We start from the raw sequence: 57,671 nt of genomic DNA on the forward strand, positions 1-57,671 counted from the left end.
ACCACAGGTACCGATCACTTCAAGATCCGACACCTTATCGCCATGCTCAAAAGCAATGCTGTAAACTTGGCCATCTCTTCTTACCACCACTTCTACACGTTTTGACAAGGCGTTAACTACGGAGATACCTACACCATGCAAACCACCTGAAAACTGATAGCTTTTATTGGAAAATTTGCCACCAGCATGGAGCTTACAAAGTATCAATTCCACACCGGAGATTTTCTCTTCTGGGTGGATATCAACAGGCATTCCTCGTCCATCATCAACGACTTCCAATGATTGATCAGCGTGAAGGATGACTTGCACTTTAGAGGCGTGACCAGCCAAGGCTTCATCGACACTGTTGTCGATAACTTCTTGGCCTAAGTGGTTAGGACGTACGGTATCCGTATACATCCCTGGTCTGCGACGTACCGGCTCTAAGCCATTAAGAACCTCAATGGCTCCAGCATTATATTGTTCAGTCATAATACGGAATTATACTTCTTCAATTAGGGTTACTTTACCGTGAGAATATGATGTTTAAAACTCGGTCAGTTTCGCATTTAGCAGAAATGAGATTTTCTGAATATCGTTATTTCACGGGAAACAAGGAGAACATAGTCTGGAACAAGGCCGCTGTTGTCAAGCGCGTTGCTCACGGGATGGATATTTTTATGACCCATCCCCAATGCTTTTCATTTTAAAGCTGTAAAAAATTAACAATTTGTTGAGGGAATCGCTCAAATCCTTGAAAACTGTGGTCTCCACCTTTTTCAACGGTTTGCTTCGCATCGGCAAATTTATCCACCGCTTGACGATAATCGAGCACTTCGTCCCCTTCTTGCTGCAACAACCAAAAATCTTCAGCAGATTTTAGCTCTACCACATCTAAGCTTTTTAACGTGTCTATATGCTGCGCTTTCAAAACATAACGCTCATGGGTATAAGGGTTAACTTGTTCCCCAAGATAATCTTCTAACAACTCATACGGTTTGACCGCAGGATTTATCAATACGGCCTTAAAACCATAAAGGCTATTTAACCAAGTAGAGAGGTAACCGCCCAATGAGCTTCCGACAAGACCAATACGATATTCATCCTGATACTTTTCGACCAAGCTTATCAGCAACTCGCTGGCTTGCTCTGGAAAACAAGGAAGTTGTGGGATAACGACCTTAATATCACGTCGGTGAGTCTCACAATAGCTTTTCATCTCATTCGCTTTCAACGATAACGGAGAGCTATTAAACCCATGAATATAAAGTAACAGGGATGGCTTCATTAATAACCACCTGAAGTAAAGTCAGGAGAGAAGCGACCGTTTTGTAGTCGAAAAACCTCGGTTTCTAATCGACCATCATCAAACAAATTTAGCATTCTCCAACCGGGAGAAAGCGCATCTAGAGCAAAATCGTCAGAATCAGGTTTAAATTGAACACAAGTTGAGGGGGTCGTAATCACTCTAACGCCATTATGGCGTTCATCATAGTCTTGGTGAACATGCCCGCTTAAAAGTGCTTTAACGTTGCTGTGCTTCGCCAGTATGGCCCAAAGATCCTGCGCTTCTGTCAATGTATGCTGATCCAACCAAGCACTACCGACAGGAATAGGATGATGATGCAAAAGTACTAACGAATATAAAGAAGGGTTTTCAGACAGCTTATTATCCAAAAATTCCAGCTGTGTTTCACTTAGTCTACCGTGAGGAACACCCACAACTTGGCTGTCTAGCAATATCACTTGCCAATGCTCACCAGCAAAGAAATGATTCTCAGAACGAATTTGTTCAGAAGGGATAACACTATGCATACTTGGTTTAAAATCATGATTACCCGGTAACCAAAAGCAAGGTTTCTCCAGCGGCTCTATACCTTGTTCAAAGCGTTGATAAGACTCTACGCTATGATCTTGTGAAATATCACCAGTGGCGAGTATCGCATCAAAACTCTGCTTATTAAGCACAATTTCATCAACAACTGCGCGAAAGCTATCAAAAGTATTCACGCTCAATAAGCAGCCGTTTTTATCAGAAAACAGGTGAGTATCTGTAATCTGTAAAAGCTGTACTTTGTGATTATTTTTGCTTGCTGATAGTTTCAAAATAGTAAACCTAATGTTCCTTCAATCATTATAAATGCTGTTCTAGTTACTGCTACTGGCACAGATAGCTGTTTTTGCGTTTACTTTATAACGCCTATATTTCTAAAAAATCGGTGCCCGACTGATGCCATTTTTTAAACAAAATGATAACCAGTCACTTAAAAAACGATTTAGCTGAAGTTTCTCATCCTTCTGCATCATTTTTTTATTTGGGTAATCATATCGGGCTTGTACCCTAGAGATCTGCTCACTAGCACACACTTCCGCAACTCTAGCATCATGATATAGCCTTACCGTCATCTTCGGCAGTGGAAAAACTGGATTTTCGTCACACTGGCTAACATCAATCAAGGTGGTGTATTTGGTCACTTCCACAACATCAAGTTGATAAGAAAGCGCAATCACTTGATAAGAGCGACTATCTCCAACACTCGGTTGGTTAGGCAAAAGTGCGTTTAACTTTGCATAATTTGTTTCATATATCCGCATCAACTCAGCGAGATCAACATGATACGGTTTGCTTGACGCTAAATTTGCCATTGCGATAATAATTCTTCTCTATTCAATTCAAGCCATTGCAATGCAATTATTGAGGCACCATTCTCAATTTTTCCATTTTTCACCATAGAATATGCTTGTTCACGGCTCATAACATGGACTTGAATATCTTCATTTTCATACTCTAAACCATGAACACCGCTCGCGGTTGATGCGTCAACTTGACCGACGAAAACATCTAATCGCTCAGAGCAACCTCCCGAAGAAGGGTAATAATTGGTAATTGGCGAAAGTTGACGTACCTCTACTCCTGCCTCTTCCATTGCTTCTCTTCTCACTAAGTCTTCAACACTCTCTTCTGCATCCATGATCCCGGCAACAATCTCAAACTGCCATGGATTTTCATGCTCAAGAGCGCCAACACGAACCTGCTCTATCAATACCACTTCATCGCGAATCGGGTCATAAGGCAACATAGCCGCGGCATGACCTCGTTCAAACAGTTCTCTTTCTATAGGCTCACTCCAACCACCAGCAAAGAGCTTGTGTCTAAATGTCAGCTTAACCATTTGAAAGAAACCTCGGAATAACCTCTCTTTTGAGATAATTTCTACATCGTTCGGTGTATATTGAGATTTCATGATGAGTGTTAGATCCTATAGTTCATAATTGAGTTATTTAATCATAGAGTATCTTTCCCACCAATGATAAGCCTCAACTTTTTTAATAAATACTAAAAATTTCTTTGGGTAAACAAGATATTTATTGCACAACCGGACAATAAAGTGTAAAAAAGCGCAAAGATTAACGCCAAAACATGACAGTTTAGGTTAAACTCTTGAAGATTCGACTATAAATAAGGCAGGAAAAAACCGATGAAAAAGCTGCTACCTTTGATTATCAGCGTCACACTCAGTAGTGTTGCTAGCTACTCTATGGCAGATGATCTTGCTGGTATCTATAACCTAGCAAAAGAAAATGACCCAACATTATTACGTTCCGCTGCTCAAAAAGATGCAGCATTTGAAGCGATAACGTCTAGCCGTAGTTCACTTCTTCCACAAATCAATCTTGGTGCTAGTTACGATATTAACACTAGTGATATGGACTCACAGGAGTACAATCAATTAGCTGCTAGTGTTGGATTTAGCCAAGAGATATTTAAACGCTCAAGTTGGATAAGCCTAGATACCGCAGAGAAAACCGCTCGTAAAGCTGATGCTCAATATGCGGAAGATCAACAGGGTTTGATTTTGCGCGTTTCTACTGCGTACTTTGAAGTATTAAGAGCGCAAGATAGCCTAGAATTTGTTCGTGCAGAAAAAGCGGCGGTTGGACGTCAACTTGAACAGACTAAACAACGTTTTGAAGTTGGCCTATCTGCCATTACAGATGTGCACGATGCTCAAGCACAGTTCGATACTGTATTAGCCAATGAAGTGGTCAGTGAAAATGACCTTATCAACAGCTATGAAGCGTTACGCGAAATTACTGGGCAAGAACATACGGATCTAAACATTCTCGATACGAAGAGTTTCTCCGCTGAAAAAAGCCAAGAATCACCTCAACAGCTGTTAGAGATGGCTCAAACACAAAACTTAACGCTGCTGCGTGCTCGTATCGCTCAAGATATCGCTCGAGACAACATCTCTCTAGCGAGCTCAGGTCATTTACCAGAACTAACCCTAGATGGTTCACTTCAACGTCTAGACAGAACTGAGAGTACAAGCGATTTTGATGCGAATAACTTTAATATCGGCCTTAACTTAGCGATTCCACTTTATACTGGTGGTAACATTACTTCTAAAGTTAAACAGGCTGAATATAACTATGTTGCGGAAAGTGAAAACCTAGAAGCGAGCTACCGTCAAGTAGTCACTTCGGTTCGCAGCACCAATAACAACATTAATGCCACGATTGGTACTATTCGAGCTTATGAGCAGTCGGTTGTTTCTGCGAAATCCGCTTTAGAGGCAACAGAAGCAGGGTTTGATGTAGGTACTCGTACTATCGTTGATGTACTGGATTCAACAAGACGTCTATATGATGCTAACCGTAATCTAGCTAACGCTCGTTACAACTACATTATTAGTGTACTGAACCTTCGTAAGGCCGTCGGTTCACTGAGTGAACAAGATATCATTGATATCAACGCCAGCTTGATGAAAGCAAATTAAAAGCACTTTAAATAGAAAAGGGGTCAGATAACCTATCTGGCCCCTTTTTTTAACTAAAATCTGTGCCGTGTAACCATCTACTCTTTGCCACCTTTGATGGCTTTAATGATTTCAGTAGTAGAAACACCCTCTTCAAAGTTAAGCACCTTAACTTCACCGCCAGCGGCAATAACTTCGTCACCACCCGCAATTTCGTGAGGTTTATAATCGCCACCTTTCACTAGCAAGCTAGGCAATACTTCAGAAATAAGACGTTGTGGCGTATCTTCTTCAAAAGGCACCACCCAATCAACCGCACCTAAACCGGCTAGAACGGCCATTCGTCTTTCTGTTGGATTAACTGGACGACCCGGTCCTTTTAATCGCTTAACGGAATCGTCACTATTTACAGCAACAATCAAACGGTCACCAAGTTCAGCCGCATGATTAAGATAAGAGACATGTCCGGCATGTAAAATGTCAAAGCAGCCATTTGTCATAACCACTTTCTCACCTTTTGAACGGGCTTTCTTCACCGCTTCAATTAAAGCGCTTTCAGTAATCACACCATAGTCAGTATCCTGACTACCGTGAATGGCTTCCGCAAGCTCAATAGTCGATAGCGTAGAAGTACCGAGTTTTCCAACAACAACACCTGCAGCCGCATTGGCTAATGCACACGCTTCATCAAGAGGCTTACCTGCCGCTACCGAAGCAGCAAGAACGGAAATCACCGTATCACCGGCACCGGTCACATCAAAAACTTCTTTGGCTAATGTAGGCAGATGAAAAGGCTCTTCGCCTTTACGCAATAGCGTCATCCCATGTTCGCTACGAGTCACCAGTAAGGCTTCAAAATCGTAACGTTCGATCAGGTCCAGTCCTTTTTCAACCAGTTGCTGTTCATCTTCTACTTTACCGACAACTAACTCGAACTCGGCCATGTTAGGGGTCAACAATGTCGCGCCACGATAGCGTTCAAAGTCTGCCCCTTTCGGATCAATAAACACAGGTAAACCAGCTGCGCGTGCCTTTTGGATTAAAGCTTGAACGTGCTCTAATGCGCCTTTGGCATAGTCTGATAGCACAACCGATTGTACATTTGGTAGTGCCGTCTCCATTTGCGCTAACATAAGTTCCGGATCAACACCTGTAAACTTATCTTCAAAATCTAATCGAATCATCTGCTGTCCACGGCTCATCACTCGTAATTTAGTGATGGTTGGGAACTCAGCCAATGGTACAAACTGACAATTTACTTTTAGTGAACTTAAGGTGTTGGTGAGAACCTGTGCTGGCTCATCTTCACCAACCAAACCAATTACCGTTGCCTTACCACTGAGTGCAGCAATGTTCATTGCCACGTTAGCTGCACCACCCGGTCGCTCTTCATTATCTTCAACTTTAACTACAGGGACGGGAGCTTCAGGTGAGATACGTCCCGTTGGACCGTACCAATACCTATCTAGCATGACATCACCAATAATAAGCACACCCGATTGACTGTAATCCGGCAATATCGGTTTCATAAGGTTCTCCAAAAATAATTTGTGCCAATGTTAACTTATATACCCAAGTAACCTCAAGGCGCAGAACTTAACGCTGCGCTGTCACAGGGCAAGCTTTATGCTTTTGATTTCATTAAACGTTGAGATAATGCAACGACAATCTAACTCATCCAACGTTGCCACTGTTGCGTCACACACTCTCTTTCTTCAACAAAGCGTGATTTATCAACATCCGCTTCTTGATTAAGTAGATTTCTATGATGAATTTCATCTCTCAATGTTGTGTATGCATGGTTCAGTCGCTGCATATCTTGCTCGGATACGATCTCTTGCTGAGCAAGAGATTCAAAAATACGTACATTGTCAGACCACCGAGTAAGAGAAATGTTCTCCGAGCTGTAACGAAGAACCAGATATTGAGCTAAAAACTCAATATCTGTGATTCCTCCGGTGTCTTGTTTGAGCATAAAACGACCCGCCTTTTTGCCACCAAGGTGATCACGCATTTTTTCTCGCATATCAACCACCTGTTTTTTAAGCTCGCTCTCTTCTCTTGGTAGCGCCAATACTTTATTACGAATATTACTAAACGCTTTCACCAAAGAGTGGTCACCATAAATTAGACGAGTTCTGACCAATGCCTGATGTTCCCACGTCCAAGCGTCATTTAACTGATACTCTTCAAACGCTTCCACCGGGCTGACTAACAAACCAGACGCACCAGATGGACGAAGTCTTGTATCCACTTCATAAAGGATGCCCGATGCCGTTCGAATAGAGAATATATGAATAATTCGTTGCGCTAAGCGAAGATAAAACTGTCGACTATCAATCTGTTTCTTCCCTGTGGTATAGCTCGACACAGGACAGTCATGCATAAACACAATGTCTAGATCGGAATTGTAACCAAGTTCCCAGCCGCCAACTTTTCCGTAGCCAATAACCGCTAGCCCTTTGCTGTGACTATCCTTTAAATAATCCGGCTCACCATATTTCTCACTCAGTTGTAGCCACGCTTGGTTGATGACCGCTTCTACAATGGCTTCCGCTAAATAGGTTAAATGGTCACTCACCTTCATCACTGGCAGAGCCCCGGCAATATCAGCCGCGGCAATACGTAAAATACATATCTGCTTAAACTGCCTTAACCCCTCGATCTGCTGCTCCATATCATCTTCAGGGATACGAGCAAGGAAATCTCGTAACTCCACTTTATAAGAATCAAGAGCAATAGGGTTATAGAGTTGCTGCGGATCAAGCAGCTCATCAAGCAGTATTGGATAGCGGCTCAATTGCTCAGAAATCATTGGGCTCGCAGTGCATAAACGCACTAACTGAGTTAACGCCGCCGTATGTTCATCCAGCAATTCGAGATAGGTTGTTCGTGTTGAAATCTTGTGCAGCAACTGCAACACCCTAGGCAAGCCAAATTGAGCATCCTTGTGCGCAAAAATCGCCTGAAACACTTTTGGCATCAGCTTATTAAGTACGTCTCGTCCTCTTGGACCTAAGGTTTTTTTCGCCAAATCGGCTTTAAATTGAATAATGGTGTTGGCGTCTTTCTCTGCATCTTGGCTGTTAATATCTTCGCGCAACACATCTTGAATAACGTCCTCTGAATGGGCCATATCCCACAGTTCAGAGAAGTGTTTATCAACAGGCGTACTCTCTTCTTCAACATCCCCTATTAGATTCTCAAAAACAGTATGAACATTTTCCATGTGCTTGGCTGTTTTCTCTCGCATGACCTGCCAATTTTCCTCTCCCATCGCACAGGCAAGCATGGCTTGTTCTTCTTCTCCATCAGGAAGCGTTTGAGTCTGTTTATCCGCCATGGCCTGCATAAGGTTCTCTAACTTACGCAAAAAACAGTATGCCGAGTGAAGTTGTGTCACATCTTCACTATCCAACAAATTTAGCTCATCAATAGCCTGTAACGTCTGCAATAAACCGCGTCCACGTAAAGACGGTTCTCTGCCGCCTCGGATAAGTTGGAATACTTGTGCGATAAACTCTATTTCTCTAATGCCCCCAGCTCCCAGCTTAATGTTGTTGCTAAGCTGCCGGCGACGAACTTCACTCGAGATCATCGACTTCATTCTTCGCAATGACTGGATCGCACTAAAATCAATATAACGACGAAAAACAAATGGCCGTAACATCTGTCGCAACTCTTGGTATTCTGGGTACATCTCGCGCCCCATTACCCGAGCCTTAATCATCGCGTAGCGTTCCCAGTCTCTGCCTTGTTCTTGATAGTAGTCTTCTAAAGCAGCAAAACTCATCACCAAGGGCCCACTTTCCCCAAAAGGTCGTAACCGCATATCTACCCGATAACAGAAACCATCAAACGTCTGTTGATCCAACGCTTTAATAATTCTCTGGCCTAAGCGGGTAAAAAATTGCGCGTTAGCTATGCTTCGTCTTGCCCCTTGAGTCTCACCATTTTCCGGGTAAGTAAATATAAGATCGATATCCGAAGAAAAGTTAAGTTCTCCCCCACCCAGTTTTCCCATACCGATGATCAGCATAGGTTGAGCGTCACCATTCTCGTTGCAAGGTGTTCCCCACTCGCCACAGCAGATCTGATATTGCCACTGATAAGTCTCAAAGATCATCGCTTCAGCCAGCATAGAGAGGTGACTAAGGCTCTGCTGCAAACTCCAACTAGCCGAAAAGTCTCGCCACGCTATGTTGACCATTTCTCGTCGTCGAAACTGGCGAAGCACTTTAAGCCCTGCGGCTTCATCGCAACATTCTTGCAACTGCGTACTCAATGCTTGTCGGTATTGTGGTGAACGGTCACTGTCTGCCAGCATAGAAGGAAGAAGTGAACAGAGTTCTTCATCTTGGCTCAGTGATTCACACACAAAACGACTCAGGGGTAATACCCGCTTTGACTCTTCAACTCTTAACGAGGGCCACTCATTTATCACTAACTGGCTCTGTTCAGGCAACTGGTCAAACGATTTTTGATATTGTTGGGAAAGGCTATCTGGTCGCTGCATTACACATCCTTGCTCTGCATTAGTTCTGTATTTAACTTCAACTGGGGATAAGAAAGTCAAAACTCCATATTTAATAATAAGTTAAGCTTTAACTAGGCGCAGTGCTGCTATTTTAGATGGATGACAAGGCAAAATTATAAGTGATAGTTATTCTATCACGTTGATTTTAACGAAGTCAGACGCTATAAGAGCAGTACTGAGCGGCTTAAATTATCCCGAGCTGAGGTTATTTAGTTAATCTCACCACTCTAACAATAAAAAACGCCCGCTTAAACTAAGCGGGCGTCGTATTTTGATATCAAAATAGTTTGTGTATTAATTACACCTTAAATGACTGAATTTTCCCGTCCAGTTCTTCCGCATTACTTTGCATGATCTCTGAAGTCTCTAACAACTCAGTCACCACCACAACCGAAGCTTCAACCAACTCTCTAACATTATTCAAGTTTTGGTTCATCTCTTCAGCCACACTACTTTGTTGATCAGCGGCTGTGGCGATTTGGAAGTTCATATCATTAATATTGTTCACTTGCTCAACAATGCCATTCAACTCTTCACCCGCATTGGTAACGAGCTCGGCACCATCCGCCGCTTCCACAACACTTTTTTCCATTAACTCTACTGCCGAGTTAGCACTGCTTTGCAGTTGAGAGATCATCTCTTGAATTTCAACCGTAGCGGTTTGTGTGCTCTGCGCTAGATTACGCACTTCGTCAGCCACCACAGCAAAGCCACGACCCGCTTCACCGGCTCTCGCCGCTTCAATGGCCGCATTCAGAGCCAACAAGTTGGTCTGTTCAGAAATGCCCTGAATAGTACCCACAACGCTACCAATAGCCTCAACTCGTTCTTCAACTTGGTTTACTGCATTAGCAGACTGGCTAATATCGGTGGAAAGCTCACGCATTTTTTGCACACTGTCTTGCACAAAATTCTGGCCTGTTTTCGCTTGTTGTGAGGCATTCTCTGTCACTGACGACGCATTTTTAGCGTGCTCAGCAACCGTTAGAACTGTGCTGGTCATCTCTCCCATCGCCGTCGCCAATGAATCAATTTCATTAAACTCTTCTTGAGAGGACTCTTTTGTTTCAGACATGCTGAGTGTCATGATTTCCGTCATTTCTGACAACTCTTGCGAAGAGTTCACCTGAGCCTTAATCACGTCTTGAAGTTGTACGCGAGTCTTCTCTAACTCACGGGCAAGATCACCATATTCGTCTTTACAATCTAGCTCAACGGGCACAGATAGATTCTTACTGGCCATCATTTTTATGCTTTCAATTATATAGTTAGTCTGACGTAACATGACATGTGCCGCCCCTAATAAGACACCAACAAAGATCACGATCATCGCTAACGTCTGCCATATAATTTCGGTAACATAAGCATCATAGTATGACTGTGCAATTTGTGAGCTTTGCGATACCACCACTAACCAATTTGCATCTGCTAGCTTTTCAGCATGGAATAATGATTCACCATCGTTCAGCTCAAAAGCGACGCTTTTGCTGTTACCAGATAACAGCTGAGATAAAGCTCGCCCGTCATCTGTATTGCCACTAAACCCGCTGACTGTTTTAATCTTTGGATGCCCAGACACTTTTCCACTATCAAGATCAATCAAAAAGGTAAACTGACCTTGTTGATGTTTCGCATCTAATATCGCGAACGCTTTATCTACATCTATTTCACTATTATCTATCGCTAGCACTTTATCTAATATGCGAGCCTCAGCCATAGCAAAGCTCGCCGTTTGGTCTTTTTGTACTGACAGTACCGACTGATAAAAGGTGTTGGCATCCCATAACTGCTTAGCAATAATTAGGACGGTACTCAATACCATTAAAATAACTAATTTTGGCACCAAACGAATGTCGGTAATTAGTCTTTCCCACGGTTTAATCTTTATGCTTGCCATTACAAATTCTCCACGTATTCTTTAAGTACTGGCGCGAACGTCAAATAGTGATTATTAAAATAAGGTCACTGTTTATTCACTTGTGTCGATACTTTATTCCATTTATTTCGAGCTGCGAATGAAAAACAATCATAACAAAAATGACTTAAAACCCATGAGTCTTATGTCACTGTTACTCTCTTTTTTATCGCTATTTGTGATCTCTGGGTTGTTATTTATGACACTGGAGCCAAACACATACCGTATTCTTCTCGGTTTAGATACGCTCATCTGCTGTTTATTTCTTTTTCAGCTCACTATTGACCTAATACGTTCTAACAACCGTCGCAAATACTTGCAATCACATTGGATAGATTTTGTCGCGAGCATCCCATTGATCGAACCACTTAGATATGGGCGGCTGATGCAAATATTTAGAGTGTTAAGAATTATCCGTTCAGGTAAAGAAGTTTGGCGACTGCTACAAAGAAACCGAAAAGAGGCCACCATAGCCTCCATCTTGTTTTTGTTAGTCATGTTACTCACCGTCGCGTCAACGCTGATTATTGCCGTTGAAGCAACCGACCCCTCTGCCAATATAACATCCACTGGAGATGCACTATGGTGGGCTTTTGTGACCGTAAGTACCGTAGGTTACGGTGACTACTATCCCGTCACAACCGTCGGTAAGGTTATAGCGACCGTCGTTATCATTTGTGGGGTGGGTATTTTTGGCATGATATCAGGTTTGATGACGTCTATTATTACCACTCCGGCACATCAACATCATCGTCCTAAAAGTGAAGATAACCATCAGTTGTTAGAGCAGATCTTGCATCAGCAACAACAGCTAGAGAAAAAGCTCGATAAATTAGAACAATCTGTTTCTCAAATTAAAAATAGCCAATAGGTCAGTATTGGCTATTCATTTATAAACCCTAAAGCTCATTGACCTCAGCTCGGGCAGGTTGCTACCTCTTATTAGTATGGCTTTGTTAACGTCTAACTACGCCAATAAGGTTCCGCTTCCACACCCATCATTCTTGTTTGCTCCATAGCGTGAAGAATGGAGGATTCTTGACGAGCGATCCAACGTTGCAACTGACCTTTGTCTTCCTCTTCTAACTCTTCTACCAAAGACTGTAATGGTTCTAAAGTGAGAAGATCATCAATCCCACTGGACAAATCTGCCCAAGGAAGACGAAATGAATTGCGCTGCTCAATATCATAAATCGCAGCAAAGCAGATACCAGTATACAAGTTACGCATTAATCGATAACGCTGGTCGATAAACTCCTGACGAGACAGCTCTCTTTCCGGAGGGAAAGCTTCCATCAACTCTGCCCAAGTTCTGTCTAACTGCTTTTGAGAGAAACGACTAATACCTCTTGCCATTTTCTCTCTAGCGCTGTCATCCAAAAATGGTTGCCATCCTCTTGCCAATAACCAACGGCTAAGATCCAACAGCAACCCTGTATAACGAGCGGAGGTAAGCAACGCTACGACATCCTCTTCATTAGGCAACTGCTCTTTTTGTTGTTGCAAGCGTTTCAGTAGCTGTTTACGCGCATCAAGTTTACGCAGTGCATGTCCCTTATCTTCACAAAGGTCATCAATATAGTCAGCGGTTTTAAGCCAAGCCAACTCTTCATCAAGCCATTTAAGCTCTTGACGTAATATCGCGCTCGCTCGTCTTGGTACAATACCGCCAAATACCGTGAGTATTTGACGAATAAATGAAATGGAGTAACTGATTTGGTGAAGCGCAGGTAGCGACGTTTGCTCAAAATAAATTTGTTCATGACGATGCCAGTGGGCCAACGCATGTTCTAGTGACTTAACAAAACAGACTTCTACCGAATCGGCTTTGTTGGCAGCAACTAAAGCCAATGGTTTCACTTCATCACTACTGCTGCCTTGCGCTAAACGGTAACCTCGTGCGGCTTTACTCAAATTGCCTAACCGCATTCCTCCGTCTTCGCTCAATGTTCTTGCTAAAGTAAATAACGCATCCGCCTGACCAGACTTGAGTTCCAATTCAACTTCACAAATAGGTTCTTCTTTATCACCGGCAACAACGACACCTTGATCAAATGCCACTTCAACTTGGCTACCATCAGCCATTCCCACTAGCCATTGCTCTCTAGTGAAGTTTGTTGAAAATATGGGACTTAGCTCACTTTGCAACTGTAAAACATCTTTACCTTTCGGCCAGATATCTTCTGGATGAAGAGACAATTCAGGCTCATTGCAATTGTGTTCAGCGTTGTATTCAGGGCGTTGATGTAATCCCGCAACGACTCGGCCGGAGGTTTTCACTGTCTGAACAAAAACCTCGTCAAAGCGTCGAATACGTAAACCTATATCATGTTTACGCAACCAGTTGTCTTGAGTGTCAAAGTAGGTATTGCCTAGCTCTCTACAACTGTTCTGAAGTACTTTTGTTTGTGCGATCTTCTGCGTTAATATCTCTGAAAAATCTGGGGCAACAAAGAACTTCAGTTCTATTTCGGTTTCCATAGTTTTACCTTAAAAAGACGATACAGACAGGATATTGCCTATTTTCCACCACGGCAAGCGCCAAATTTCACACAACTGATGATCTAAATCAGTTTTAATGAGTAATTTATTAGGTTACCATGCGCCACTTTATAGCCCTATGGACACCGTGATAATGAAACATGGTGTATGTTTAAATTAGGTTTATATTTTTTTGAGTTTGAATACTATGCCAGTAAATACGATCATGGGATTGTTTGCTAAGTCCCCTATAAAACCTCTACAACGACATGTTGCAGTTGTGGATCGCTGTTGTTTCCGCCTGATTGACTTTTTTGAAGCTTGTAATCAGGGAGATTGGGAAAAAGCAGAGACCATCCGCTCTACAATATCGGAGTTAGAAAAAGAGGCTGATGTACTGAAGCGAGAAATCCGCCTCAAACTTCCTAGTGGCTTGTTTATGCCCGTTAGTCGTACAGATATGCTAGATCTGTTAAGACAACAAGATATGTTAGCTAACTTAGCTAAAGATATCGCCGGACGTGCGTTAGGAAGAAAATTACAAGTCCCAACCCCTATCTATGAAAACTTTATCGAATACCTAAAACGTTGCCTAGATGCCGCTGCATTAGCGCACAAGGTTGTTCAGGAATTTGATGAGTTACTAGAAACCGGATTCAAAGGCCGAGAAGTTGAACTAGTGGCCGACATGATTCATCAGTTGGACGTAATTGAAGATGATACTGACTCTATGCAGATTCAGCTTCGTCAAGATCTTATGGCAATTGAGCATGAATACAGTCCGATAGACGTCATGTTTTTATACAAAATTTTAGAATGGGTTGGCGAAATAGCCGACCAGTCGCAGCGCGTCGGTGCTCGATTAGAAATAATGCTTTCTGATTCTTAAAATTTAAAGTCACTATGTTCGTTCAGAAAATATACGCTGAAATGAGGCGTAGAAGGTAGTTACCCTTCAAGAAACTGAACAACTCAACTACTTAGGTACTAAGATGGATATCCTCGCTAACTACGGCACTGTCCTAATTATTATTGCTGCACTGTTCGGATTTTTAATGGCCATTGGTATTGGCGCAAATGATGTTGCTAATGCCATGGGAACCTCTGTGGGTTCTAAAGCGATTACCGTTAAACAAGCGATAATTATCGCAATGATTTTCGAGTTCGCTGGTGCGTATCTTGCCGGCGGTGAAGTCACCGATACCATCCGAAAAGGTGTTATTGAAACGTCACTTTTTGCAGATAAGCCTGATGTTCTTGTCTTCGGAATGATGTCTGCACTATTAGCTGCGGGAACATGGTTATTACTGGCCTCTTTTATGGGTTGGCCTGTATCCACTACTCACTCAATCATTGGTGCAATCATTGGTTTTGCCCTTGTTTCTGTTGGTTCAGAAGCCATTGACTGGGGTTCAGTTCAAGGCATTGTTGGCAGTTGGATAGTTACCCCTCTCATATCCGGTATTATCGCCTACTACATATTTCTCAGTGCGCAACGGCTGATATTTAATACTGAATCACCACTACAAAACGCTAAGCGCTTTGTTCCTGTGTACATGTTTATCACCACAATGGTAATTGCACTGGTTACCATTAAAAAAGGTCTTAAGCATGTCGGGTTACATTTAACAGGTGTTGAAGCTTGGGGATGGGCGATTGCTGTTTCTGCTATGGTAATGGTGGGCGGTTATCTCTACATCGGTAAAAAGTTCGCTAAGCGTACTGAAGATCATAGTTTTGCTGGTGTTGAGAAAATTTTCAGCACGCTAATGGTGATTACCGCTTGTGCCATGGCCTTTGCTCATGGTTCAAATGACGTAGCTAACGCAATTGGGCCACTTTCTGCTATCGTTTCTACCATTCAAAATATGGGTGAAATTACAACGAAAAGCTCCATCGCATGGTGGATACTGCCACTAGGTGGGTTAGGCATCGTATTTGGTCTAGCGACTATGGGTCATAAAGTAATGGCAACCGTAGGCACAGGCATTACAGAACTCACACCAAGCCGTGGCTTTGCTGCGCAGTTAGCAACAGCTTCAACCGTTGTGTTGGCTTCGGGTACCGGGCTTCCAATTTCCACCACACAAACCCTTGTAGGGGCTGTATTAGGTGTTGGTTTTGCTCGTGGTATTGCGGCTCTTAATTTAGGTGTAGTACGCAACATTGTGGTTTCATGGGTGGTTACCCTACCCGCTGGTGCCATCTTATCTGTTGTTTTCTACTACATCATCAAAGCAGCATTTAGCTAAGCTTAGATCACTTATCTCCTTACCGATAATTGTCACTAGACAGCGGCAATTATCGGTAAATAATACCTAAGCTTTTTATTAAATATGGATTTTTGACTTTCTTATCCCGCGTTAAGGTTAATCAAGCTTCCTCTATGAAACTGCACTTAAGTTACCTTCACTCATAAATACCATCATATCGGTAGATTTCTATTAGATAATCAAATCCGTATTTAGCTAACTTATGTTAGAGTAGTGTCATATTTGACTCAATCGCACATAAAGGGGCGTTTTACCTCCCTCTTTTGTTGCACGACCAAAAGAAACTTCTTACTATTCCACCTATAAGCGAAAGGTTAACTCTATTAACCATAGTCTCACTAAAGGAACCATAAAGGGACACACTGTGAAAAAACTGTTTTCTATTGTTTTATTTGTCTGCTTAGCAACACCAAATGCATTTGCTGCTCAACGTTATATTGCTGACAATCTATTTACTTACATGCACGCTGGTCCAAACAACCAGTTTCGAATTATTGGTAGCGTCAACGCTGGCGATAAAGTCAACCTGGTTGATACCAACAAAGAATCAGGTTACAGCCAAGTGGTCGATAGCAAAGGGCGTAAAGGCTGGGTAGAAAGCCGCTTTGTAACTCGTCAAGCTAGCATGGCAGAGCGACTACCAAAACTAGAAGAAGAACTCGCTAGCGTAAAAGAGCAGCTTTCTAACGCACGTAAAAACTCAGATGAAGAACAAGCTGGATTAATGCAATCTCTAGATAGCCGTAACGCTCAAATTAAAGAGCTGGAAAACAGCTATAGCGATATCAGCCAGAAACTCACTTCATCTCAAACTGAGATCCGTGAATTAAGAGCCAGACTGGATACTCAAAAAGAAGATCTACTGCTTAAATACTTTATGTACGGCGGTGGCGTTGCGGGTGGCGGCTTGTTACTTGGACTTATTCTTCCAGGCATTATGCCAAGAAGAAAAAAATCAAATAACGGCTGGGCTTAATACCCACACAAATATTAATGACATGTTAAATAAAAAAGCCAATGGATCTAACATTGGCTTTTTTATTGATAACGCCTGCTTAAAAACCTTTAGCTTACCCTGAAATAACCCTACAAAAAGTAGTTGATTCCATTAAACTTTTTATTCTACTGCAAAAAACAATAACAATTCCCTATCATTAGCCTAGTCATTATGTGATCGTTATTTATGTTTTACATATTATTAACATTGACCTAGTGTTAAATTGATTCAAGTCAAAACAACTCATTCCACTAATTCATTACCCTAGTGACCTAATTGCTAATTGGAGTTCAAAATGGGGAATACTTTAGAAAGACTAAAGACTTTAGTTGTGCTTATCTTTACGGTCTTAAGTTTATGTTACTCCCCACTGTCTCAGGCTCTGTTTGTTAGCCCGGCGAAAGATCCTTTACCCATCATTGAGGAGACATTTCCTCAAGCGACATCCATATCAGACAAACAAGGCCCTCCACTGCTTAGAGTCATTAAAAAACAAGATGACATACTCGGCTATGCGTTTGAGACAAATGATATCGCTAAGATTCCCGCCTACTCAGGCGAGCCCGTTAACATGTTGGTGATCATCGACCCTGACGGCAATTACCTCGCATCAAAAGTACTTGAGCACCACGAACCCATTATTTTGGCTGGTATTCCAGAGAAAAAACTGTGGGATTTTAGCGATCAATATGTCGGCTTGTCTGTTAAAGACCGGATTAAAGTCGGTGGCAAGCCCAACCAAAATTACATCCCTATTGATGGTTTATCCGGAGCAACCGTGACCGTTATGGTCATGAACGTCGCCATTACTAAAGCGGCAACAAAAGCCGCTGAATCTCTAGGTATCATTCAAGCAAAATCAAAAATCATTCAACCTATTTCCACCATTAAGAAAGATATTTTCTCTGACAAAAACTGGTTTGATTTAACCGGTGATGGCTCCATAAGAAAACTGTTCTTAGATAACAAAACCGTTCAACAAGCCTTTAATGGCACCGACGCTGAAAAGGTCGATACCGTTGCAGATAGCAAAAAAGACGACATGTTTGCTGAACTCTATTATGCCATCGCAGATATCCCAACGATCGGGAAAAACCTTTTTGGCGACGCAGAGTATCAATGGCTAACAAAAGATCTAAAAGCCGGTGAGCACCTTATCGCGGTTTTCGGTAATGGATACTCCTACAAAGGGTCAGGCTACGTTCGTGGCGGTATATTTGACCGTATTCAAGTACACCAAAATGACAACGAAATATCATTTCGAGATTTAGACCACACTCGAATTACAGACTTGTACACCGATGGCACACCCAAGTTCAAAGAGATGTCGGTGTTTAAAGTACCCGCCCATCACGACTTTGATCCGGGAGCCAGTTGGCAAATAGAATTATTAGTCCGTCGACAAACCGGGCCAATTGATAGTGTATTTACCAGTTTTAAAGGGCGTTACGACACATTAGAGCAGTACGTTGATACACCTCCAGCCATTATTCCACCACCAGAACTAACACTGGCAGAGCAAGTGTGGAAAGAGCATCAAGTCACCGTCATTATATTAACCGCAATGCTTGCGTCCTTAATATTAATGCTATTTGTCCAAGATATTCTGGTTCGCCACCCCACATTTATGCATAGATTCCGTCATGGTTTCTTAGCCATTACGGTTATCTTTATCGGTTGGCAATGGGGTGGGCAGCTCTCTGTCGTTAACGTGTTCACCTTTCTTCACGCTTTAATGTCAGAATTCTCTTGGGATCTGTTCTTGCTCGATCCAGTGATCTTTATTTTATGGAGCGCAGCGGCAGTAACCATGCTGTTGTGGGGACGAGCGGTATACTGCGGTTGGCTATGCCCATTTGGTGCGCTTCAAGAGCTAATAAATCAGTTTGCCCGTTATATAAAAATCCCACAGTTCGAACTACCTTGGGCAGTCCACGAGCGCTTATGGGCCATTAAATATCTAATTTTACTGGCACTCTTTGCCTTATCTTTAGACTCATTAGCGCTAGCCGAACAGTTTGCGGAAATAGAACCGTTCAAAACTACCTTCTTACTCAAGTTTGACCGCGAATGGCCATTCATCGCATGGGCGGTCTTGCTATTGGTGATCAACATATTCAACCGCAAAACGTTTTGCCGTTATTTGTGCCCACTTGGAGCGGCTTTATCCGTCTCAAATAGCGTTCGTCTGTTCGACTGGCTAAAACGTCGCCCTGAATGTGGTTCCCCTTGCAAAATCTGCGCGAAAGAGTGTGAGATTCAAGCCATTCAGCCTGATGGCGTAATCAACATGCGTGAATGCCATTACTGCCTTGATTGCCAGATAACTTATTCAAATGACAAGAAATGTCCGCCACTGAAAAAGGCGGCATATAAAAAACGTAACACCGATATACCAATACAAGAGCTATAGAAAATACGCTTATCGCGTTAGATGAACCGCGTCTTACTGTAAGCAATTTCTAGAACGTCAGCACCCTACATCAAAAATGGAGACTCATTATGAGTGACGACAATAATGCACAGGACAACGATAACAGCCCAGTAAATAATGACCGACGCAAGTTCTTTGGAAAAAGTGCTGCGATTGGTCTAGGAGTAGCGGCGGCCCCAATGACGGCCGCAATGTTTGCTTCTATGGCGAAAGCGCAAGCTGAAGAGATCAGAAACAGCACCGTTGTTCACCCTGGCGAACTTGACGAATATTATGGATTTTGGAGTGGTGGCCACTCTGGAGAGGTTCGTATATTAGGCATTCCGTCTATGCGTGAACTGATGAGAATCCCGGTATTTAATACCGACAGCGCAACAGGCTGGGGATTAACAAACGAAAGTAAACGCATTAAAGGGGATAGTGCAAACATACTTCTTGGAGACTCTCATCACCCTCATATGAGTATGACAGACGGCCGCTACAACGGTAAATATGTCTTTATTAATGACAAAGCAAATTCACGAGTTGCTCGCATCCGCTGCGATGTAATGAAGTGCGATAAAATGCTCACAATCCCTAACGTTCAAGCCATACATGGTTTACGTGTACAGAAAGCACCTTATACCAAGTATGTAATCTGTAATAGTGAGTTTGAAATTCCAATGAACAACGATGGCAAGTCATCACTAGAAGATGTCAGCACTTATCGTTCACTGTTCAATGTCATTGATGCAGAAACCATGGAAATGGCCTTTCAAGTTATGGTTGACGGCAACCTCGATAACACAGATGCTGATTTTGACGGCAAATATTTTGCATCAACCTGCTACAACTCTGAAATGGGAATGAACCTTGGAGAGATGATCACGGCTGAACGCGATCATGTGGTCATCTTTAATCTTGCACGTTGTGAAGAAGCGATAAAAGCCGGTAATTTCAAAACCTATAATGGCAACAATGTTCCCGTTGTCGATGGCAGAAAGGGCTCCGAGCTGACCCGTTATATTCCTGTTCCCAAGTCACCTCACGGCATGAACACCTCTTCAGATGGCAAATACTTTGTTGCTAACGGTAAGCTATCTCCAACCGTTTCTGTTATTGCTATTGATAAGCTCGATGCTCTGTTCAATGACACCATTCAGCCTCGTGACACCATTGTTGCTGAGCCAGAACTGGGATTAGGGCCACTGCATACCGCCTTCGATAACCGCGGTAATGCTTATACGACACTATTCTTAGATAGCCAAATCGCCAAGTGGAATGTAGAAGACGCCATCAAAGCGCACAACGGAGAGAAGGTAAACTACGTTAGACAAAAACTAGACGTACACTATCAGCCGGGCCATAACCATACATCAATGGGTGAAACCCGAGACGCCGATGGTAAATGGTTAGTCTCACTCTGTAAGTTTGCCAAAGACCGTTTCTTACCCGTTGGTCCACTTCACCCTGAGAACGATCAGTTAATTGATATCTCAGGCGATGAAATGAAACTGGTTCACGATGGGCCAACCTACGCAGAACCACATGACTGTATTATTGTTCACCGTAGCAAAGTGAAGCCAAACAAAGTCTGGTCTCGCGATGACTCAATATTTGCAGAAACCGTCGCCATCGCTAAGAAAGATGGTGTTGACGTAATGACAGAAAGCAAGGTTATAAGAGACGGAAATAAAGTCCGTGTTTATATGACCTCTGTTGCGCCGACATTTGGTTTAAATGAGTTCAAAGTGAAGTTGGGAGATGAGGTCACCATCATTATTACTAACCTTGATATGGTTGAAGATGTTAGCCACGGGTTCTGTATGACTAACTACGGCGTTCAAATGGAGATCAGTCCACAAGCCACCGCTTCGATTACATTTACCGCCGATAAACCTGGAGTTTATTGGTATTACTGTAACTGGTTCTGCCATGCTCTACATATGGAGATGCGTGGACGAATGTTTGTTGAGGCTTAACCCTTAGCAGATACAAGATTAAGGCTTCTTTATCGTATAAATTTGCTAGTTATATTGATAGAGAAGCCTTGCTTACCGGCTCAAGTGGCTTAATTGACTCATTAGGATATATGGATTGAACAAAACACTTTGCTTCACTCTGCTTGCTCTCAGTTTACTGCACACCGAACTAAGTGCCGCTGTATTCACCGTCACGAGTAACGACAACTTACAATCTCGTCTCGACAGCACAAACAATGGCGATACGGTTTTACTTGAACCGGGCACCTATGTGGGCAACTTTGTGGTTAACAACAGCATTACGCTCGCAGGGAAAGAAGGCGCCTTGATCGATGCAGGCGGGCACGGCAACGCCATTACACTACAACAATCTAATACCACCATAGAAAATCTCACCATTGTCAATTGGGGCAAAAACTTAACTGAGCAAAACGCCGCCATTTATCTCGATAAAAAAACAGACAATATCGTCATTAGAAATAACCACTTAACAGGGGATGGCTTTGGCTTTTGGTTGCAAAAAACTCAGCATCTATTAGTAGAAAACAACACCATTAAGGGCAACCCTCAATTACGCTCAGCGGACAGAGGTAATGGTATTCAATTGTCTGCGGTTAAACATGCCAAAGTGATTGGCAATACCATCAGCAATACTCGTGATGGTTTATATATCATCTCCAGCCAAAACAGTGAACTTAGAAACAACCTGATGCGTGACATGCGGTATGGTGTTCACTATATGTACTCACATAGCAATACAGTGGTAGACAACCGAACTTATAACACTCGTGCCGGCTACGCTTTAATGAGTTCGAATCGACTAACCGTACATGGTAATCAAAGTAACGACAGTGAAGACTACGGTATGTTAATGAACTTCATTACCTACTCTGACATCAGTTACAACTCCATCAATCATGTTTGGACAAAGCCTGAAAACAAGGTGATGGGCCGTGAAGGTAAAGGGCTATTTATCTATAACTCCGCCTACAACACCATAAGCTACAACACTATTGATACCGCCGAGATCGGCATTCACCTCACTGCCGGGTCAGAAAATGGCAAAATATTTGCCAACAACTTTATCAACAACCCGGTTCAGGTGAAGTATGTATCAAATCGCAAACAAGAGTGGTCTCAACAAAATATTGGCAACTATTGGAGTAACTATTTAGGTTGGGATCTCGACAATGATCAAATTGGCGACACACCTTTTGAGCCTAATGACGGCATAGATAAAATGGTTTGGAAATACCCAGAGGCAAAAGTGCTTTTGGATAGCCCTTCAGTGTTGATGCTGCGCTGGATTCAAAAACAGTTTCCACTGCTTAAGCCCGCAGGCGTCAAAGATTCTAACCCTTTAATATCACCGACCAACTCCAAAGCCCAGTTTTTACAGTCCAGCAAATACGCTACGGACAATAAAGGAAAGAATTTATGAGCAATCCTGTCGTCGTATTGGAAAAGGTGACCAAGCAATACAAACAGCTCCTCGCTCTCAACGAGATAGACTTAACTCTCGACAGCGGAGAAGTACTCGGTCTATTTGGTCACAATGGTGCAGGTAAAACAACCATGATGAAGCTTATCTTGGGGATTATTCCTGCAACAAAAGGACACATCGAAGTATGTGGTGTCGACCCAAAAAGTAAACAAGCATGGCACAGCCGAAAAAGCATTGGCTACTTACCGGAAAATGTCAGTTTTTACGATCAACTCACTGGCCAAGAAGTGCTAACCTACTTTTCTCGTTTAAAATCCGAACCGACTAAACATATCCCCTCTCTACTGCAAAAAGTAGGCTTAGATCATGCTGCACAACGTCAAGTCAAAACATACTCAAAAGGGATGCGACAGCGGCTGGGGTTGGCTCAAGCATTTCTCGGTAAACCCAAACTACTGCTATTAGATGAACCAACGGTGGGGCTAGACCCTATTGCGACTCAAGAGTTTTACTCCAGTGTCGATCAACTAAAAAATGACGGTGCCAGCATTATATTATGCTCTCACGCCTTATCTGGCGTCGAGCAGCACATCGACAGAGCCATGATTCTATCTTCAGGACACCCCATTGCCATGGGCACGTTAGAGCAGCTAAGGCAACACGCTCAGTTGCCCGTTATCATTAAAGCGAAAGGGATAAACCGTGATTTAGCAAACGACCGTGCATTAGCACCTTATCTCGTCTCTACCGATCAATTACACATTCCTGAGCATTTAAAAATGACGACATTAAAAGCGCTGTTAACACACGCCGCACTGGAAGATGTTCAAATCGAAAACGCCAATCTAGAGCAAATCTACCAGCACTTTTTACAACAAGCTGAACAGCAAACGAACCATCAACGCGAGGGCCAATTATGAACCCTATCTTTGCCGTTGCATTAAAAGAGTTTCAAGATAGCCTTCGCAACCGTTGGTTTATTTCTATTACCTTCATATTTGCTTTGCTCTCCATTGGCCTTAGCTATTACGGAACAGTGGCGTCTGGACATATCTCCTCACCTTCCCTTTCTTCTACCATTGCCAGCCTATCAAGTTTGTCGGTATTTATTATTCCGTTGATCGCGCTGCTCCTTTGCTACGATAGCTTTGTAGGAGAGCAAGAGTCCGGCACCCTACTGTTGCTGATGACATACCCAATAAGCCACGGTCAACTCCTGCTAGGGAAATTTATAGGGCAAGGAGGCGTAATTGCGCTGGCAACCATTTTAGGTTTTGGTAGCGCCGCAGCGTTACTTCAATTAACCACTGACATGGTCGCCATCGGAGAAGCGTTCAGCCTATTTATCCTCACCTCAACCTTGCTGGGATTATGTTTTATCGCTCTTGCCTATGTCATTAGTTTACTGGTTTCAGAAAAATCAAAAGCAGCCGGTATTGCGCTAATACTGTGGCTGCTGTTCGTCATTATTTTTGATCTGGTTTTATTGGCACTATTAGTCGGTACCGATGAAATGGTCACTCAACATGGCTTGGTGCAGTTGATGATGTTTAACCCTGCCGATCTCTTCCGGCTGATCAATCTCTCTTCGCTTAACAGTAGTGATGTTAACGGCGTGCTCTCTGTCGCCATCAACAGCAGTTATTCAACCTCGACATTGCTGCTAGTGATGCTCGCTTGGATTATTGCCCCGCTTAGCATCGCACTCATTATTTTTAAAAACAAAAACTTATAAGGCCCAAATATGAACAATTACCTACGATCCAAGTGGCACTTTTTATTTGCTCTCTCTCTCTTTCTTGTTGGCTGCGGAGAAGCGCCGCAACAAACCATGTTAAAACAAGCCGTCGCGATCGAAAGTGCTGATGAGTGTCATTTATGTGGCATGATCATCGCGAATTTCCCCGGGCCTAAAGGGGAAGCCTATCAAAATGGTAACGACAACGTATTAAAGTTTTGCTCGACACGAGATCTGTTCAGCTACCTTTTGCAGCCAGAAAACCAACGTCAAGTGAAGCAAGTCTTTGTTCATGATATGAGTAAGACGCCATGGCAAAAACCAGAAGACCAATATTTCATTGATGCGGAAAAAGCATGGTTTGTTATTGGCTCAAGTCAAAAAGGTGCGATGGGTAAAACATTAGCCAGCTTCGGCAAACAGGAAGACGCCAAAGCATTCAGCGAAAACTATGGCGGTACGATTTATCAATACCAAGATATTACTATCGATATTCTGTGATCTTGCTTCAGCCTTTTGTTAATAAAAACAAGAGGCTATCTCCCGCCAAATACTAAAAATAAATTGTCATTAAGTTAATAGTTTTCAACCTATTAGCTCGCATTCTTCCCCTCTCACTTTCCCAAATATGGTCTATAATTAACTATAGCTATACAGATAAACATAATAAGTGAACAAACAACTGTACATAACAACAGTATTTTATTGACTTAAGCAATACCAGCACTATACTACTGTATATAAATACAGCTTTATGGGAGGTTAGATATGTTTTCGTTATCTGAAAGGCTCGATAGAGTAAACAAACTTCGCAAACAAGCGATGTCTGATCCTGAGTTTATCCAAGCTGCCGAGGATCATAAGCTCGCTATTCAATCTGAATCTGAACTCACCCCTTGTAAATCAAAAAGCAAACCCAAAACCAAACGCTTTAAAGATGTCTATAAAGATATCTCTTTTGGTGCAGAACGAGCAGGTGATACGCACTAGTTTCTGTGTTAATTTTCAATCAAAAAAGGCTTCAACGTTCAATCGTTGAAGCCTTTGCGCATAATATAAAGAGTCGTCAATTTACTTTATATAATTATCCCTTCCACTCATACAAAGCAGGGATTTCAATAAACTTACCCTTGTATTCAATCACAACATTACGTGGGGAAATACTTACCAGCCTAATTTGGTTGTTTAACCAATCCCCCTCATAAAGCTCTCGACCATTTATTTTTACCCAGCGACTATCTTTATTACTGGCGTACATATGCGTTTGTAGATTCATCGCGGGCAGTTGCCCTACAAACTGATTCTCATTATCCACCAGCTTAATCGCTGCTTTAGCGGCTCTATCTTGCTCAACTGAGTCGCTTATACTCTCAACACTAAAAGCTTGTTCAACACGTTTTGCCAGCTCTGGAGATAACCCGCTGAGATCAAGAGAATCAAGTTGAAACTCTTCGTCATTACTCACCGTGTTGTCATTAGTATGACTGCCGCTCGCCAAATCCTTTGTCTCTTCACTCTCTTTCGCATTGGCGCTAATAGCGCTTGTCTCCTTGAGTGACGTCAGCTCTGTTTCTGTTGGCTTTTCTTCTTTTTCCACCACAATCTCAACTATTTTCGGCTTGTTATTTTTACCTAATCGCTGCCGAATCTCTGATAATGGTTCAAGAGATGGGGTATCTGGATAAGGCAACTCAACCGCAATAGTGCTATCAAGTGCCTTTTGTTCTGCCAACTGCTGTTGTTCAGCAAGACGTTGTTTCGTTAACTGCTGCCACTCACTGTTGCTGTTAACAAAATTAATCACCAACAAACCGCAAGGTAAAATCAACGCCAAAAACAGATAAAAAAGCCAACCTGTCGACTTTGGCTGCTGCTGAGATAATGACGCCGAAGCCACCGAAGAGGGCTGACCCGCTTGATGATTCATCTCCGACTCTTGCAGTGCTTTCATAATTTGAGACATTATTTTGTCTCCTTAACTTCAATACGGTGCAAAGTAGGTGCTGAGGTATTGGTGAGCTTAGCTAAAATTTTCAAAGTATTACGCCCTACAACACCATCAGCATCAAGCCCTTGCCACTGCTGAAACGCTCGTACTTTTCTCTCTAACGATGCGTCAAACAGCACACTGTCGTTAGCGGGTTCATTGAGTGCAGTTGAGAGCAAGCTATCCAACAGCAAAACTTGGTTGCCCCGGCTATTACGCTTTAATACCTGATCCACTTCGCTGTACCAAAGACCTTGATAGCCACCATTCCAGCGCTCTTTTAGCCACCAAATCGGCACCTGAATGCGTTGATTCTTATTTAAGAGTTCTGCGTACTCATCATTAATGGCGTACAACACCACATACGACAAACTATCCTGTTCACTCAACGGCAGTATCACCGGCTGATTGGCTGAAACAATATGTTGCCAATCGGCAACGCCTGTATCGCACTGATACGGTGAGTTGTCCGCCAAGCAGTTACTGTTCAGGACAGATGCCCTAACCCCCCACAGTTCATACAGCACTTGCATGGCATCAACCGAGCTTTGACTCTGGTTGAGAAAACTCGCCAAAACTGGCTCAGTAGTATTGTCCGCGGTTTTTTCGTCAAGCTGAACCACAGGTAGAGGCGCTAATTGGCTTTGGATCAACCGACTAATGTCTGTTTTAAAATGATAAATCCCACCACTTAACAGAGCACTAACTAAAAATGTCACCAGCAGAGGAGAACCGCTGCGCTTTTTTTCCATAGTTGGTGCTGCAACCATGGGGGCTTGAAAGCTCATCACATCCTGACACGCTTTCTCTGCCTGACTGGCAGACACCTCTTTCTCTCCGCTGTAAAAGGTGTAGAGCAAAGCTTTGTCGCAAACAAGGTTGATTAACCTCGGTACACCTTTGGTTGTTTGCGCGATAATCTTAACCGCCTTAGAAGAGAAGTACTCTACGGGGCTGCCCGCAATACGCAGTCGAAACTGAATATACTGCTCGACCTCTTTTTCCCCTAATGGCAGCAAATGGTAGCGACCGGTGATCCTTTGAGCCAACTGTCTTAGCTCTGCGGTTTGTAATTTTTGTTGTAGCTCTGGTTGCCCGACAAGCAGCACTTTCAGTAATTTCTGACTGTCGGTTTCTAAATTTGTTAGCAGCCTAAGTTGCTCCAATACTTGAGCAGAGAGATGTTGTGCCTCATCAATTAGCAGTAATGTTTGAATGCCTTGGCTATGATTGGCCATTAAGTAGTGATAAATCCCTTTGGTCAGCTGCTTTAAGCTGGCGTTATCAGGGTACTCAATTTCAAACTCATCGCAAATGGCTTCGAGAAGATCCGAATCACTAAAGGTTGGGTTAAGAATTAAGCCCGCTTTTACATTGTCATTTAATGAGGCAAGCATCGCTTTAGATACGGTGGTTTTTCCCGTTCCCACTTCGCCGGTAAGCATAGCAAAGCCGCCACCCTCACCTAACCCCGCTTGCAAATGCCCCATCGCTTCCCGATGACGAGAACTTAAAAATAGGTATCTCGCACTGGGTACAATGGAAAACGGCAACTCTATAAATCCAAAGTAATCTTTGTACATCAACTCATCTCTCACTTAACAGTTCTGGAAAAGTACCATTGCCTGATAGAATGTAAAGGGATAACTATTCGATATTCACTGGAGTTCACTTTGCAAATCTATCTTGTTGGCGGTGCGGTTAGAGATAAACTACTTAACCTGCCTGTTTATGATAATGACTGGGTTGTGGTTGGCTCAACACCAGAACAGATGCTGTCACAAGGTTTTCAAGCCGTTGGAAAAGATTTTCCGGTCTTCTTGCACCCTAAAACCAAAGAAGAACATGCACTGGCGCGAACAGAAAAAAGTCGAGGCCGGCTATACAGGTTTTGAGTGTTATTTCTCTGCGGATGTGACATTAGAACAAGATCTCATGCGCCGAGATCTCACCATTAACGCCATCGCAATGGATGATAACGGGCAACTTATTGATCCATATCATGGTGAAAAAGACATTCAAGATAAGGTCATTCGTCACGTTTCATCCGCCTTTGTGGAAGATCCTTTGCGAGTACTTCGTGTGGCTCGCTTTGCCGCGAAGCTTCATCATCTGGGTTTTGCTGTTGCACAAGAGACCATTTCATTAATGCAGGAGATCAGCGACTCCGGCGAACTCGCCCATTTAACCCAAGAGCGCGTATGGCAAGAGTGGCAAAAGTCTCTACAGACTCCTAATCCAGAGCAGTTTATTGCCGTACTCAGACAGTGTGGCGCACTGAAAATAGTGCTACCTGAACTGGACGCCTTATTCGGTGTTCCTCAGCCAGAGCAGTGGCACCCAGAAATCGACACAGGCATTCATACCTTAATGGTTGCAGAACAGGCCGCAATAATCAGCTCCTCTCCACAAGTTCGTTTTGCCGCGCAAGTTCATGACCTCGGCAAAGGTGTCACACCATCAGAAGAGTGGCCCAGCCATAAAATGCATTGCCAAACAGGCATAGCCATTATTAAAGCCTTATGTGAACGTGTAAAAGTGCCCAATGATTATAAAGAGTTGGCTCTGGCAGTCTGCGCACAACACTCTAATATCCACCGCGCTGACGAACTGCGAGCGGCCACCTTTTTAAAAGTATTCAACAAACTTGATGTATGGCGTAAGCCGGAAAAATTGCAGCAAGTGTTGCTGTGCTGCGAAGCGGATCATCGGGGAAGAGAAGGTCACCAGCAGATGCCCTATCCTCAAAAAGAGCGCGTAGAGACCGCTTACAACGCAGCATTATCCATTGAGGTACAAGCCATCATTGCCGATGGGTTTACCGGAAAAGCAATAAGAGATGAGCTAGACAGCCGACGAGTTCATGCGGTGAAACTGGCACTGTTTTCCGATACTGAATAAGCCATTAAACACCCATGCCACAAAACCAAAACAGAGAGCCTGCAATAAAATTACAGGCTCTCTGCTAACACTATTCGCTAAGTTTTTTTGTACAAAAGAGCTATACCAACTCTCCTGCCCCCTGAACGGAACGCTCGCTATTTTCCACCAAGAACACAGCGGCCGTCTGCTTTAACTGTTGCCACTCGTCATCCTCGACAAACACACCATCTTGCCAAGATGCACTCTCCGCTTGGCTCAGTTCATCACCATTAATGTGAATAGAGTAGTGCTCAGTATGTTGCTCAACATTAAAATCATTAACTGAGAGCTCAATAGTCATGGTGTGATTGTCAGCTTCACCATTACCATCAAGTTTTTTGTTATCAGAGAAGAAAACCTCTGGAGCGATACAACCTCGTCCAAGCACATAAAGCACATGCTTAGGGCTACTGCCGTTTGACCAACGTGCACGACAAGCAATACCTTTTGCGGCAAGCCTAACCAACTCGCTATACCCCAACCATCGGTTATGACACTGTTTAAGCTCCAAAGTGATGGATTTGGCTCCCACCATATTTTCTAGCGCATAATCTAAAACAGCAGGAAGGTGACAAGCCACGCTGCTATTTTTCAGGTCCACTTCAATGGTGTTATCCGGCAACTTGTTAATAGAGACCGCGCAGTCTGAGTCGAGGCCGATAAATCGACTGGCATTATTAAAGTGTTGAACACCACGTAAACCCACCATCTGTAAATCAGCAACCATGTTGGCAATAACATCTGCCTCACCAAAGCTACGTTGCATACCAAAAAACGCTTTGTTTACTGCAGCGACCAGTTCATTGTGCGAAACGATCATTGTGCTAGCCCTCCACTCAATTGGTTGTCATTACTATTATTCGCTGGCATCAATGGAAAGATCCAGTTGTCCATATAGTCAGGACTCTTTATGTCATTCAATAAAGGAGCACCTTGGAAGAAGGTGACACGAACCCAGCGATCAGAGCGTGGATCAAATTTCGTTGCACCAAAAATCGCCAACTTACAACGCAGCAGATGCATCGGCAACGCATCTTCACGCAACACATTCATCTGAATATCACCCATTTCACGGTTACCCAAAGTCCATGCTCTACGAGTAATGGCTCGGTATTGTGAGTGACTGAGCAAAAACTCCGCTACAGACGCGTGTTCAGGGTACTGACACAGTGCGTGGTACAAGCGATTAACCTGTCGTCCAATATCAAGAGGTAACTCGCGATCTTCGCCTTGCTCTTCACCTCTAACACCAAGTCTTGGCTCTTCTTTATCCTGCGAGCGATACCAAAACCAGTAGTTATTTTCTGCTAGAGAATAGTCAGCCTCTATCGCCCAGCGATATTTACTTTTCAATACCGCTAACAACTCTCCCACATTCTTACCACTTGGAATAGCCAAGGTTTCATTGCTATTCATCTCATTTTCAAAACCGTCAACCAACTCTGGATAAAGCTCAATCAAGCATGAGGTCAAAATCTCTTGCGCTTCTAAACTCATGTCACTTGTCTGTTGAGATAAATGGTTCCAATCAGGCTGATGCAACATTAACTCTTTCAAATTTTCAGATAGCTGCTGTAAATCGGCTATCGCATCATGGTTCAGCTGATTTTGATGTTCATTAATCGTCACCACTTGCTGTAGATGACAAATGGCTTTGTTTAGCAAGCTTTGTAGAGGCTGATGCAGTGCACTATCACAAGGCATAGACAACGCCTGAGCAACGGCACGCTCACGAGCGGTCATCCACTGATCAACAATACATGGGTGATTAATAAGATAAGGAGCCATGCCTAGCCCTGTTGCATTTCCAACCCCTAGATAGCGTTGAATGCCTTTATCTAAAGAGGTTGCCGAGTCTCCGCCCTTCTGCATAGCCAAGTAATTGACCCAGTCGAGACTGAACTCTCGCAATAGATAAACCGCACACATCTGAGCGCTAAACGACAAGTTGAAATCTGGGTTATCTTCAAGCAGTTTAAAATCGGCAATACCAAATTTGCCATTGCCATACACCGCCGTAGTACGAAGGATATACCCCACTTCTGCTAGCTCAGAAGTGTCTGGCTGGGTACCTTTTGCTAACGCACTGACAATATGCTCAAACACCCGGACACTCTTATTTGCCCGAGCAAGAACCAATACGTTATTAGGGTTTCTGCCTGCTTCTTGTAGAGGCACATTTGCTCTTAACTCTTCAAGTAAATCAACGTCAACATCACCATACACCAGTGCAAATGTCACATCCCACTTTTCAGCAATAACTCTATCGTTGCGTTCTTCATCGGCAATTTCGTCACAAAATACCACCAGATGATAGACATGCAGAGGCGTTTGCAACTTGTAAATAACGTGACCAAAGCCTTGAGGCGATAATTGCCATTGCTGTTTTGTCACCTGCCATTTCTGCTCCGCCATTTTACGGATCATACTGCGAACAAAGCTAATTCTGTTTTGATGCATAGCGCCTAATCTATCAGGCGCCATGACCATCTCTGCGTCACGCAACTTAATATCAGTGTAAGTAGAACGATGTAGGTTCATTTTCTTACCACCTATTTTCTATAAAAGTGGAGAGGAACTCTGTTTTTGAAATTGTCTGCAACACAAGCTCCTCTAGGTTATTGTCGTAATTATAGGTTCTGCTCTTTTGCCATTTTCATGGCTATTTGAGGGGCATTCCATAGCGACGGCAGCAGTATCAAAGAGACTGGAACTGCAGTAATAACAATGAAGGATTGCAGCGCCGAAATGCCACCCGATCCCAGCGAGATTAAGATCAACGCCGTTACACCCATCATCACACCCCAGAAGATACGAACAATCGCGTTTGGCTCTGTTTCGCCACTAATAACCACACTGATGGTGTACGTCATTGAGTCACCCGTTGTGACGATAAAAATGGTGGTTAAGATAAGAAACAGAATCGAAATCAGCATTGGATTAGGAAGCTGTTGAGTGATAGCAAGAAGCGCTCCCGGTAAATTAAACCCTTCAAATGCGGTACTCACGCTACCAGGATCGGCAATCTCGAACGCCAGACCAGTACCACCAACAATGGTGAACCAGAAACAGGTTGTAAGAGGCGCTACGATGCTAATTGTCGAGATAATTTGACGAATAGTACGACCACGAGAGATACGCGCAATAAAGATAGCCATCATTGGGCCATAGCCTAAGAACCAGCCCCAGAAGAACACCGTCCACCAGCTCAACCAACCTTCATCACCACGATAAGTAGCCATTGGGATAAAGTTATCCAGCATACTGCCAACACCTTGGATATAGCCGTTAAATATAAAGCCTGTTGGGCCAAATATCAGGATATAAACCATCAGCCCCACCGCGAGTATCACGTTGTAGCGACTCAGTAACTGCATGCCTCGGTTGATACCGCTCAATGCAGACAGGGTATACAGTACGATAGCAAATAGAATGATGATCAATTGAGTAGTGAAACCGTCTGGAATCTCAAACAGAGCATTTAAAGCATAGCTGACTTGCAAGCCAAGGAAACCAATAGGGCCAATGGTGCCCGCAGCAACCGCGATGATACAACAAGCATCAATTAACGCGCCCACATGGCCTTTTAGCGCTCGCTCTCCAAGCACAGGGTACAACAGAATGCGCGGCTTCAGTGGAAGGCCTTTGTCGTAATGAAGGTGCATTACAACAATGGACGTTAAGCTACCTACAATCGCCCAAGCTAAGAAGCCCCAGTGCATATACGATTGTGACAATGCATTAATTGCACCCTGCACAACATCTTCCTGCGCACCGTATAGTGGCGGTGGGCTAACATAGTGAGCAAGAGGCTCAGCCGCGGCCCAAAAAACACCGCCACCAGCAAGTAAGGTACAGAAGATGATTGCTATCCAGCGGAATGAGTCCATCTCTGGTGTGCTAATGCCACCTAAAACAACTTTACCCGTTCGACCTGCTGCCAGCCCTAACCCAATAAGGAAGGTGAGCAACAGAAGTAATTGCCAGTATGGACCAAATACCTGTACTGACCAGCCAAAACCGGCATTAACGATGGCAGAGAGTTTTTCTCCGTCATACAGAGCGACGGCAACAAACAGCGCGATAAATCCGCCGCTGTACCAAAATGCAGGATTACTTAATCCCAGTTTCTCCATCGATTTAGCATTGACCGGTTGAGCATCATGAGATGCTGTACTTTTTAACAATGTCGCCTCAGAGGGATCATTCATTGTTGATGCTTTCATGCTATTGCTTAAATCAGACATACTCTGACTCCAGAGGTTCTTTGCAGTAGATACCACCTGCTACAAAAGTTAACTTTAACACCTGCTCTGTTATTGTCTTATCAGCAGGTCGTTCCATGTTTGGGCTACAACTTATGAGATAGGCTCTAATCCTTCTTTTAAGAATTCGAACCAGTTCTCGCCCAGTATTTGTCCCGCTTCAGGTTCACTGAACCCATAGCGAATTAATCCGTTGTAAATATTCTCCATGCCAGAGCTGCCGTTAAACCATGGCAATGCATCAGGCCAACCGGAATTGCTTGCGGATCCTTCTCCGTAATCCATCGCTTTAGACCAACGTCCGTTTCTCATCCACTCCAGCACTTGCTGTGGCTGGTTAAGACATAAATCACTGCCAATGCCTAGGTGCTCAACGCCATACAGCTCAGCCGCTTTCGCCACCATCTGGCAAAAATCATCCAGTGTGCATTGGCTGCCATTAGGAAGATGAAAGGGATACAAACTAAAACCGATTAATCCGCCGCGGCTGGTTAGCGCTTTGATCACCGTGTCGGATTTATTACGTAATGCATCATGAGCAAAGGTTGGGTTAGCGTGGCTAATGCAGATTGGCCGCGTAGAGAGATCGATCGCCTCTAACGTTGAACGCTCAGCGCTGTGGGACATATCGATGATCATGCCCACTCGGTTCATCTCTTTAATTGCCTGCTGACCAAATCGGGTTATGCCGTTGTCATTTTGCTCGTAGCAGCCAGTGGCGAGTAAACTTTGGTTGTTATAGGTAAGCTGCATAATCAACAGCCCTTGCTTACGCATCACTTCAATAAGGCCAATCTCATCATCAATTGGCGAACAGTTTTGCGCCCCAAGAAATACCCCAACTTTTCCTAACTCTTTTGCTCTCTGAACATCTGCCATCGAATGAATCGGCATGATCAAGTCAGCGTTATTTTCAAATCGTTGATTCCACTCAGCAAAGCGAGTCAGCGTTTCACGGGCATTTTCGTGGTAAACAACCGTTGCATGAATCGCGGTAATGCCGCTGACTTTCAAGGTTTGAAAATACTCTCGATCCCAGTTGCAGTACTGCAAGCCGTCGATCACTATCCTTTTCTGGTACATAACCACTCCCTATACAAATTCGTTGCGTTAAGTAATGGGTGGCAACACCACCCAATAGGCTTAGTAAGGACGTTGGTAAGCGGTTTTCACCACGGTATAAAACTCTTTGGCATATTGACCCTGCTCGCGAGGACCAAAGCTTGATTCTTTACGACCACCAAACGGGACGTGGTAATCAGTGCCTGCGGTTGGTAGGTTGACCATCACACAACCGGTTTGAACCTGCTGTTTAAAGATGGCGCTGTTACGAAGGCTTTGAGTGATAATGCCGCCAGTTAAGCCGAAGCGCGTATCATTTGCGACCGCGATTGCTTCGTCTAGGTCAGCCACTCGAATGACACACGCCATTGGTGCAAACACCTCTTCCTGATTCACTTCCCAGCTATTGTTACTGTTTAGGAATAGGGTTGGAGACATGTAGTAACCTTCATGTTTCAGAGATAATCTTTCACCACCAAAGCCGAGTTCCGCGCCGCTTTGGCGGGCTTTCTCTATCCACTCAAAGTTAGAGCTAAGCTGTTTATCATCAACAACCGGCCCCATAAATATGCCGTCATCCAATGCATGGCCGACTTTTAACTCACTCATGCGTTTAATCAGGGCGTCTACATAGCGGTCGTGGATTTTGTCCATCACAACAAGGCGAGATGAAGCGGTACATTTTTGTCCGGCACCGGAGAATGAACCGGCAATTGTCGCTTCAACAGCAATCTGAATATCGGCATCGTCCGCCACCACAAGGGCATTTTTACTGCCCATTTCTAACTGGCTACGAACAAAGTTCGGTGCGGTTGCGGCGGCGACTTTTCGTCCTGTCTCTACAGAGCCCGTAAAACTGACACCATTAACATCTTTTGAATTAATAAGCGTGTTACCCGCTTTGGAGCCACTGCCTAAAACAAGGTTAAATGTTCCCGCTGGTAGCCCTTGGCGATGGACAATTTCGGTAAGAGCAACGGCACTTGCAGGAGTAAGATTAGAGGGTTTCCAAACAACGCTGTTACCAAAAGCCAGAGCAGGCGCTATCTTCCACGCAGCAGTTGCCGTTGGGAAATTCCATGGCGAAATAATGGCAATCACTCCAACCGCTTCGCGTGTCACTTCGACCGAAACACCCGGTCTTACAGAGGCTGCAATGTCGCCAATTTGACGCAGTACTTCGGCGGCAAAATATTGAAAGAACTGGCCGGCGCGATAAATCTCACCACGCCCTTCCGCAAAAGGTTTGCCCTCTTCACGAGATAACAGCGTGCCAAGTTCATCACAACGAGCTATCAGCTCATCACCTATCGCTTGCAAAACACTCTGCTTACGTTCTAGAGGCGATTTTTCCCATTCAGGATGCGCTACTTTCGCGGCTTGAATCGCTTGCTCAACCTGAGAGTCACTCGCTTGCGAAAAGTCACCCAAGTTTTCACTTATGTCTGACGGGTTAATATTCGCAACAGTACTCACACCCGCTTGCCATTCACCTGCGATGTAGAGCGATTTCTCTGTCTGAACGTTATTTATTAAAGTCATTGCGTTTTCCTTGTCTTTACTCAGTGCCAACCTTTTCCGTTAGCCTGTTAATATGGTTATCTGTTATTCCGGCTGCGTAGCCGTGGCATATACAACAAATTCAACCAACATCTCTTCACGTGCCAGGCCTGCCACAACCATGGCGGCACGGTTTGGATAAGGCGCGTTAAAATAATCTGCATATATTTCGTTAACCGTCTTCAAGTACGCTCGGTCGGTAACATAAATAAGAACTTGAAGCACTGAGTCCATCGACTCACCCGCGCACTCAAGGGTATGAACTAAATTGTTAAACGTTTGACGGGTTTGAGCTTCAATTCCCCCCGCTACAACCGCGCCAGTTTCATCGATTGGGATCTGTGCAGTATAAAGTGTGCCGTTGCCGACAACCGCCCACTCTAGAGGGGCTTTAGAGGCAAACAATTCTGTTTTTATCGGCTGTTTTTTAGTTTGGATACTCACAAGCACTTTGACCTTTTGTAATGTTAATGTTGCAATTTAGTTAAATGATGCACATTACTTAACGATAAATCTAACTATAAATTTTTTACAATTGATAAATTTAATTTATCGAACTACCCTAATTGCAGTAAATAAAGGGATTTAAGGGGAAGGACGTTGAGTATTAAGCTGCAACAATTAAGGCATTTTGTGATCGTCGTCGAAGAAGGAGGTTTTCGCGCCGCCTCAAATAGAGCCAATCGCTCTCAGGCAGCGCTATCAACCTCGATAAAGGAGTTAGAGAGAACCCTTGGACAGTCGCTGTTTGAAGGAGGAAACAAAGCCAAGCTCACCCCTTTTGGGGAGATTTGTTTACCCAAAATCATCCAGTTTCTCAACATATACAGTGCCTTGGATAACGACTTAAAAGCCGCCGCGGCAGGTCAGCAAGGAAGAGTTAAGATAGCGAGTGTGCCCTCCGTAGCGGCAAAGCTTATTCCTAGCGTGTTAGGTCACTTTTGCGAACAGCACCCAAATGTAGAAGTTAGCCTTATTGATGACAATGCCTCAGGCGTAGAAGCACGGTTGTTATCGGGAGAGGTGGACTTAGCTCTTGGTAACCCGTCTAGCCTAGAGGAAACAGGCATCGATTTTACGCCGCTGATTTCAGATCCTATTGGCGTTGTCTGTTTAAAAGATAATCCCATTGCCAAGCAAGTTGACGGTATTGAATGGCAGACACTTCTTAAGCAGCCTTTTATCCGCAATGGAACCTGTAAATTACTAGACCCGACACCAGCCGGGACACTGTCGCAGCAAGCACTCTATTCCGTCGAGAACATCACCTCTCTATTTTCTGTGTTAGAGCTAGGCATAGGCGTCACAACACTGCCCAAGTTGGCATTTCCAACTAATGACACGCCATTGGTATGGATACCTCTTATAGATCCCCCATTAGAGAGAGAAATCGGTATTTTCACTTTAAGTGACAGAACCATCTCTCCTCAGGCGAAAGCTTTTCAAGCCCTGTGCATCCAACAGCTGAGCACCGCATCGGTTGAGCAGCATTAACAGGCAGTAAATAAAAAGGGCCATAGCCAGATTCAATAAAGATCGTGCTATAGCCCTAATTCAATTGAAGCCTTTACGCCTCAATGTGGTGCTTAACCGTTGAAAATCAGTAGACCAAACAGGCCAAAACCAAGCAGTAAGCGATAGATAACAAAAGGAGTCATGCCCATTTTTGAGATAAGCTTCAGGAAGAAATAGATACAGATATAGGCACTGATAAACGAAGTAATCATCCCCGTGCCGAGCATCCCCAAGTGAACAGGCTCACCACTAGAGATCAGTTTTAAGCCAAGATATCCCCCTGCCAAGGTGATAATTGGGATCGACATTAAAAACGAAAAGCGAGCAGCCGCTTCACGACTAAAGCCAAGATACAACGCCGCAGTAATGGTGGCCCCCGAACGAGACGTACCAGGAATCATTGCTAACGCCTGAGCAACACCAATAAACAGTGATTTCTTCCAGTCCGCGCTGTATTCATCGTCAGCAAAACGGCCATGTTTATCTACCCACCATAGCAGTAACGCAAATATCACCGTGGTGGTCGCTATTACCCAAGCACTTCTTAAGTAGAGCTCAATTATGTCCTTCATAAACAAGCCGAACAGGCAGGCAGGAATGGTGGCAAGTATGATCATCCATGCCAGCTTAGACTCTTTGCTTTTCTCTTGACGAAAGATTGACCCCATTAGCGCAGTAAAGAGTGTCACTATCTCTTGTCTAAAATAGATCACCACAGCGGCTAATGTTCCTACATGCACCGCGACATCAAAGGCTAAGCCTTGATCTTCCCAGCCCAAAATAGCCGAAGGGAGAATAAGGTGCGCCGAGCTAGAAATAGGTAAAAACTCGGTAAGCCCTTGAATGAGAGCCAATATAAACGCTTCAAAATACGTCATTTAACAACCACTAAATTGAAAATCCGCTTTAGTAAGGGATTGAAGATTATCCATACTCAACCACACCTCTTTAACTAAACGGCCATCATCAGGAATACAAAGATCCGGAGATAAATCATAAAGTGGTTGAATCACAAATGGGTACTTAAAAATGTCCTTCCTTGGTATTTGAGGTGAAGCACTGGAGACCTCTTCACCAAATAGCAGAATATCGAGATCCAGCGTTCTATCTTGATATTTTTGAGCATCCTGCGCTCTGCCTGCTTTGAACTCAATCTCTCGTAACGCTTTAGAGAGTTGAGGCAAACTCATTGCCGTATCAAGCTGCACGACAAAATTGAAAAAAGGGGCACTGTCAAAATCAACTGAAGCACAATCATATACGCTAGATATGACGATATTTTTACCAAGTTCAGATAACGCTTCAACCGCAAACTGAGAGTAATATTCTCGGTTTACGTTACTGCCAACGCCAATATAGGTGGTAATCATCGCGTTCCTCGTTCAATCACCACTCCAACCCCTTTTGCTTGAGGAACCGCACCGGGTTTAGTTAAACGAACTTTAATCCAAGGCACAGAAAAACGCTGCATAATTAAATGGGCAATCTCTTCCGCCACTCGTTCAACCAATAAAAAACGACCGTTTTCAATGTGCTCAAGCACCGCTTGACTCACTTTAGCATAGTCTAATGCATCTTCAACATCATCACTTTTTCCCGCTGGGCGGTTGTCGTGCGCCATTTCGATATCAAGCACCAGCTTCTGCTTAATCTCTTGTTCCCAATCATAAGCACCAATGGTGGTAATTACCTCTAGCTGCTCAATAAAAACTGTGTCTAAAGCCATTAATAAACTCCTATAAAATCATTCATACGAAGGAAAAAATGTTACCTGCTTTGATAATAATGCTCGAACGAAGGCAAAATACACGAGCGAAGTCACCTTATTGAACAAAAAAAATGCGATAAGATACCAATCAGCAACAGGTCGGATACCAATACTCATTAAAAAGACGTATTATTTTTAAGCCGGACACTTTACCCCTTTTTTGCTTCATAGGATAGCCATGACGCCACTAGCACTTTGCATGATCATCTTTGCCTACTTACTAGGTTCGATCTCTAGTGCCATCTTGATCTGCCGATTATTTGATCTTCCGGATCCAAGAGAGACGGGTTCGCACAACCCCGGCGCCACTAACGTACTTAGAATTGGGGGGAAATGGTCGGCTCTCGCGGTTCTGATTTGCGACATGTTAAAAGGGACAATTCCGGTTTGGGGCAGTTACTATCTAGGTATTGAGCCATTAATGCTTGGCTTTATCGGCATCGCCGCCTGCCTCGGTCATATTTATCCGATCTTCTTCCATTTTAAAGGTGGCAAAGGCGTGGCCACGGCCATTGGTGCCATTGCACCCATAGGTTGGGGCTTAACAGGATTACTCGCCGCGACTTGGATTGTAGCCGCGATTATTACCCGCTACTCTTCCCTTGCTGCCATTATTACTGCTTTAATCGCACCATTTTACGCTTGGGTATTTAAACCCCTCTACACGCTGCCTGTGGCCATGCTGTGCTGCTTAATTTTACTGCGCCATCATGAAAACGTCCGCCGATTAATTAAAGGCGACGAACCTAAAATCGGCACCAGTCAGCAGTAAAAACCTTTTTCCTTATTACCATAAGAAGCATCCTCATTATCACGCTCTCGCGTGGTAATGCATACCTGACCTTAACGAAACGCCCAAACTGATTATTTTCGCGGAAGGGTTTAGCAGCCCTTCGGTTATGGATTAACGTCGATATGCGTTCCCACGAGAATCATGGGAACGAGATAGATGAAAGGAACGTGCGAGGGGCTGCTAGGTTATATTACTCACTCTCTATTGGCGTGAGCTGATCAATCGGCCATCTTGGTTGTGCTTTAACCGATAAATCCGTTGTATCGCCATTTTTAAGCCTCTGCATTCCCGCATAAGCGATCATCGCGCCATTATCGGTACAGAACTCGGTTCTTGGGTAATACACTTCACCACCAATACGTTTCGCCAATGCTGCCAGCTCTGCGCGTAACTGTTTGTTCGCACTCACTCCGCCAGCAATAACAATGCGCTTTAGTCCGGTTTGTTCTAATGCTCGTTTACACTTAATGGATAACGTTGAGCAGACCGCCTCTTGAAACGCATAAGCAATGTCTGCGCGAGTTTGATCATCGTTATCATTCGCTGCGATCGTGTTCGCTGCAAATGTCTTCAGCCCGGAGAAGCTCATATCTAGCCCCGGTCTATCCGTCATCGGACGAGGAAACTTAAAACGACCTGCAGTGCCTTTTTCGGCTAAACGTGACAGCAATGGCCCACCGGGATAATCCAGCCCCATTAATTTAGCCGTTTTATCAAACGCTTCTCCTGCCGCATCATCAATAGATTCGCCAAGGATTTGGTAATCACCAATGCCCATCACCTGAACAATCATGGTGTGGCCACCAGAAACCAACAGAGCAATAAATGGAAATGGCGGTGGGTTATCTTCTAACATCGGCGCCAATAAATGCCCTTCCATATGGTGAACCGCCACCGCTGGAACATTCCATGCGTACGCTAAGCTACGTCCGATAGTCGCACCAACCAATAGCGCCCCCACTAAACCCGGCCCTGCGGTATAAGCCACACCATCGATGTCATCAGAGGTTAAATTGGCCTCTTTCAATGCTTCTTTAATCAGTGGAATGGTTTTCTTGACATGATCCCTTGATGCCAGCTCAGGCACCACGCCACCGTAGTCGGCGTGCAGTTTTACTTGGCTGTAAAGTTGATGAGAAAGCAACCCTTTCTCATCGTCATAAATTGCTACGCCGGTTTCATCACACGACGTTTCTAACCCTAAAATGCGCATACTTTTCTCGGCGTCATCAACATTAAAAAATAAATTTGGCGCAATATTACCTAATCAAACAAAATTTGACCACGATAAAGCTTTACAAAGGTGTACTTCTCGGATTAAAATTCCGCACCATTTTTGATCAAGCTGGTTAATGCCAATCGCTAACGATTCGGCACAGAGGAACCAGCATTAACGAATAACCCCTGAGGTGAAAGGCATATGCCAGTAGTTAAAGTACGTGAAAACGAACCGTTCGACGTTGCACTTCGTCGTTTCAAGCGCTCTTGCGAAAAAGCAGGTATCTTATCTGAAGTACGTCGTCGTGAGCACTATGAAAAACCAACTACAGTTCGCAAACGCGCTAAAGCAGCTGCACAAAAGCGTCACGCTAAGAAGCTTGCTCGCGAAAACGCACGTCGCGTTCGCCTGTACTAATAACTGAATTCTTAAAGGAAATTAGTTATGGCTCTTATTGACCAACTCAAAGAAGAGCAAAAAATAGCGATGAAAGCCAAGGACAAACCGCGCCTTGGCACTATTCGTTTAGCCCTTTCTGCCATTAAGCAACGTGAAGTCGACGAGCGGATCACTCTGACCGACGACGACATAATTGCTGTCATGACGAAAATGGTTAAACAACGTCGCGATTCTGTCGCTCAATATGAAACTGCAAATCGTCATGATCTTGCTGATGTTGAGAAGGCTGAAATTACCGTACTTGAGGAATTTATGCCTCAACCGTTGACGGATGACGAAGTAGCAGCACTTATTGAAAGTGCGATTACTGACTCTGGTGCTGCGGGCATGCAAGACATGGGTAAGGTAATGGGCGTTCTTAAACCTCAAATTCAAGGGCGTGCAGATATGGGCAAAGTAAGTGGGTTGGTTCGCGCTAAACTCGCTTAAGCTCAAAGAAATTTTAGCAAGCCGTGCTATCCTTTTTGGAATGCGCGGCTTGTTCGTATTCGCTATTCTCAATTATTTTAAAAGACCCTAGGATATATGGCTGGACTTATTCCACGTAATTTTATTGATGACCTACTCGCCAGAGTGGATGTCGTGGATATTGTCGACGCCCGGGTAAAGTTAAAAAAGAAAGGCAAAAACTACAGTGCTTGCTGCCCTTTTCATAACGAGAAAACCCCATCCTTTTCCGTTAGCCAAGAGAAACAGTTTTACCACTGTTTTGGTTGTGGTGCCCACGGAAACGCCATTGACTTCGTTATGGAGTTCGACAACCTCGATTTTGTTGAATCCATTGAAGAGCTGGCGAACGGTTTAGGCCTAGATGTCCCCCGAGAACAGCGAAGTGGTGAGATAAGCCACACACCACGAGCAAACAGCGAAGAAAAACGCAGCTTATATGACCTTATGGGCAGTATTTCTCAGTTTTACTCTTCACAGCTAAAAGTCGCCAGCAACAAACACGCCATTGAGTATTTGCAACAGCGCGGACTATCCAGCGATGTTGTACAAAAATTTGGCATTGGTTACGTAGCCGATGAGTGGGACGCCATTCGCAAGAACTTTGGTCAGCAACCCAACATCCAAGAGATGCTGGTTACCGCTGGCATGCTTATCGAAAACGACAAAGGCAACCGCTACGACCGTTTTCGTGGTCGCGTTATGTTCCCAATTCGGGATCGTCGTGGTCGAGTGATTGGCTTTGGTGGCCGCATTACAGGTGAAGGTACACCAAAATACCTTAACTCCCCTGAGACACCAATCTTTCACAAAGGCAAAGAGCTCTATGGCCTTTATGAAGTGCTTCAAGCTCACCGAGAGCCTCAACAGGTATTAGTGGTTGAAGGCTATATGGATGTCGTGGCCTTAGCGCAATATGGGGTAGATTACTCCGTGGCGTCACTAGGCACTGCCACCACAGGTGACCATTTACAGATGCTATTTCGCCAAACCAACACCGTTGTGTGTTGTTACGATGGTGACCGAGCAGGTAAAGAAGCGGCATGGCGAGCATTAGAAAACGCACTTGGCTTTTTGAAAAGCGGCAACATCTTAAAGTTTCTGTTTTTACCCGATGGTGAAGACCCAGATAGCTTTATCCGCAAAAATGGCAAAGAAGCGTTTGAACAAGAGATACAAGATGCAGAGCCACTTTCGACTTACCTATTTAAAAACCTCACTAGTCAGGTTCAGGTAGGCAGTAACGAAGGCAAAGCAGCATTAGAAGCATTAGCAAAACCACTAATAGAGAAAATACCGGACGACCACCTGCAAGCACAGCTATTTAAAATGCTTGGCGAAAAAACCGGACACTTTTTGGAGCATCAAGTCTCGTCAAAAAGAGCCGCAAAGCAGAACCACAGCGCGCCACAAAAAATAGCCAAAACCCCAATGCGGGTAGTCATAGCTTTGCTTGTACAAAATCCGAGCTATAGTGAATTTGTGCCAGATTTAACGGATGTTCGCGAAATTAACATTCCGGGTCTAAGTTTATTACATGATGTGCTTGATAAATGTAATGCTTATCCCCATATCAACACAGGCCAATTAATAGAGCATTGGCGCAATACGCAAAATGAGGCGCTATTATCTCGCCTAGCGAGTTGGGATATTCCACTCGAAGATGATAATCAACAAGATATATTTTTAGACTCACTGGACAATATTCTTGCCCAGTGCGTAGAAAAGCAGATAGAAAGCTTGCAGGCTAAGGCAAGAAGTATCGGTTTATCAACCGAAGAGAAACGGGAGCTACAAGCTTTAATGCTTGATTTAAAAGCGTAACCCATATTGATTAGTCAGCAAGGTTAAAATTTGTTATAATTGGCGGTTTGCGTTTCGCATACTTACACCATCACTCAGACCTGAAGTTGGGTATCGTCTATGGATCAAAATCCGCAGTCACAGCTAAAGTTACTTGTCATAAAAGGTAAGGAACAAGGCTATCTGACCTACGCCGAAGTAAATGACCACCTACCAGCAGAAATCGTAGATTCTGAACAGGTAGAAGACATCATTCAAATGATCAACGACATGGGTATTAAAGTCGTTGAAACTGCACCAGATGCAGATGAAATGTCGCTAAACGATGACAATGTCATCACCGATGAAGACGCAGCAGAAGCTGCGGCAGCTGCACTATCCAGTGTTGAGAACGAAATAGGTCGAACAACTGACCCAGTACGTATGTATATGCGTGAAATGGGTACAGTCGAGCTATTGACTCGCGAAGGCGAGATCGACATTGCAAAACGCATTGAAGATGGTATTAACCAAGTTCAATGTTCTGTTGCAGAATATCCGGGCACCATCTCTTACATCCTTGAACAGTTTGATAAAGTTCAGGCTGAAGAGCTTCGCCTTACTGACATTATTTCAGGCTTTGTTGACCCGAACGATGATGGCACGGTAGCACCTACCGCCACTCACATCGGTTCTGAGCTTGCTGAGTCAGATCTAGAAGATGAAGACAAAGAAGATGCGGATAGCGATGAGGACGAGGAAGAAGAAGATACAGGTATTGATCCAGAGCTTGCTCTAGAGAAATTTACCGAGCTTCGTAACACCTATCAAAACATGCAACTTGCGATCAACGAACATGGTCGTGAAAGTAATGCAACCTCAGCAGCAAAAGAGAGCCTTCTGGAAGTATTCAGAGAGTTCCGTTTGATTCCAAAACAGTTTGATTACCTAGTAAACGAACTTCGTACTTCTATGGATCGTGTTCGTACACAAGAGCGTTTAATTATTCGCCAATGTGTTGAATACGGCAAAATGCCGAAGAAGACGTTTGTACAAGCATTTACTGGTAACGAATCGTCTGACGCTTGGCTAGACCAAGTACTTGCATCAGACAAACCTTATGCAGAAAAAATCAAACGTAACGAAGAGGACATTCGTCGTAGCATTCAAAAACTGGCTATGATCGAAAAAGAGACCTCTCTTCCAGTACAAAGCATTAAAGACATCAGCCGTCGTATGTCTATCGGTGAAGCGAAAGCACGCCGTGCCAAGAAAGAGATGGTTGAAGCGAACTTACGTCTGGTTATTTCTATCGCCAAGAAATACACCAACCGTGGCCTACAGTTCTTGGACTTGATTCAAGAAGGTAACATCGGCCTAATGAAAGCGGTAGATAAGTTTGAATATCGCCGTGGTTATAAGTTCTCGACTTATGCGACATGGTGGATCCGCCAGGCTATTACTCGCTCAATTGCTGACCAAGCACGTACTATTCGTATTCCGGTACACATGATCGAAACGATCAACAAGCTTAACCGTATCTCTCGCCAAATGCTGCAAGAGATGGGTCGTGAGCCGTTACCAGAAGAATTGGCTGAGCGCATGCAAATGCCTGAAGACAAGATCCGTAAAGTACTGAAAATTGCCAAAGAGCCAATCTCTATGGAGACACCAATTGGTGACGACGAAGATTCGCACTTAGGTGACTTTATTGAGGACACCACGCTAGAGCTACCTTTAGACTCTGCAACATCAGGCAGCCTGAAGATTGCAACTAAAGACGTACTAGCTGGCCTAACGCCTCGTGAAGCAAAAGTACTGCGTATGCGCTTTGGTATCGACATGAACACTGACCACACTCTAGAAGAGGTTGGTAAGCAGTTCGACGTAACTCGTGAGCGTATCCGTCAGATTGAAGCAAAAGCACTGCGTAAACTTCGTCATCCTAGCCGTTCAGAAACTCTGCGCAGCTTCCTAGACGAATAAATTAGCAATTGAAAACAGTGTTAAAATTCAATATTTGATTAAAAGGTGAGCAAACGCTCACCTTTTTTATTGAAACTGATTTAAGTGGATAAAAACTAAGCGCAAATACCCCCATTACTCTCTAGACAGCAATGGGTTCATCCCCTATAATCTCCCTCCATTGGCCCCTTAGCTCAGTGGTTAGAGCAGTCGACTCATAATCGATTGGTCCGCAGTTCAAGTCTGCGAGGGGCCACCAAACAAATAAAGGCCTGAGAGCGTTTTCGCTTCTCAGGCCTTTTGCTTTTCTACTCTCTGTGTAGCAAATGTGTAGCAACTCAAATCCAATTGCTACACAGCATTCATAACAACTCTCTTTTCTGTCCTACTTTTAATAGTAATTCTCTTTTCCTCTAGCAATGACTTAATGAAATAAAGAAGAGTGGTTAATTATGACTAAAAAAATGGCAGTCTATTAAGAACTCAGTTCGATTCCCTTTGATAGGTTAGCGTACTTGTCTCTCTATTCAGCTATATACTGCTTACAGTGATGATTGCCCCTATTATCGCTATCGTTTTCTTAATCCCTGCTCCATTTGCTTTTCTGCGTTCTTTCCGTATTAAACAACGTTATCAGGCAACCTCAACCAAAGATGACCTTAACGGCTTAAGCTAGATTCAATTTGAAGGGTTATTAGATGAATACTACCGACAGCAAGGTTATCAGGTAAAACAGAACTTTAGCCAACAGCCCGACGGTGGTGTAGATATAGAGCTAACCAAGTTCGGCAAAGTCAGTTTAGTTCAATGTAAGCACTGGAAAGCACGAAAAGTAGGTGTAAAGGTTATTCGTGAAATGTATGGCGTCTTGCTGGATAGAAGAGCGGATAAAATGATTATCGCCACCTCTGGCGAGTTTACGCTGGATGCCCAACGATTCGCGCAAGGAAAAGGCTTAGAACTTATTAACAGCTCTCAGCTAATCTCTATGCTTGAAAAGGCCAAATCCCCTGTTGTTGAAGCCTCAGAAGCGATAGAGCCACAACTTTCCTTTTCAGAAACCACAACTCCACCAAAAAACTTAATCTGCCCTCGATGTAGCTCTGATCTTGTATTGAGAACCGCCAAACGAGGGACTAATGCAGGTATGCAGCTTTATGGATGTTCTCAATTCCCAAAATGTAAGTACACTCATCCTTAATACTTAACAGAGCGATAGATGAGCTCAAATTGATTTTGGGGATCTAGTAAAGCTTGTCTTAGCTCTATAGGTGGGGTAGTTGAGTTGCGATTAATATTTAATCTTTGAATAATACTTTTAATTAGTTGTATTTTATCCTTGGGGAAATTCAAACCTAACGTGATACTTGCTATTACTGAGTTTATTTCATCAGAATTAATATCCGGATAACTATAGTCACTGTAATAAATCTTACTTTTTTTATGTGAAAACAACCTTACTTCTTTTTCATACTCCCAATCCTTATTCTTTGTTAGAAGGTATTGATTAAATATATACTGATTATCTTTTCTTAATTCAGCATAGTCATAACTTACTTTGCTCATTCCAACACCATTTGGTAGTTCACCACCAAACCAATATTCCACCATGATCCCTTGATGCTGTTCAGCATAATGTGACCACATTAGCATAGAATTGTCATTATTGGTCAGTGAGCATATTCGATAGTTGGAGCAAATCAATGACTCTTCTCCTATGTCATCTAGCATAGGCATTTCGATAGGATCATTCAGTTGTTCTTTCTCTGCCAAATAGAAATATTGATTGGTCAATGAGTCGATAGTATTGATATTAAAAGGTTGATATTTAAAACCATGACTTCTTCTTTTAAATGTAAAAATTTCATGTTTGAAGTGATTACATAAGGATATATTGAATAGTTCCTTTAAAAATTCAAACTCTTTATCATCTATACTCAACCCATTTACTTTATCTATGATTTTCACATAATTAGATATAATTACATCATTAAACTCCTTTGAACTTATCATAAGTCCTAAGGCGATTTTATAACATTCGTATGCCTCATGATAGTTTTTCAACCTCTCATAACAGACACCTAATTGGTTATACTCTGTCATATAAATAGGAAGTTTTTCTTTAAATTCATTAATTTCATCTATTGCTTTTTGGTAGTGACTTGCGTCTATTAGTAATGCCATATACCGATTAAAATCATTTCTGTCACAATCTCCCTTATCAGTTTTCTCAGTCAACTCTCGAAGATCATTTCCATTACATTCATTTTCCCAGACACTCTTAAGCCGAGCTATTTCTTCCTTTAAATCATTGTACATCCAATAATCAATAGCTTTTCTTTCACTCAAAACCCTATCAACACATTGAAATTCAGGATTAAATTGAAAACTAGATAAAATATTTTTTCTCTTATATTATCTTTAATTTTGGCTATACTAGAGTATGCTTTAAAAAACTCAAACAATACCTTTTCTTCATCTCTTAAATTGTCGCTACGGGAAGTAACTTCGTCATAAGTTCTCTTGCATAATTCATTTCCTTGAAATAACTGAGATAATAAATATTGTAGATTGCATACTTGATCATAATTGAGATAGTTATCATCCTCATGTCTTTGTTCAAAAAGTTGGATAACATCTGAATATGCTCTTGCACGAAAAGCCGAAGCTATTACTCCATTTGTTGTAAATCTTGCTTCTTTATCTTTCTTTTTAGATTCTTCGAAGCTCGCCTTCTTTTTGAGAAAGAGTGCTTCATTGTCCTCGGATAAAACCTCATTAGTTTGAAAATCGAACACCTTGTCAGCGGCTTCCTCTAGTGAAATTATTCCATCTTCAAGGTAAGGTCTTAAAGAATCATAACTAATAGCATTATTTTTGGCTTGCCGAATAAGCTTTTCTCCTAGCTCAATTTCTCCTAAGTGGTAATACGTAAAGGCAAGCAATCCATTTTGATTTCTAGATTCTGAAGCAAGTAATATTTCTTTAAACAATTGCCAGTCTTCTATCGAGAACTTAGAACCAAAATCTTCATATATGTATGTATTTATGAGCTTATACTTTATTTTATCTAGCTCCCCTCTTTCCAAGTCCAACCTTAAAGATCTAAGAAGCAAAATTTCGTTATCTCTTCCTGAGACATAGTATAAGTTCCAAAGAGATTGAGAGTTGTTTTCATCATACTCGATTGACTTTCTATAGAAATCAGAACATATATGATATTTATCAAAGGAGTTATATATCTCATGTCCAATTTCCCCTAGATACAAATAGGCATCAGATATATTCCCACTAACCTCTAGTATATAGTTCCAAATTAAATCAGTGTTTTCTTTTTTTGATAACTCACAGAAATAATAATAACCCGGATATTTGTTGTTTCCAGATGTTTTCCAACAATCATTTAAAAATAAAAGCTCAGAGAACCTCTTATCATTAATCCATTTCGCTATATTTTTGTCGGTGGGCTGCATCATATTAAAAACTCCTTAATCTCTCACTAGAAAAGTACACTTAGAACTCACATAGTCAAGAGACAATTTCAAAATTTACCAATTTAAATCATGCAGTTATGATAACTTGAATATCATTCCAAACAACAACCTTATGTAAAAAGTATACCTACAGACCCTCAAGCAATGAAGGACACTCATTTGATCGCAAGTCAAGTAATCATGCACACCCTTTTTAATCATCAAGTCAATGAGCCAAATACTATTTGCAATCTCGATAAGTATTCGCTTTACATAAAATACACTTATTCACAGAACTCCACGTTAAAAAGCATGACGCATTTGAGATTCAACACTCAACGAGGACATCCATCCTAACAAACAACTTTATGAGACAGCTATTAGGTCTGTTTCATAAAAATCAGAAGTGTCCCGTGACAGCGAAATTTTCTTAAATACCAGTAATGCTAAATCGACTATGTTGGCAAAAACTAGCTTAAAAGTAGCTTAAAAGGACACACACCTTAAGCGCTTAAAGGTAAGCGCTTAAAGGGACACACATCTTAAAAAGAAACAAAAAACGCCACTACCTAACCTCTCACCTTCAACAGGCACTCAACGAGGATGTTCATCCAAATAAACGAGACTGTAATTTAATTAGTGTATCTGCTTATAGTTAAGCCAGTCATGGCTAAGGATAAGCAACATGGGTAAGAAAGATCTAGAAGCATTTGCACGTGAAGCTGCCAAGTCAATCAAGACACCTGCTGATCTTAATATCTTCTATACAAAGTACATTCTTTTACAATTCTCTCCTATTAACAGATTCAATTATAATCAACTGGTGACATAGTTAACGTTTTCATATAACTGCATAACGCTATCATTATTAATTCACAAAAATTAAAGGTAATGAGTCAGTCTATGAAACTAAATCAAGTATTAACACATACCAATCAAGTTGAACGCTCTAAATTTGTTAACTGCATAGACAAGTTATGCCAGGACTCAAAAGATGATAAAGCCCTTACCAACCAATTAGACAAAATTGATGGTCAATTAAAAGCAGCCTCCGGAAATGAAATTACTCAGCTATTCAGCTTAGTAAAAGGACACTTCAAAAAATTTATTCAAGAACAAATCGCATTAGGTGGCCCTCAAGTATCTCTATTGATAAACATTCTCTCTCGTGATGGAAATTGCATCGCCACCGTCCCATGGATTGAATCTTTGTATGCGAAAGAGTACAAAGAAATTAACCAGCTAAGTAATGACATATTAAAAGAAATAGATGAATCTGAGTCAGTAGAATTTGATCGTACAGCCAGACTTAAAATCTATCGTGACTGCATGTATGCCGCGTTTAACAATGATCTAAAATCAAATCGAACAGCTAAAGTATCAGAAGATGAGCGTACCGTTCTAAATGTACTTTCTGAAGGTCTGAATTTATCTAGAGAAGAAATATACGCGCTAGAACACTCTGTAGATCCTATCCCAGAACTCGGGATTGATCACGCGTTAGAGTATTTACGTGAGAGAGGTATAATTTTAATTAATAGACGTCGCTCAGAAGTAATGATTGCCGACGAAGTTGTCACTATTCTTCATGAACTACTCGGTAAAGAACTACCTGACAAATATGCACTTAGAATTCTACGTTCTTTATCTGATGCAGAGCTATCTCATATTCTTAAAGCTCATGGACATAAAATCAGAGGAGTAAGCAGGCAAGATAAAATATCAACTATTGCTCATTCAGGCTTATCAATTAGAAACATCCTCTCAAATGATCTCCATGCTGAAGATTTAACTCAGAATCAACGTAAAGACCGTATCAAACAATTGATTGAAGATATGAGTTTAAACGTCCAACGTATTGGTACTCGCTTACAAGACCGAATAGATGTCCTTATCAATTACCTCAAAGCAAGTGAAGAAGAAGAGTTTAATACGCTTAGTGTAAGTGGGAACAAAGAGTTATTAGAACGACTAAATACAACGTCTCCAACTGTCGAAGAAAGAATCAGAGCTGACTTTGAAATTGAAAACAAAGAAGCACTAGATCCTGAAAAACTCAAAGCTCTTGGAATTACGCCATTTGATATCTTATATCTCTACAACAACGATGAAATTAAAGTAATTCGAAATGAAATGGGCTTACCTAAAAAAGGCAATCCTAGAGTTCAAATTATCGATAGCTTCGCGAGCGCAAATGACCGATTAGTAGAAAACTATCATTTATTAGCATCTAGAGACCTACAAGGTCTAATTTCAGCTGGAATTGATATTAAAGAAGCAGATATTGGTATTAAGTTCGAAGAAGCTACACGCTCTATTCTGGAGCAATTAGGGATGACTGTAGATGAAGACCTACGAAAAGATATCAATACTGCTAAAGACAAAGCCGATATCATCGTCTCATTGGAAAATGATGACGTTATCGTAGGTGAAGCAAAATCATTTAAAAACGGGCAATTTGCTAAATATTCATCAACTTCAAGACAGGTGAAAGCTTACGTAAAACGCTGTGAAGCAAATGGGCACAGAGTTGCACAAGTACTCATTGTTGCCCCTGCTTTCTCTGATGACTTTATAGATGCGGCGGATATGGATACAGAGATTAATATCTCTTTGCTAGAAGCAGAAGGATTACAAAAAATATTAGCGGCTTATAAGCAAAGACGAAACCCTAATTTTTCAGCGAAGCTTTTAACTAAAGGTGGACTATTGAAAGCAGATTTAATATCTAAGTCCATTTAACTGCATTAGCTAGCAATAAGCTTTTGCTATTCAAAATGGATAGCGATGAATTAGTCGCTATCCATTTTTGAGCATAGTCGATAGTCGCATGACCCTGTAAATAGAGGATTTAAAGGACACACACCTCAAAAGAAAACAAAACACTCAACTACCTAGCCTCTCCACTTCAAGCAATCAAGAAACAAATCAAACTCTTATTGCACGCTACCCGTCATTTTTATACTCTAGCGAAGCACTGGCAAAATCCAGTTTGGAGATTAGAGACCTCCTTTATAAACATAGGCGCATTGATAATCAGCTTTGTTGATTTTATGTGCGGCTTCGGCATACCTGAAATTTATGGTGGGCTGGGCAGGGGCGCTTAGGCGCGCCGTTTCCTATGTAACGGTAGTCTCTAACCTTGTTCAGTCCACCACCCAAAGATTAGAGACCTTTGTGTGGCGGAACAAATTCCACATAGGAGGTCATCATGACCCATCAAACCCAACCCGATTTTTACCAACAAGTAGAAGACTTCATTCTCTGTGCGGTTGCCGATAACTCAACAGAGGATCACGCGACCAATACCGAGATTGCTCTGTTTCTGTTAACTCTGCTCTCTAGCTACAAAAAAGAGCAGTTAAACCAAGCTCAGCAAGGTTGTTGAACCGCTTAATTTGTCCATTTGTACAGCTTGTTTAGGGATTGGATCATGATGATCCAAATGCGAAATAGGCTGTACACATGAGGTTTATTGAGTGACTTCCATTTGTTAATTAGCATCTATAAGATTTTCTTCAATATCAATGCCATTGTGCAAAGCGACAATAAACTGCACAGTCACCTTCGCACAACTATGGGCATACACTTCTTTCTCTAGATTCATTAATGCCTCAAATGTCGCTTACATCAGATACTAGGGCCAATGTCATGTCATATTCATCAGTACAACACCCTTCAAAGCAAAACACCTCTTGGATAGATATCTTTATGTGTTGGTGCGCGGGTATATTTGCTGCAATGCAATTTGCTAAATACTCTATCTCTTACGATAGTTTGCTTCTGTTTTACCAAAAAGATGGCGCAGAGATCGGTGCTCTACTATCTATAGTTGGTCTTGTTGGTATCTTCTTTGGTGTCATTGCTGGCGTCCTCTCAGGCAATTTGGGTTATAGAAAGGTATTGATCAGCTGTTTGGTTATTGGTGGGATTTTGTCGTTGTTCCAATCTTTTCTACCCAATTATTCTCTGTTGTTCGCAAGCCGAATCTTAGAAGGCGTATCTCATTTAGGCATTATTGTTGCTGCACCGACCTTAATGTTACGTAGCGCAGCCAAAAAACATCATTCCTTAGCCATGGGGATTTGGGGAACATTTTTTGGTGTTGCTTTTGCAATTTCTGGTTGGCTAGGCAATTCCATTTTAAATCACTATGGTTTGTCCGCTTTGTACCTCATCCATGGTGCTATCTCTGTGCCAATACTGGCCTACTTTTTAATCTTCACCAACAAAGGGCAACCAAGCCAGCCTATCACCCGCTCTATACAAGTTAAAAACCTTCTAAAAGAGACAGTTCAAGTCTACTTAAACCCTCGTACATGCTTACCCGGTGTTGTTTTTTTATTCCACACCTGCATGTTTGTATCATTGCTGACTTTCATTCCAAGAATGTCACAAGATCATGATATCCGAGATATGTTATTTGTTATTCTTCCACTTTGTAGCATTGCAGGTACTTTCCTTTCAGGTGTTCTGTCTCAATACTTTTTCCGTCCTTCATACCTCGTGTTTTCTGCCTATTGTGGCGTTGCGGTCACAACATTTATGACCGTTACCTACGCTGACATGCCATATCATTTTATCTTTTTTGCCCTGTTACTTTTGCTACTCTCAGGTATTGTGCAAGGAGGGGCATTTACGTTAATTCCTGCTCTATCTAAAAATGTGACAGAGCAAGCCATGGGTAATGGTTCGATAGCTCAATTAGGCAACCTTGGCGCTACAGTCGGCGCCCCTCTGTTTGCATCAATCATTGATTATTCAGGCAATATCGGGATCTTTTATACGGTATTTATATTGAGCGTAATGGGTTGCAGTGTTGCGCTGATAGCCGCAAAAGTACACGCTAGCTAATTTATCGGAAGGGACATGTTAAATGAGAGTCTAGAACGACATTGCGTTCCCTGCACAGACTCTAAAGCTTGAACCGTCTTCAATTGTTTTCCTCTTATTTCTCAAGTTCAATAAGAGGTCTACTGCCATTCAATCAACGTTGAAAATGAAGATTTAGATCTTGAGTAAAACCATGAGGGCTAGAAATGATAATTAGATTAAGCTAATATAGCATTTACTTAACTTAAAATGACGGCTGACCATGAACGAACAATTACTTATTCCCCTGATAATGCTTGCTTTTTTTATCGTCTATAAAAAGTTTCGCGCCAAACAAGCCATATCGACGCTCTCAGAGCTTAATATCAACGAGATCCAATTAGTTGATGTAAGAAGTGAAGCTGAGTTTGCACGTTTTAATGCCCCAGAAAGCCTGAACATCCCAGTACAGTCATTGATCTCAGGAAGTACTAAGGGGCTTGAGAACTCAAAAACAATCGTTGTTTATTGCGCATCGGGAATGCGTTCAGTCACCGCTGCAACATGGTTGAAAAAACAGGGATACAAAGTGATTAATGCGGGAACCGTCGGCAATGTTATTCAGGGCATCAAGTTATAGCTGGCCTATTTATGGCTAGCCTAAGCTTCTGGATTACCCTACAGAGAATTTAAAGCTACAAATCAAACTCTTATTGCGCCCTGCCCTTCATTTTTATACTCTAGCGAAGCACTGGCAAAATCCAGTGTCAGGATTCGAACCCCGTTTATATACACAGGCACATATAGTTAATCTATGTGCGGCTTCAGCACATCTAAAATTTATGGTGGGCTGGACAGGGGCGCTTAGGCGCGCCGTTCCTGTGTAGCGGTAGTTCGAACCTTGTTCAGTTCACCACCCTTTGATTCGAACCTCAGTGTGGTGATGGAAAAAACACTACACAGGAGGTCATCATGACCCATCAAACTCATCCCGATTTTTACCAACAAGTAGAAGACTTTATTCTCTGTGCCGTTGCCGATAACTCAACAGAGGATCACGCCACCAACACTGAGGTTGCCTTGTTTCTTTTAACTCTGCTTTCTAGTTACAAAAAAGAACAGTTGGAACAAGCTCAGCAAGGTTGTTGAACAACTTAATTTGTCCATTTGTACAGCTTGTTTAGGGATTGGATCATGATGATCCAAATGCTTAATGAGCTGTACACAAAGAATGTATATCTCTCCATTCTTGAGCTATTTTGCTGCTTACCTCACAAGCCTAATAAATATTTCGTCCTAATTTATTAGTCATATAGCTAACGGACCGTTTAAAAGGACGGACGCCTCAAGTTTTCAGCACCAATAAACCCAAACATGTTTGAGCTGCGTTATACATAAAGACTCTCTTCATTTTTAGGGCGGGTTTTAAAGCGCAAATGTAACCACATCCATGCTGGCACATCTCGCATTATCATTTTTTCTATTTCACGATTAACCGTCGTCGCAGCCTGAATGGGGTTGCGTCTTTCTATTTCACCACTTAAATCATCACCAATATATAATTTGTATTGGTTGCCTTTTCGTACAGTGACACCAGATATTACCGCGCAATGAGACGCATCGATGAGCATGCTTGTACCTGCTGTGGTTGCTGCCTTCTCTACGTCAAAAAAAGGGGCAAATACCGAGTTTCGGTTACCGTAATCGTGATCCGGTAAGTACCACAATTCATGCCCATTCTTTAGCACCTTAATCATCGATTTTATGTCTTTGCGATCAATCATTTTATGACCATTACGTGTACGGCCTCTATGCTGAATAAACTCATAAACGGGATTAGAGTGAGGACGGTACACGCCATATCCTTTCACGAACTGGCTGAATATCTGTGCTGTCATTTCAAGGTTAAAGTGATGGCTACATAACACCAATACTCCTCTATCAGGCTCTCGCCGACCGAGCAGCTTCTCTTTACCAATCACTGAACTTATTTTTCTAATTCTCCATTGGGGCCAGAACCAAGCCATTCCCATTTCAAAAACTGCCATACCTGCATATTCAAAGCTTTTTCTAGCCATGAAGAGACACTCTTCATCAGAGTAGTTGGGAAAGCATAGCGTTAAGTTTGCTTTCGCTATGTCAAAACGTTTTTTGAAAATGCGCATTGAAACCAAGCCCAATTTGTAGCCCAATGTCTTGATCACAGAAAATGGCAATATGTTAACCAGTAAAGCAAGCGCCCCAAACCCCAACCAAATAAGCCAATATTTAGGTAACAGAAATGTCGATTGAAAATGAGGGGATGGCACGATTTTCATTAATGTGTCCCTAAATAAATAAACCCTATAACTAATTCTAGACAAGGTTTAGTAAACTTAAGGTTAAATGGGCCGAATGGCCGAGGAGAATTTAGAAGAGAAAACGTGAAGGAACCAATGTCGTCACTTCCTCATAATCCTCCCACAAATACGAAAAAGGCGATACCATTTCTGATATCGCCTTGAAAAGGAGTTGCATGGATCTGACGCAATTTCTCGCAAGCAGTGGGGCCCCTCAGCACCATGGTCGGATCAAGATGAAAGACCCACGCAACAAACTTTAAAACTTATTCGCAGAGGATTACTGGCCTAAGCAAGTATCACCAATACGCGCTGGCGCAATCTTGTCTAGAGTCACGTTCAGCTCTTTCCAGTCGCTTGCCATTTTGTCTGCTTGAGCTTGAGTTAGTACTGCGCCGTTCGCTGCAATACGGTCGTGCTCAACTTTTGTGTAGTGGAAGATAGTCATATCAACAGACTTATCGTCTTTGTAGGCTTTTTCCATGTTAACTACGTTTTTCTTGCTGTCGTCGATAAATACGATGCTATCGAACTTCTGGCCTGTTTTGTCCAGTACGAAATCAAGCATAGTGCCTTTGTTCATACCCGTAGTCATCATGATACCGTTGATGTACGTCAGGTCTCTCTTCGGCTTAGCTTTATAAACAGGAAGCTCTTCAGAGCCTTTCTCTTTAAGGGCCGTGGTTGTCATGTCGAAACCGTTGCGGATCATTTCACGCTCGGTTGCTGCACGGTAGTTAGGAGAACGAGATGTCAGTGCAAATACCGTCAGATCATTGTCCTG

General features: G+C 42.8%; 48 protein-coding genes, 1 tRNA gene and 2 pseudogenes (2 of these 51 cut by a window edge). 26 read left to right on the forward strand and 25 right to left on the reverse strand.

Annotated features, from left to right (window positions below; all coding sequences use genetic code 11):
• The 5 genes from parE to nudF form a co-directional block, all read right to left on the reverse strand.
• Positions 1–471: the beginning of a DNA topoisomerase IV subunit B gene (gene parE, locus CHJ_RS12405; protein ID WP_317917794.1), read on the reverse strand. 1,410 nt of this gene lie to the left of the window's left edge; only the first 471 of its 1,881 coding nucleotides appear in the window; its start codon is at positions 469–471; the stop codon falls past the left edge of the window.
• A gap of 214 nt (positions 472–685) precedes the next feature.
• Positions 686–1,267 carry an esterase YqiA gene (gene yqiA, locus CHJ_RS12410; RefSeq protein WP_171752637.1) on the reverse strand — a complete coding sequence of 194 codons (582 nt, stop codon included), beginning with the start codon at positions 1,265–1,267 and terminating at the stop codon, positions 686–688.
• Positions 1,267–2,085 carry a 3',5'-cyclic-AMP phosphodiesterase gene (gene cpdA, locus CHJ_RS12415; RefSeq protein ID WP_317917795.1) on the reverse strand — a complete coding sequence of 273 codons (819 nt, stop codon included), beginning with the start codon at positions 2,083–2,085 and terminating at the stop codon, positions 1,267–1,269. The genes yqiA and cpdA overlap by 1 nt, the downstream gene beginning before the upstream one ends.
• 102 nt (positions 2,086–2,187) lie before the next feature.
• Entirely contained in the window at positions 2,188–2,625 is a 438-nt protein-coding gene (locus CHJ_RS12420) for a DUF1249 family protein (protein ID WP_171752635.1), read from the reverse strand.
• The gene (gene nudF / locus CHJ_RS12425) at positions 2,613–3,224 is read right to left on the reverse strand and encodes an ADP-ribose diphosphatase (RefSeq protein WP_171752634.1); all 612 of its coding nucleotides are present in this window, start codon (positions 3,222–3,224) and stop codon (positions 2,613–2,615) included. Before nudF ends, CHJ_RS12420 begins: the two co-directional genes overlap by 13 nt.
• 234 nt (positions 3,225–3,458) lie before the next feature.
• Here nudF and tolC point away from each other — a divergent pair, with 234 nt between their 5' ends.
• Positions 3,459–4,760: an outer membrane channel protein TolC gene (gene tolC / locus CHJ_RS12430; protein WP_317917796.1), complete on the forward strand. Its 1,302-nt coding sequence runs from the start codon at positions 3,459–3,461 to the stop codon at positions 4,758–4,760.
• Positions 4,761–4,837: 77 nt separating this feature from the next.
• Here tolC and hldE read toward each other — a convergent pair whose 3' ends face one another.
• The 3 genes from hldE to CHJ_RS12445 all read right to left on the reverse strand — a co-directional run bounded on the left by hldE (position 4,838) and on the right by CHJ_RS12445 (position 11,173).
• Positions 4,838–6,268, reverse strand: a complete 1,431-nt coding sequence (gene hldE / locus CHJ_RS12435) for a bifunctional D-glycero-beta-D-manno-heptose-7-phosphate kinase/D-glycero-beta-D-manno-heptose 1-phosphate adenylyltransferase HldE (protein WP_171752632.1) — start codon at positions 6,266–6,268, stop codon at positions 4,838–4,840.
• 140 nt (positions 6,269–6,408) lie between these two features.
• The gene (gene glnE / locus CHJ_RS12440) at positions 6,409–9,255 is read right to left on the reverse strand and encodes a bifunctional [glutamate--ammonia ligase]-adenylyl-L-tyrosine phosphorylase/[glutamate--ammonia-ligase] adenylyltransferase (protein ID WP_317917797.1); all 2,847 of its coding nucleotides are present in this window, start codon (positions 9,253–9,255) and stop codon (positions 6,409–6,411) included.
• Between the two features lie 319 nt (positions 9,256–9,574).
• A complete protein-coding gene (locus CHJ_RS12445; RefSeq protein ID WP_171752630.1) occupies positions 9,575–11,173 on the reverse strand; it encodes a methyl-accepting chemotaxis protein in 1,599 nt (532 codons plus the stop codon).
• A 118-nt stretch (positions 11,174–11,291) separates the two neighbouring features.
• Between CHJ_RS12445 and CHJ_RS12450 the strand changes: the two genes are divergently transcribed.
• Positions 11,292–12,062 carry a potassium channel family protein gene (locus CHJ_RS12450; protein ID WP_171752629.1) on the forward strand — a complete coding sequence of 257 codons (771 nt, stop codon included), beginning with the start codon at positions 11,292–11,294 and terminating at the stop codon, positions 12,060–12,062.
• A 92-nt stretch (positions 12,063–12,154) separates the two neighbouring features.
• On the opposite strand, the gene CHJ_RS12455 is transcribed toward CHJ_RS12450, so the two are convergent.
• Positions 12,155–13,672, reverse strand: coding sequence for an inorganic triphosphatase (locus CHJ_RS12455; protein WP_317917800.1), 1,518 nt, complete (start codon positions 13,670–13,672; stop codon positions 12,155–12,157).
• A 208-nt stretch (positions 13,673–13,880) separates the two neighbouring features.
• Here CHJ_RS12455 and CHJ_RS12460 point away from each other — a divergent pair, with 208 nt between their 5' ends.
• From CHJ_RS12460 to CHJ_RS12505, 10 genes are all read left to right on the forward strand, one after another.
• The gene (locus CHJ_RS12460; protein ID WP_171752627.1) at positions 13,881–14,561 is read left to right on the forward strand and encodes a TIGR00153 family protein; all 681 of its coding nucleotides are present in this window, start codon (positions 13,881–13,883) and stop codon (positions 14,559–14,561) included.
• Positions 14,562–14,664: 103 nt separating this feature from the next.
• Positions 14,665–15,924: an inorganic phosphate transporter gene (locus CHJ_RS12465; RefSeq protein WP_171752626.1), complete on the forward strand. Its 1,260-nt coding sequence runs from the start codon at positions 14,665–14,667 to the stop codon at positions 15,922–15,924.
• 385 nt (positions 15,925–16,309) lie between these two features.
• Positions 16,310–16,921: a TIGR04211 family SH3 domain-containing protein gene (locus tag CHJ_RS12470; protein WP_171752625.1), complete on the forward strand. Its 612-nt coding sequence runs from the start codon at positions 16,310–16,312 to the stop codon at positions 16,919–16,921.
• 316 nt (positions 16,922–17,237) lie between these two features.
• Positions 17,238–19,355, forward strand: coding sequence for a transcriptional regulator NosR (nosR, locus tag CHJ_RS12475; RefSeq protein WP_317917801.1), 2,118 nt, complete (start codon positions 17,238–17,240; stop codon positions 19,353–19,355).
• A gap of 89 nt (positions 19,356–19,444) precedes the next feature.
• Positions 19,445–21,337 (forward strand): TAT-dependent nitrous-oxide reductase, encoded by a 1,893-nt coding sequence (nosZ, locus tag CHJ_RS12480; RefSeq protein ID WP_171752623.1) that lies wholly within the window; start codon positions 19,445–19,447, stop codon positions 21,335–21,337.
• Positions 21,338–21,452: 115 nt separating this feature from the next.
• Positions 21,453–22,778, forward strand: a complete 1,326-nt coding sequence (locus CHJ_RS12485) for a nitrous oxide reductase family maturation protein NosD (RefSeq protein WP_317917802.1) — start codon at positions 21,453–21,455, stop codon at positions 22,776–22,778.
• Positions 22,775–23,701: an ABC transporter ATP-binding protein gene (locus CHJ_RS12490; RefSeq protein WP_317917803.1), complete on the forward strand. Its 927-nt coding sequence runs from the start codon at positions 22,775–22,777 to the stop codon at positions 23,699–23,701. Before CHJ_RS12485 ends, CHJ_RS12490 begins: the two co-directional genes overlap by 4 nt.
• Positions 23,698–24,516, forward strand: a complete 819-nt coding sequence (locus CHJ_RS12495) for an ABC transporter permease (RefSeq protein WP_317917805.1) — start codon at positions 23,698–23,700, stop codon at positions 24,514–24,516. The genes CHJ_RS12490 and CHJ_RS12495 overlap by 4 nt, the downstream gene beginning before the upstream one ends.
• Before the next feature lie 9 nt (positions 24,517–24,525).
• On the forward strand, positions 24,526–25,020 hold the full coding sequence (locus CHJ_RS12500; RefSeq protein WP_317917807.1) for a nitrous oxide reductase accessory protein NosL: 495 nt from the start codon (positions 24,526–24,528) through the stop codon (positions 25,018–25,020).
• 267 nt (positions 25,021–25,287) lie between these two features.
• Positions 25,288–25,509 (forward strand): hypothetical protein, encoded by a 222-nt coding sequence (locus CHJ_RS12505; RefSeq protein ID WP_171752618.1) that lies wholly within the window; start codon positions 25,288–25,290, stop codon positions 25,507–25,509.
• 94 nt (positions 25,510–25,603) lie between these two features.
• Here CHJ_RS12505 and CHJ_RS12510 read toward each other — a convergent pair whose 3' ends face one another.
• Both CHJ_RS12510 and CHJ_RS12515 read right to left on the reverse strand, forming a co-directional pair.
• Positions 25,604–26,482, reverse strand: coding sequence for a general secretion pathway protein GspB (locus tag CHJ_RS12510; RefSeq protein ID WP_317917809.1), 879 nt, complete (start codon positions 26,480–26,482; stop codon positions 25,604–25,606).
• Positions 26,482–28,089, reverse strand: a complete 1,608-nt coding sequence (locus CHJ_RS12515; RefSeq protein ID WP_317917810.1) for an ExeA family protein — start codon at positions 28,087–28,089, stop codon at positions 26,482–26,484. The genes CHJ_RS12510 and CHJ_RS12515 overlap by 1 nt, the downstream gene beginning before the upstream one ends.
• 90 nt (positions 28,090–28,179) lie before the next feature.
• Between CHJ_RS12515 and CHJ_RS12520 the strand changes: the two are divergent.
• Positions 28,180–29,407, forward strand: a pseudogene (locus CHJ_RS12520) (multifunctional CCA addition/repair protein).
• A 100-nt stretch (positions 29,408–29,507) separates the two neighbouring features.
• Here the strand turns inward: CHJ_RS12520 and CHJ_RS12525 are convergent.
• From CHJ_RS12525 to CHJ_RS12550, 6 genes and pseudogenes are all read right to left on the reverse strand, one after another.
• On the reverse strand, positions 29,508–30,248 hold the full coding sequence (locus CHJ_RS12525) for a DUF3726 domain-containing protein (protein ID WP_317917811.1): 741 nt from the start codon (positions 30,246–30,248) through the stop codon (positions 29,508–29,510).
• Entirely contained in the window at positions 30,245–31,969 is a 1,725-nt protein-coding gene (locus CHJ_RS12530) for a hypothetical protein (protein ID WP_317917812.1), read from the reverse strand. The genes CHJ_RS12525 and CHJ_RS12530 overlap by 4 nt, the downstream gene beginning before the upstream one ends.
• An 89-nt stretch (positions 31,970–32,058) precedes the next feature.
• Positions 32,059–33,561 (reverse strand): annotated as a pseudogene (locus CHJ_RS12535) (BCCT family transporter); the annotation flags it as partial.
• Between the two features lie 225 nt (positions 33,562–33,786).
• The gene (locus CHJ_RS12540; protein WP_317917813.1) at positions 33,787–34,776 is read right to left on the reverse strand and encodes a membrane dipeptidase; all 990 of its coding nucleotides are present in this window, start codon (positions 34,774–34,776) and stop codon (positions 33,787–33,789) included.
• Between the two features lie 60 nt (positions 34,777–34,836).
• Complete coding sequence (locus CHJ_RS12545; protein ID WP_317917814.1) at positions 34,837–36,297, reverse strand: aldehyde dehydrogenase family protein; 1,461 nt, start codon at positions 36,295–36,297, stop codon at positions 34,837–34,839.
• Between the two features lie 63 nt (positions 36,298–36,360).
• A complete protein-coding gene (locus tag CHJ_RS12550; protein WP_317917815.1) occupies positions 36,361–36,759 on the reverse strand; it encodes a RidA family protein in 399 nt (132 codons plus the stop codon).
• Positions 36,760–36,915: 156 nt separating this feature from the next.
• On the opposite strand from CHJ_RS12550, the gene CHJ_RS12555 reads away from it, so the two are divergent.
• Positions 36,916–37,809, forward strand: a complete 894-nt coding sequence (locus tag CHJ_RS12555; protein ID WP_317917816.1) for a LysR family transcriptional regulator — start codon at positions 36,916–36,918, stop codon at positions 37,807–37,809.
• 92 nt (positions 37,810–37,901) lie between these two features.
• Here CHJ_RS12555 and CHJ_RS12560 read toward each other — a convergent pair whose 3' ends face one another.
• From CHJ_RS12560 to folB, 3 genes are read right to left on the reverse strand one after another with little or no spacing between them, the layout of a single operon-like run.
• Complete coding sequence (locus CHJ_RS12560) at positions 37,902–38,708, reverse strand: undecaprenyl-diphosphate phosphatase (RefSeq protein WP_171752607.1); 807 nt, start codon at positions 38,706–38,708, stop codon at positions 37,902–37,904.
• On the reverse strand, positions 38,709–39,200 hold the full coding sequence (gene folK, locus CHJ_RS12565) for a 2-amino-4-hydroxy-6-hydroxymethyldihydropteridine diphosphokinase (protein WP_317917817.1): 492 nt from the start codon (positions 39,198–39,200) through the stop codon (positions 38,709–38,711). It lies immediately after the preceding gene.
• A complete protein-coding gene (folB, locus tag CHJ_RS12570; protein ID WP_171752605.1) occupies positions 39,197–39,556 on the reverse strand; it encodes a bifunctional dihydroneopterin aldolase/7,8-dihydroneopterin epimerase in 360 nt (119 codons plus the stop codon). Before folB ends, folK begins: the two co-directional genes overlap by 4 nt.
• Positions 39,557–39,776: 220 nt before the next feature.
• Between folB and plsY the strand changes: the two genes are divergently transcribed.
• Positions 39,777–40,370: a glycerol-3-phosphate 1-O-acyltransferase PlsY gene (gene plsY, locus CHJ_RS12575; protein WP_171752604.1), complete on the forward strand. Its 594-nt coding sequence runs from the start codon at positions 39,777–39,779 to the stop codon at positions 40,368–40,370.
• A gap of 211 nt (positions 40,371–40,581) precedes the next feature.
• On the opposite strand, the gene tsaD is transcribed toward plsY, so the two are convergent.
• A complete protein-coding gene (gene tsaD, locus CHJ_RS12580) occupies positions 40,582–41,604 on the reverse strand; it encodes a tRNA (adenosine(37)-N6)-threonylcarbamoyltransferase complex transferase subunit TsaD (RefSeq protein WP_171752603.1) in 1,023 nt (340 codons plus the stop codon).
• Between the two features lie 207 nt (positions 41,605–41,811).
• Here tsaD and rpsU point away from each other — a divergent pair, with 207 nt between their 5' ends.
• The 6 genes from rpsU (at position 41,812) to CHJ_RS12610 (ending at position 47,464) form a co-directional block, all read left to right on the forward strand.
• Positions 41,812–42,027, forward strand: coding sequence for a 30S ribosomal protein S21 (gene rpsU / locus CHJ_RS12585; RefSeq protein WP_001145625.1), 216 nt, complete (start codon positions 41,812–41,814; stop codon positions 42,025–42,027).
• Positions 42,028–42,054: 27 nt separating this feature from the next.
• Entirely contained in the window at positions 42,055–42,498 is a 444-nt protein-coding gene (locus tag CHJ_RS12590; RefSeq protein ID WP_317917818.1) for a GatB/YqeY domain-containing protein, read from the forward strand.
• 96 nt (positions 42,499–42,594) lie between these two features.
• Positions 42,595–44,340: a DNA primase gene (gene dnaG / locus CHJ_RS12595; RefSeq protein ID WP_317917819.1), complete on the forward strand. Its 1,746-nt coding sequence runs from the start codon at positions 42,595–42,597 to the stop codon at positions 44,338–44,340.
• 99 nt (positions 44,341–44,439) lie between these two features.
• A complete protein-coding gene (gene rpoD / locus CHJ_RS12600) occupies positions 44,440–46,284 on the forward strand; it encodes an RNA polymerase sigma factor RpoD (RefSeq protein WP_171752600.1) in 1,845 nt (614 codons plus the stop codon).
• A gap of 162 nt (positions 46,285–46,446) precedes the next feature.
• A tRNA-Ile gene (locus tag CHJ_RS12605) sits at positions 46,447–46,522 on the forward strand.
• A gap of 417 nt (positions 46,523–46,939) precedes the next feature.
• Positions 46,940–47,464, forward strand: a complete 525-nt coding sequence (locus tag CHJ_RS12610) for a restriction endonuclease (protein WP_317918119.1) — start codon at positions 46,940–46,942, stop codon at positions 47,462–47,464.
• Here the strand turns inward: CHJ_RS12610 and CHJ_RS12615 are convergent.
• Both CHJ_RS12615 and CHJ_RS12620 read right to left on the reverse strand, forming a co-directional pair.
• Complete coding sequence (locus CHJ_RS12615; protein ID WP_317917820.1) at positions 47,461–48,612, reverse strand: DUF2971 domain-containing protein; 1,152 nt, start codon at positions 48,610–48,612, stop codon at positions 47,461–47,463. The two genes, CHJ_RS12610 and CHJ_RS12615, sit on opposite strands and share 4 nt — an antisense overlap.
• On the reverse strand, positions 48,609–49,739 hold the full coding sequence (locus CHJ_RS12620; protein ID WP_317917821.1) for a hypothetical protein: 1,131 nt from the start codon (positions 49,737–49,739) through the stop codon (positions 48,609–48,611). The genes CHJ_RS12615 and CHJ_RS12620 overlap by 4 nt, the downstream gene beginning before the upstream one ends.
• Before the next feature lie 900 nt (positions 49,740–50,639).
• On the opposite strand from CHJ_RS12620, the gene CHJ_RS12625 reads away from it, so the two are divergent.
• From CHJ_RS12625 to CHJ_RS12645, 5 genes are all read left to right on the forward strand, one after another.
• Positions 50,640–52,478, forward strand: coding sequence for a hypothetical protein (locus tag CHJ_RS12625; RefSeq protein ID WP_317917822.1), 1,839 nt, complete (start codon positions 50,640–50,642; stop codon positions 52,476–52,478).
• 469 nt (positions 52,479–52,947) lie between these two features.
• Entirely contained in the window at positions 52,948–53,124 is a 177-nt protein-coding gene (locus CHJ_RS12630; RefSeq protein WP_171754875.1) for a hypothetical protein, read from the forward strand.
• A 263-nt stretch (positions 53,125–53,387) separates the two neighbouring features.
• Positions 53,388–54,590 (forward strand): MFS transporter, encoded by a 1,203-nt coding sequence (locus tag CHJ_RS12635; protein ID WP_317917823.1) that lies wholly within the window; start codon positions 53,388–53,390, stop codon positions 54,588–54,590.
• Between the two features lie 241 nt (positions 54,591–54,831).
• Positions 54,832–55,188 carry a rhodanese-like domain-containing protein gene (locus CHJ_RS12640; protein WP_317917824.1) on the forward strand — a complete coding sequence of 119 codons (357 nt, stop codon included), beginning with the start codon at positions 54,832–54,834 and terminating at the stop codon, positions 55,186–55,188.
• Between the two features lie 332 nt (positions 55,189–55,520).
• Positions 55,521–55,697, forward strand: coding sequence for a hypothetical protein (locus CHJ_RS12645; protein WP_317917825.1), 177 nt, complete (start codon positions 55,521–55,523; stop codon positions 55,695–55,697).
• A gap of 239 nt (positions 55,698–55,936) precedes the next feature.
• Here CHJ_RS12645 and lpxL read toward each other — a convergent pair whose 3' ends face one another.
• Positions 55,937–56,866, reverse strand: a complete 930-nt coding sequence (gene lpxL, locus CHJ_RS12650) for an LpxL/LpxP family Kdo(2)-lipid IV(A) lauroyl/palmitoleoyl acyltransferase (RefSeq protein WP_317917826.1) — start codon at positions 56,864–56,866, stop codon at positions 55,937–55,939.
• A gap of 301 nt (positions 56,867–57,167) precedes the next feature.
• On the reverse strand, positions 57,168–57,671 hold the 3' portion of the coding sequence (locus tag CHJ_RS12655; RefSeq protein WP_171754879.1) for a DUF2608 domain-containing protein. It continues 354 nt past the right edge of the window; 504 of the gene's 858 nt are visible here — the last part of the coding sequence; the start codon falls outside the window, past its right edge; its stop codon occupies positions 57,168–57,170.

The organism is Vibrio sp. MACH09 (assembly GCF_033238805.1).
In the GTDB taxonomy this organism is placed as follows: Bacteria; Pseudomonadota; Gammaproteobacteria; order Enterobacterales; family Vibrionaceae; genus Vibrio.

Coding starts and splice junctions, on each gene's coding strand:
- CHJ_RS12635 (WP_317917823.1), top strand. CDS start 53,388: ATGTCATATTCATCAGTACAACACCCTTCAAAGCAAAACACCTCTTGG.
- CHJ_RS12455 (WP_317917800.1), bottom strand. CDS start 13,672: ATGGAAACCGAAATAGAACTGAAGTTCTTTGTTGCCCCAGATTTTTCA.
- nosZ (WP_171752623.1), top strand. CDS start 19,445: ATGAGTGACGACAATAATGCACAGGACAACGATAACAGCCCAGTAAAT.
- CHJ_RS12505 (WP_171752618.1), top strand. CDS start 25,288: ATGTTTTCGTTATCTGAAAGGCTCGATAGAGTAAACAAACTTCGCAAA.
- CHJ_RS12620 (WP_317917821.1), bottom strand. CDS start 49,739: ATGATGCAGCCCACCGACAAAAATATAGCGAAATGGATTAATGATAAG.
- CHJ_RS12530 (WP_317917812.1), bottom strand. CDS start 31,969: ATGAACCTACATCGTTCTACTTACACTGATATTAAGTTGCGTGACGCA.
- CHJ_RS12630 (WP_171754875.1), top strand. CDS start 52,948: ATGACCCATCAAACCCAACCCGATTTTTACCAACAAGTAGAAGACTTC.
- CHJ_RS12490 (WP_317917803.1), top strand. CDS start 22,775: ATGAGCAATCCTGTCGTCGTATTGGAAAAGGTGACCAAGCAATACAAA.
- CHJ_RS12495 (WP_317917805.1), top strand. CDS start 23,698: ATGAACCCTATCTTTGCCGTTGCATTAAAAGAGTTTCAAGATAGCCTT.
- CHJ_RS12645 (WP_317917825.1), top strand. CDS start 55,521: ATGACCCATCAAACTCATCCCGATTTTTACCAACAAGTAGAAGACTTT.
- tsaD (WP_171752603.1), bottom strand. CDS start 41,604: ATGCGCATTTTAGGGTTAGAAACGTCGTGTGATGAAACCGGCGTAGCA.
- CHJ_RS12450 (WP_171752629.1), top strand. CDS start 11,292: ATGAAAAACAATCATAACAAAAATGACTTAAAACCCATGAGTCTTATG.
- CHJ_RS12460 (WP_171752627.1), top strand. CDS start 13,881: ATGCCAGTAAATACGATCATGGGATTGTTTGCTAAGTCCCCTATAAAA.
- CHJ_RS12515 (WP_317917810.1), bottom strand. CDS start 28,089: ATGTACAAAGATTACTTTGGATTTATAGAGTTGCCGTTTTCCATTGTA.
- CHJ_RS12625 (WP_317917822.1), top strand. CDS start 50,640: ATGAAACTAAATCAAGTATTAACACATACCAATCAAGTTGAACGCTCT.
- CHJ_RS12545 (WP_317917814.1), bottom strand. CDS start 36,297: ATGACTTTAATAAATAACGTTCAGACAGAGAAATCGCTCTACATCGCA.
- CHJ_RS12500 (WP_317917807.1), top strand. CDS start 24,526: ATGAACAATTACCTACGATCCAAGTGGCACTTTTTATTTGCTCTCTCT.
- CHJ_RS12525 (WP_317917811.1), bottom strand. CDS start 30,248: ATGATCGTTTCGCACAATGAACTGGTCGCTGCAGTAAACAAAGCGTTT.
- lpxL (WP_317917826.1), bottom strand. CDS start 56,866: ATGAAAATCGTGCCATCCCCTCATTTTCAATCGACATTTCTGTTACCT.
- plsY (WP_171752604.1), top strand. CDS start 39,777: ATGACGCCACTAGCACTTTGCATGATCATCTTTGCCTACTTACTAGGT.
- CHJ_RS12640 (WP_317917824.1), top strand. CDS start 54,832: ATGAACGAACAATTACTTATTCCCCTGATAATGCTTGCTTTTTTTATC.
- hldE (WP_171752632.1), bottom strand. CDS start 6,268: ATGAAACCGATATTGCCGGATTACAGTCAATCGGGTGTGCTTATTATT.
- CHJ_RS12420 (WP_171752635.1), bottom strand. CDS start 2,625: ATGGCAAATTTAGCGTCAAGCAAACCGTATCATGTTGATCTCGCTGAG.
- folB (WP_171752605.1), bottom strand. CDS start 39,556: ATGGCTTTAGACACAGTTTTTATTGAGCAGCTAGAGGTAATTACCACC.
- CHJ_RS12465 (WP_171752626.1), top strand. CDS start 14,665: ATGGATATCCTCGCTAACTACGGCACTGTCCTAATTATTATTGCTGCA.
- rpsU (WP_001145625.1), top strand. CDS start 41,812: ATGCCAGTAGTTAAAGTACGTGAAAACGAACCGTTCGACGTTGCACTT.
- nosR (WP_317917801.1), top strand. CDS start 17,238: ATGGGGAATACTTTAGAAAGACTAAAGACTTTAGTTGTGCTTATCTTT.
- nudF (WP_171752634.1), bottom strand. CDS start 3,224: ATGAAATCTCAATATACACCGAACGATGTAGAAATTATCTCAAAAGAG.
- folK (WP_317917817.1), bottom strand. CDS start 39,200: ATGATTACCACCTATATTGGCGTTGGCAGTAACGTAAACCGAGAATAT.
- glnE (WP_317917797.1), bottom strand. CDS start 9,255: ATGCAGCGACCAGATAGCCTTTCCCAACAATATCAAAAATCGTTTGAC.
- rpoD (WP_171752600.1), top strand. CDS start 44,440: ATGGATCAAAATCCGCAGTCACAGCTAAAGTTACTTGTCATAAAAGGT.
- CHJ_RS12540 (WP_317917813.1), bottom strand. CDS start 34,776: ATGTACCAGAAAAGGATAGTGATCGACGGCTTGCAGTACTGCAACTGG.
- CHJ_RS12510 (WP_317917809.1), bottom strand. CDS start 26,482: ATGTCTCAAATTATGAAAGCACTGCAAGAGTCGGAGATGAATCATCAA.
- tolC (WP_317917796.1), top strand. CDS start 3,459: ATGAAAAAGCTGCTACCTTTGATTATCAGCGTCACACTCAGTAGTGTT.
- CHJ_RS12445 (WP_171752630.1), bottom strand. CDS start 11,173: ATGGCAAGCATAAAGATTAAACCGTGGGAAAGACTAATTACCGACATT.
- CHJ_RS12560 (WP_171752607.1), bottom strand. CDS start 38,708: ATGACGTATTTTGAAGCGTTTATATTGGCTCTCATTCAAGGGCTTACC.
- yqiA (WP_171752637.1), bottom strand. CDS start 1,267: ATGAAGCCATCCCTGTTACTTTATATTCATGGGTTTAATAGCTCTCCG.
- CHJ_RS12590 (WP_317917818.1), top strand. CDS start 42,055: ATGGCTCTTATTGACCAACTCAAAGAAGAGCAAAAAATAGCGATGAAA.
- dnaG (WP_317917819.1), top strand. CDS start 42,595: ATGGCTGGACTTATTCCACGTAATTTTATTGATGACCTACTCGCCAGA.